Source organism: uncultured Metabacillus sp., from assembly GCF_947503125.1.
GTDB lineage: Bacteria > Bacillota > Bacilli > Bacillales > Bacillaceae > Metabacillus.
Window position 1 is genome coordinate 1 of record NZ_CANNCR010000022.1, and the last position, 57,671, is coordinate 57,671.

Annotated in this window: 54 protein-coding genes, 1 pseudogene and 1 riboswitch (1 of these 56 running past the window's edge); of the genes and pseudogenes, 37 read left to right on the plus strand and 18 right to left on the minus strand. The window is 36.3% G+C overall.

All coding sequences use genetic code 11. The features are described from left to right. Positions 1 to 92 precede the first annotated feature (92 nt). Entirely contained in the window at positions 93 to 218 is a 126-nt protein-coding gene (locus Q1B07_RS14865; RefSeq protein ID WP_299090812.1) for a hypothetical protein, read from the minus strand. A 176-nt stretch (positions 219 to 394) separates the two neighbouring features. Further along, positions 395 to 781: a hypothetical protein gene (locus Q1B07_RS14870; protein WP_299090810.1), complete on the minus strand. Its 387-nt coding sequence runs from the start codon at positions 779 to 781 to the stop codon at positions 395 to 397. A 298-nt stretch (positions 782 to 1,079) separates the two neighbouring features. Further along, positions 1,080 to 1,268: riboswitch (cobalamin riboswitch) on the plus strand. 157 nt (positions 1,269 to 1,425) lie between these two features. On the opposite strand from Q1B07_RS14870, the gene metE reads away from it, so the two are divergent. The 3 genes from metE to katA all read left to right on the plus strand — a co-directional run bounded on the left by metE (position 1,426) and on the right by katA (position 7,050). After that, positions 1,426 to 3,714: a 5-methyltetrahydropteroyltriglutamate--homocysteine S-methyltransferase gene (gene metE / locus Q1B07_RS14875; protein WP_299090808.1), complete on the plus strand. Its 2,289-nt coding sequence runs from the start codon at positions 1,426 to 1,428 to the stop codon at positions 3,712 to 3,714. A gap of 199 nt (positions 3,715 to 3,913) precedes the next feature. After that, positions 3,914 to 5,332 (plus strand): NAD-dependent succinate-semialdehyde dehydrogenase, encoded by a 1,419-nt coding sequence (locus tag Q1B07_RS14880; protein ID WP_299090804.1) that lies wholly within the window; start codon positions 3,914 to 3,916, stop codon positions 5,330 to 5,332. Positions 5,333 to 5,595: 263 nt separating this feature from the next. Then, on the plus strand, positions 5,596 to 7,050 hold the full coding sequence (gene katA, locus Q1B07_RS14885) for a catalase KatA (RefSeq protein WP_299090802.1): 1,455 nt from the start codon (positions 5,596 to 5,598) through the stop codon (positions 7,048 to 7,050). 117 nt (positions 7,051 to 7,167) lie between these two features. On the opposite strand, the gene Q1B07_RS14890 is transcribed toward katA, so the two are convergent. Then, positions 7,168 to 7,674 (minus strand): acyl-CoA thioesterase, encoded by a 507-nt coding sequence (locus Q1B07_RS14890; protein ID WP_299090800.1) that lies wholly within the window; start codon positions 7,672 to 7,674, stop codon positions 7,168 to 7,170. A 361-nt stretch (positions 7,675 to 8,035) separates the two neighbouring features. Here Q1B07_RS14890 and Q1B07_RS14895 point away from each other — a divergent pair, with 361 nt between their 5' ends. From Q1B07_RS14895 to Q1B07_RS14945, 11 genes are all read left to right on the plus strand, one after another. Beyond that, complete coding sequence (locus tag Q1B07_RS14895; protein WP_299090799.1) at positions 8,036 to 8,407, plus strand: sensory rhodopsin transducer; 372 nt, start codon at positions 8,036 to 8,038, stop codon at positions 8,405 to 8,407. Between the two features lie 183 nt (positions 8,408 to 8,590). Next, positions 8,591 to 10,357, plus strand: a complete 1,767-nt coding sequence (locus Q1B07_RS14900) for a sensor histidine kinase (protein WP_299090797.1) — start codon at positions 8,591 to 8,593, stop codon at positions 10,355 to 10,357. Continuing rightward, on the plus strand, positions 10,350 to 11,888 hold the full coding sequence (locus Q1B07_RS14905) for a response regulator transcription factor (RefSeq protein ID WP_299090794.1): 1,539 nt from the start codon (positions 10,350 to 10,352) through the stop codon (positions 11,886 to 11,888). The genes Q1B07_RS14900 and Q1B07_RS14905 overlap by 8 nt, the downstream gene beginning before the upstream one ends. A gap of 305 nt (positions 11,889 to 12,193) precedes the next feature. Continuing rightward, a complete protein-coding gene (locus Q1B07_RS14910) occupies positions 12,194 to 13,495 on the plus strand; it encodes a sugar ABC transporter substrate-binding protein (RefSeq protein ID WP_299090792.1) in 1,302 nt (433 codons plus the stop codon). 86 nt (positions 13,496 to 13,581) lie between these two features. Continuing rightward, positions 13,582 to 14,481: a carbohydrate ABC transporter permease gene (locus Q1B07_RS14915; protein WP_299090788.1), complete on the plus strand. Its 900-nt coding sequence runs from the start codon at positions 13,582 to 13,584 to the stop codon at positions 14,479 to 14,481. Between the two features lie 3 nt (positions 14,482 to 14,484). Next, on the plus strand, positions 14,485 to 15,378 hold the full coding sequence (locus Q1B07_RS14920; RefSeq protein ID WP_299090786.1) for a carbohydrate ABC transporter permease: 894 nt from the start codon (positions 14,485 to 14,487) through the stop codon (positions 15,376 to 15,378). A gap of 104 nt (positions 15,379 to 15,482) precedes the next feature. Further along, positions 15,483 to 16,121 carry a YesL family protein gene (locus tag Q1B07_RS14925; protein WP_299090784.1) on the plus strand — a complete coding sequence of 213 codons (639 nt, stop codon included), beginning with the start codon at positions 15,483 to 15,485 and terminating at the stop codon, positions 16,119 to 16,121. A gap of 386 nt (positions 16,122 to 16,507) precedes the next feature. Further along, positions 16,508 to 17,767: an extracellular solute-binding protein gene (locus Q1B07_RS14930; protein WP_299090833.1), complete on the plus strand. Its 1,260-nt coding sequence runs from the start codon at positions 16,508 to 16,510 to the stop codon at positions 17,765 to 17,767. Between the two features lie 14 nt (positions 17,768 to 17,781). After that, a complete protein-coding gene (locus Q1B07_RS14935; RefSeq protein WP_299090782.1) occupies positions 17,782 to 18,816 on the plus strand; it encodes a glycoside hydrolase family 88 protein in 1,035 nt (344 codons plus the stop codon). Positions 18,817 to 18,860: 44 nt separating this feature from the next. After that, a complete protein-coding gene (locus Q1B07_RS14940; RefSeq protein WP_299090778.1) occupies positions 18,861 to 19,535 on the plus strand; it encodes a rhamnogalacturonan acetylesterase in 675 nt (224 codons plus the stop codon). Positions 19,536 to 19,599: 64 nt separating this feature from the next. Next, positions 19,600 to 21,582, plus strand: a complete 1,983-nt coding sequence (locus tag Q1B07_RS14945; RefSeq protein ID WP_299090775.1) for a beta-galactosidase — start codon at positions 19,600 to 19,602, stop codon at positions 21,580 to 21,582. A gap of 129 nt (positions 21,583 to 21,711) precedes the next feature. On the opposite strand, the gene Q1B07_RS14950 is transcribed toward Q1B07_RS14945, so the two are convergent. Next, positions 21,712 to 22,596 carry a hypothetical protein gene (locus Q1B07_RS14950; RefSeq protein ID WP_299090773.1) on the minus strand — a complete coding sequence of 295 codons (885 nt, stop codon included), beginning with the start codon at positions 22,594 to 22,596 and terminating at the stop codon, positions 21,712 to 21,714. A gap of 315 nt (positions 22,597 to 22,911) precedes the next feature. On the opposite strand from Q1B07_RS14950, the gene uxaC reads away from it, so the two are divergent. The 4 genes from uxaC to Q1B07_RS14970 all read left to right on the plus strand — a co-directional run bounded on the left by uxaC (position 22,912) and on the right by Q1B07_RS14970 (position 28,480). After that, complete coding sequence (uxaC, locus tag Q1B07_RS14955; protein ID WP_299090830.1) at positions 22,912 to 24,330, plus strand: glucuronate isomerase; 1,419 nt, start codon at positions 22,912 to 22,914, stop codon at positions 24,328 to 24,330. Positions 24,331 to 24,368: 38 nt separating this feature from the next. Then, complete coding sequence (locus tag Q1B07_RS14960; RefSeq protein WP_299090771.1) at positions 24,369 to 25,370, plus strand: LacI family DNA-binding transcriptional regulator; 1,002 nt, start codon at positions 24,369 to 24,371, stop codon at positions 25,368 to 25,370. 151 nt (positions 25,371 to 25,521) lie between these two features. Continuing rightward, positions 25,522 to 27,006: a tagaturonate reductase gene (locus tag Q1B07_RS14965; protein ID WP_299090769.1), complete on the plus strand. Its 1,485-nt coding sequence runs from the start codon at positions 25,522 to 25,524 to the stop codon at positions 27,004 to 27,006. Beyond that, on the plus strand, positions 26,990 to 28,480 hold the full coding sequence (locus tag Q1B07_RS14970; RefSeq protein WP_299090768.1) for a UxaA family hydrolase: 1,491 nt from the start codon (positions 26,990 to 26,992) through the stop codon (positions 28,478 to 28,480). Before Q1B07_RS14965 ends, Q1B07_RS14970 begins: the two co-directional genes overlap by 17 nt. Before the next feature lie 212 nt (positions 28,481 to 28,692). On the opposite strand, the gene Q1B07_RS14975 is transcribed toward Q1B07_RS14970, so the two are convergent. The 7 genes from Q1B07_RS14975 to Q1B07_RS15005 all read right to left on the minus strand — a co-directional run bounded on the left by Q1B07_RS14975 (position 28,693) and on the right by Q1B07_RS15005 (position 35,560). Beyond that, the gene (locus tag Q1B07_RS14975) at positions 28,693 to 29,487 is read right to left on the minus strand and encodes a phosphotransferase (protein ID WP_299090765.1); all 795 of its coding nucleotides are present in this window, start codon (positions 29,485 to 29,487) and stop codon (positions 28,693 to 28,695) included. Positions 29,488 to 30,061: 574 nt separating this feature from the next. Continuing rightward, positions 30,062 to 30,880: an ammonia-dependent NAD(+) synthetase gene (gene nadE, locus Q1B07_RS14980; protein ID WP_299090762.1), complete on the minus strand. Its 819-nt coding sequence runs from the start codon at positions 30,878 to 30,880 to the stop codon at positions 30,062 to 30,064. An 11-nt stretch (positions 30,881 to 30,891) separates the two neighbouring features. Continuing rightward, positions 30,892 to 31,506, minus strand: coding sequence for a nicotinate (nicotinamide) nucleotide adenylyltransferase (gene nadD, locus Q1B07_RS14985; RefSeq protein WP_299090759.1), 615 nt, complete (start codon positions 31,504 to 31,506; stop codon positions 30,892 to 30,894). A gap of 49 nt (positions 31,507 to 31,555) precedes the next feature. Continuing rightward, entirely contained in the window at positions 31,556 to 33,034 is a 1,479-nt protein-coding gene (locus Q1B07_RS14990; protein WP_299090756.1) for a nicotinate phosphoribosyltransferase, read from the minus strand. A 54-nt stretch (positions 33,035 to 33,088) separates the two neighbouring features. Then, entirely contained in the window at positions 33,089 to 33,637 is a 549-nt protein-coding gene (locus Q1B07_RS14995) for an isochorismatase family cysteine hydrolase (protein WP_299090754.1), read from the minus strand. A 32-nt stretch (positions 33,638 to 33,669) separates the two neighbouring features. Then, entirely contained in the window at positions 33,670 to 34,449 is a 780-nt protein-coding gene (locus tag Q1B07_RS15000; protein WP_299090752.1) for an NUDIX domain-containing protein, read from the minus strand. Between the two features lie 262 nt (positions 34,450 to 34,711). Next, positions 34,712 to 35,560 (minus strand): VOC family protein, encoded by an 849-nt coding sequence (locus tag Q1B07_RS15005; RefSeq protein WP_299090750.1) that lies wholly within the window; start codon positions 35,558 to 35,560, stop codon positions 34,712 to 34,714. A 421-nt stretch (positions 35,561 to 35,981) separates the two neighbouring features. Here Q1B07_RS15005 and glnA point away from each other — a divergent pair, with 421 nt between their 5' ends. Beyond that, complete coding sequence (gene glnA, locus Q1B07_RS15010) at positions 35,982 to 37,346, plus strand: type I glutamate--ammonia ligase (protein ID WP_299090748.1); 1,365 nt, start codon at positions 35,982 to 35,984, stop codon at positions 37,344 to 37,346. Positions 37,347 to 37,463: 117 nt separating this feature from the next. Here glnA and Q1B07_RS15015 read toward each other — a convergent pair. Continuing rightward, positions 37,464 to 39,136 (minus strand): annotated as a pseudogene (locus tag Q1B07_RS15015) (ribonuclease J). 175 nt (positions 39,137 to 39,311) lie between these two features. Here Q1B07_RS15015 and Q1B07_RS15020 point away from each other — a divergent pair. Continuing rightward, positions 39,312 to 40,154 (plus strand): tyrosine-type recombinase/integrase, encoded by an 843-nt coding sequence (locus Q1B07_RS15020; RefSeq protein WP_299090746.1) that lies wholly within the window; start codon positions 39,312 to 39,314, stop codon positions 40,152 to 40,154. Positions 40,155 to 40,270: 116 nt separating this feature from the next. On the opposite strand, the gene Q1B07_RS15025 is transcribed toward Q1B07_RS15020, so the two are convergent. Then, a complete protein-coding gene (locus Q1B07_RS15025) occupies positions 40,271 to 41,140 on the minus strand; it encodes a formate/nitrite transporter family protein (protein WP_299090743.1) in 870 nt (289 codons plus the stop codon). A gap of 171 nt (positions 41,141 to 41,311) precedes the next feature. On the opposite strand from Q1B07_RS15025, the gene Q1B07_RS15030 reads away from it, so the two are divergent. The 5 genes from Q1B07_RS15030 to Q1B07_RS15050 all read left to right on the plus strand — a co-directional run bounded on the left by Q1B07_RS15030 (position 41,312) and on the right by Q1B07_RS15050 (position 45,229). Then, positions 41,312 to 41,584, plus strand: a complete 273-nt coding sequence (locus tag Q1B07_RS15030) for a spore morphogenesis/germination protein YwcE (RefSeq protein ID WP_299090742.1) — start codon at positions 41,312 to 41,314, stop codon at positions 41,582 to 41,584. 191 nt (positions 41,585 to 41,775) lie between these two features. Next, positions 41,776 to 42,354 (plus strand): VTT domain-containing protein, encoded by a 579-nt coding sequence (locus tag Q1B07_RS15035; RefSeq protein WP_299090741.1) that lies wholly within the window; start codon positions 41,776 to 41,778, stop codon positions 42,352 to 42,354. Positions 42,355 to 42,544: 190 nt separating this feature from the next. Further along, on the plus strand, positions 42,545 to 43,876 hold the full coding sequence (xylA, locus tag Q1B07_RS15040) for a xylose isomerase (protein WP_299090738.1): 1,332 nt from the start codon (positions 42,545 to 42,547) through the stop codon (positions 43,874 to 43,876). A 179-nt stretch (positions 43,877 to 44,055) separates the two neighbouring features. Then, on the plus strand, positions 44,056 to 44,733 hold the full coding sequence (locus Q1B07_RS15045; RefSeq protein ID WP_299090736.1) for a GntR family transcriptional regulator: 678 nt from the start codon (positions 44,056 to 44,058) through the stop codon (positions 44,731 to 44,733). Between the two features lie 280 nt (positions 44,734 to 45,013). Next, a complete protein-coding gene (locus tag Q1B07_RS15050) occupies positions 45,014 to 45,229 on the plus strand; it encodes a hypothetical protein (protein ID WP_299090734.1) in 216 nt (71 codons plus the stop codon). Positions 45,230 to 45,508: 279 nt separating this feature from the next. On the opposite strand, the gene Q1B07_RS15055 is transcribed toward Q1B07_RS15050, so the two are convergent. Both Q1B07_RS15055 and Q1B07_RS15060 read right to left on the minus strand, forming a co-directional pair. After that, the gene (locus Q1B07_RS15055) at positions 45,509 to 45,916 is read right to left on the minus strand and encodes an Hsp20/alpha crystallin family protein (RefSeq protein ID WP_299090732.1); all 408 of its coding nucleotides are present in this window, start codon (positions 45,914 to 45,916) and stop codon (positions 45,509 to 45,511) included. A 150-nt stretch (positions 45,917 to 46,066) separates the two neighbouring features. Beyond that, entirely contained in the window at positions 46,067 to 46,213 is a 147-nt protein-coding gene (locus tag Q1B07_RS15060) for a small acid-soluble spore protein P (RefSeq protein ID WP_299090730.1), read from the minus strand. A gap of 414 nt (positions 46,214 to 46,627) precedes the next feature. Between Q1B07_RS15060 and Q1B07_RS15065 the strand changes: the two genes are divergently transcribed. From Q1B07_RS15065 to Q1B07_RS15075, 3 genes are all read left to right on the plus strand, one after another. Further along, positions 46,628 to 47,272: an MBL fold metallo-hydrolase gene (locus tag Q1B07_RS15065; protein ID WP_299090728.1), complete on the plus strand. Its 645-nt coding sequence runs from the start codon at positions 46,628 to 46,630 to the stop codon at positions 47,270 to 47,272. A 353-nt stretch (positions 47,273 to 47,625) separates the two neighbouring features. After that, the gene (locus Q1B07_RS15070; protein WP_299090726.1) at positions 47,626 to 47,847 is read left to right on the plus strand and encodes a hypothetical protein; all 222 of its coding nucleotides are present in this window, start codon (positions 47,626 to 47,628) and stop codon (positions 47,845 to 47,847) included. A gap of 562 nt (positions 47,848 to 48,409) precedes the next feature. Next, a complete protein-coding gene (locus Q1B07_RS15075) occupies positions 48,410 to 48,673 on the plus strand; it encodes a hypothetical protein (protein ID WP_299090724.1) in 264 nt (87 codons plus the stop codon). 54 nt (positions 48,674 to 48,727) lie between these two features. Here the strand turns inward: Q1B07_RS15075 and sspO are convergent, their stop codons facing one another. Further along, entirely contained in the window at positions 48,728 to 48,877 is a 150-nt protein-coding gene (sspO, locus tag Q1B07_RS15080; protein WP_299090722.1) for a small acid-soluble spore protein O, read from the minus strand. A gap of 315 nt (positions 48,878 to 49,192) precedes the next feature. Between sspO and acnA the strand changes: the two genes are divergently transcribed. From acnA to Q1B07_RS15115, 7 genes are all read left to right on the plus strand, one after another. Continuing rightward, entirely contained in the window at positions 49,193 to 51,919 is a 2,727-nt protein-coding gene (gene acnA, locus Q1B07_RS15085; RefSeq protein ID WP_299090720.1) for an aconitate hydratase AcnA, read from the plus strand. A gap of 571 nt (positions 51,920 to 52,490) precedes the next feature. Continuing rightward, a complete protein-coding gene (locus Q1B07_RS15090; RefSeq protein ID WP_299090718.1) occupies positions 52,491 to 53,000 on the plus strand; it encodes a TlpA disulfide reductase family protein in 510 nt (169 codons plus the stop codon). 269 nt (positions 53,001 to 53,269) lie between these two features. Beyond that, positions 53,270 to 53,401 (plus strand): FbpB family small basic protein, encoded by a 132-nt coding sequence (locus tag Q1B07_RS15095; protein WP_299090716.1) that lies wholly within the window; start codon positions 53,270 to 53,272, stop codon positions 53,399 to 53,401. A gap of 64 nt (positions 53,402 to 53,465) precedes the next feature. After that, entirely contained in the window at positions 53,466 to 53,609 is a 144-nt protein-coding gene (locus Q1B07_RS15100; protein ID WP_299090714.1) for an acid-soluble spore protein N, read from the plus strand. 96 nt (positions 53,610 to 53,705) lie between these two features. Further along, positions 53,706 to 53,954: a small acid-soluble spore protein Tlp gene (tlp, locus tag Q1B07_RS15105; protein ID WP_299090712.1), complete on the plus strand. Its 249-nt coding sequence runs from the start codon at positions 53,706 to 53,708 to the stop codon at positions 53,952 to 53,954. Positions 53,955 to 54,128: 174 nt separating this feature from the next. Beyond that, positions 54,129 to 54,545: a thioesterase family protein gene (locus Q1B07_RS15110; protein WP_299090711.1), complete on the plus strand. Its 417-nt coding sequence runs from the start codon at positions 54,129 to 54,131 to the stop codon at positions 54,543 to 54,545. After that, positions 54,545 to 54,856, plus strand: coding sequence for a hypothetical protein (locus Q1B07_RS15115; RefSeq protein ID WP_299090708.1), 312 nt, complete (start codon positions 54,545 to 54,547; stop codon positions 54,854 to 54,856). Before Q1B07_RS15110 ends, Q1B07_RS15115 begins: the two co-directional genes overlap by 1 nt. 58 nt (positions 54,857 to 54,914) lie before the next feature. Here Q1B07_RS15115 and Q1B07_RS15120 read toward each other — a convergent pair whose 3' ends face one another. Then, positions 54,915 to 55,208 carry a HesB/YadR/YfhF family protein gene (locus tag Q1B07_RS15120; RefSeq protein WP_299090706.1) on the minus strand — a complete coding sequence of 98 codons (294 nt, stop codon included), beginning with the start codon at positions 55,206 to 55,208 and terminating at the stop codon, positions 54,915 to 54,917. A 203-nt stretch (positions 55,209 to 55,411) separates the two neighbouring features. Further along, positions 55,412 to 55,993 carry a glycerol-3-phosphate 1-O-acyltransferase PlsY gene (gene plsY / locus Q1B07_RS15125; protein ID WP_299090703.1) on the minus strand — a complete coding sequence of 194 codons (582 nt, stop codon included), beginning with the start codon at positions 55,991 to 55,993 and terminating at the stop codon, positions 55,412 to 55,414. A gap of 236 nt (positions 55,994 to 56,229) precedes the next feature. On the opposite strand from plsY, the gene Q1B07_RS15130 reads away from it, so the two are divergent. Both Q1B07_RS15130 and parE read left to right on the plus strand, forming a co-directional pair. Continuing rightward, positions 56,230 to 56,643 (plus strand): CoA-binding protein, encoded by a 414-nt coding sequence (locus tag Q1B07_RS15130; protein ID WP_299090700.1) that lies wholly within the window; start codon positions 56,230 to 56,232, stop codon positions 56,641 to 56,643. Positions 56,644 to 56,922: 279 nt separating this feature from the next. Further along, a protein-coding gene (gene parE / locus Q1B07_RS15135; protein ID WP_299090698.1) for a DNA topoisomerase IV subunit B crosses the window boundary here: on the plus strand, positions 56,923 to 57,671 show its beginning. It continues 1,219 nt past the right edge of the window; only the first 749 of its 1,968 coding nucleotides appear in the window; its start codon is at positions 56,923 to 56,925; its stop codon lies off the right edge, out of view.

The following is a 57,671-nucleotide window of genomic DNA, read 5'->3' on the forward strand; positions in this document are numbered from 1 at the left end:
CCCTATTCAATATAGGAATCATCTTCTATTTGCTTGACTCTTTTTTTCATGTGTCCTTGACACGGGTACCAGTTTATGGCAGCCTCTCTTTATTATTTCTGTAAATCCTTTTTCGTTTTTTCACTTCTAATATTAATATCCTTTGAAAACTCTGTATCCTGTTGTTTGTTATTCGGATATTTGTTTTGTCGTTCACGATTATCATTACGATTTGTCATACATATGTACCTCCTCTCAACATAATCAACTTTATTATGTACAAACTATAGTTTTTTATCCCAATCTTTACGGGCAGTAAACCCCCCACTGATGGATATAACAAGTTCAAAAAATGAATTGAAAACAAGGATGACCTTAGATAATTACTAATGATCATCCTTGAATAATGACATGATTAAAAACCGCCTTCACCTGGAGTGAATGGCAGATCTAATCTATTTTCAACTGCACGAAGCCGTTGGTTAAGTCGATTTAATCTTCGAGTATGTTGCTCAACTCTTTCATTGAGCTGTGTTACCAGCTGGTTTATACGGTTAAATTCACGACTGATTCTATTGATCTCCCGGTTTAATCGTCTTATTTCATCATTAAGTCTTGTAATTTCTCGTCCTTGGCGTTCATTTTGTCGTTCGAGTTGAGAAACTCTTCTTTCAAGTGGTGGTTGTCTATTTCCCTCATATTGTTCTGTTTGCTGTATAAAAGCATCATAATCATATGGGGCATAATAATTATAATGATTAGGGATGAATTCTTGGTAATAATTGTATCCATAAGGATTCATGAAGGCAACTCTCCTTTATTTTTTATTGTATAAAATCCATATAAGTGTATGTAGGTTATGGCGGAGTGTTACAGTTTGAATCAGTTTTTATGCGAATTTTTTTATCCCATTTTAACGAGCAGTAAAACCCCCGCTGATAGGAGTCTCGCTTTATTTGTTAAAAACGTTATATTGACTAGCTATCGATGCATAAAGCGGTTCCACACACAGTGGACAAATACAGCCCATTAGAAAAATACTTGCTAAAAGAGAAAAAATGGTTTAATCTAAATCACATGTTTCAATTATTTTAAAATTTAATAATGTTCAGGCAATAGGTGTTAAAAGCTTTGCTTTTAACTTAAAAGGGAAGATCGGTGAAAATCCGGCACGGTCGCGCCACTGTAATGGGGAGCTTCAATCGCATCCACTGTTTCAATTTGAAATGGGAAGGGATTTGAAGTGAAGAACCTGAGTCAGGAGACCTGCCTATTGTATGCACTTATTACCTACGCGAAATAGGGAGGAGTGGTGGTCATATGTTGAAACGATTCATTCATTTCAACTCTAGTTAACTATGCCTATCCAAAGTCTCTCTATCTATTCATAGAGAGGCTTTTTTATTGGACAAACATCAGAAAAATTGGGAACGAGGAGAGAAGAAAATGAAGATAAAAAGTTCAAATATTGGTTATCCAAGAATTGGTGAAAATCGTGAATGGAAAAAGCTTTTAGAATTATTTTGGACAGAACAAGTAAGCGAAGGACAGTTTGAGAAAGAAATGGAACATATTCGCTTATCCCATTTGAAAAAACAGAAAGAGAAAGGCATTGATCTTATCCCGATAGGTGATTTTAGTTACTATGATCATGTGCTCGATACAGCAGTTATGTTTGGGTTAATTCCTGAGCGTTTTAAAACGGAAGAGAAAGGGCTGACTCTTCAAACCTATTTCGAGATTGCCAGGGGAAGCAAAGGGAAAATCGCCTCTGAGATGACAAAATGGTTTAATACAAACTATCACTATATTGTTCCGGAATTAAAGAATGCACAACCTAATTTAGGCAAAAATCGATTGCTTGACTTGTACCTTGAAGCAAAACAAAAGCTCGGCATAGAGGGAAAGCCGGTTATTCTTGGCCCAATTTCATTATTGTCTTTATCTAAAGGGTATGATAAGCAAAGAAGAGCAGAACTATTAAACTCACTTATTCCTCTCTATATAGATGTGTTTAAGCAATTAGAAGAAGCTGGTGCAGAATGGATTCAGGTAGATGAACCCATTTTAGTAAAAAATGTTGATAAAGAAATCATTGATGAGTTTAAAAAAGTTTATGCTGCGTTTAATGAAGGGGTTCCTGAAGTTAACGTTATCCTTCAAACGTATTTTGAAAGTCTCGAATTTTATCAAGAAATCATTGAGTTGCCAGTTCAAGGGTTAGGTCTTGATTTTGTACATGATGCAGGGAGAAATCTTGAAAATCTAAAAGAACACGGTTTTCCGAGCGATAAGGTTCTTTTCGCAGGTGTCATTGATGGACGTAATATTTGGAAATCTCATTTGACAAAAAAATTAACGGCAGTCTATGAATTAACGAGGTTTATTGATAAAGATCGCCTGATTATCCAGCCATCCTGCAGTTTGCTTCATGTTCCAGTTACTGTAAAAAGCGAGCAACAATTGGATACACAAATAAAAAAAGCCTTATCTTTTGCAGATGAAAAGCTAGAAGAAGTTGTGCTGTTAACAAAAGTTGCAAATCATGATGGCAGTGTTCAAGAACTAGAAGTACATGATCAAGCAATTGTTGAATTAACAAATTCCTCACATCGAAATGTAAAAACTGTCCAAGAAGCAATTAACAATATAGGCAATTATTCTTCGGAACGAATTGATGTGATAAAACGGAAAGAAGTACAAGCTGAACGCTTTGATTTACCAATATTACCTACGACTACAATTGGCAGCTTTCCTCAAACGAAGGAAGTACGTAAAGAGCGATTGAAATGGAGAAAAGGTGAGCTAACAGCTCATCAATATGAGGAATACATCAAAGCTGAAATCAAGAAGTGGATCGATATTCAAGAAGAGATTGGACTAGATGTCCTTGTACATGGGGAGTTTGAAAGAACAGATATGGTTGAGTTTTTCGGTGAAAAGATGGAAGGAATCGCCATTACAAAGTTTGGCTGGGTCCAGTCATATGGCTCACGCTGTGTAAAGCCTCCAGTTATATTTGGGGATGTGTATTGCAAAGAAACTATGACTGTAAAGGAAACGGTGTATGCACAATCTCTCACAGCTAAACCAGTAAAAGGCATGCTGACAGGACCTGTAACAATTATCAATTGGTCATTTGTCCGTGATGATATTGATCGTACCGATGTCTTAAATCAAATCGCATTAGCGATCCGTTCAGAGGTTGAAGCACTTGAAGCTAGTGGAATTAAGATGATTCAAGTGGATGAAGCTGCATTGCGGGAAGGATTGCCTTTAAAAGAGGAAAAAACAGAAGCTTATTTAAATGCTGCAGTCTATGCCTTTAAATTAGCTACATCTTCAGTGGAAGCGGACACGCAAATTCATACCCATATGTGTTATTCGAATTTTGATGATATTATTCATGCAATTGATGCGCTTGATGCAGATGTGATTTCAATTGAAACATCAAGAAGCCATGGTGAATTGATTGCTTCCTTTGAGCAGCATCATTACAACAAAGGGATTGGACTTGGTGTTTATGATATTCATAGCCCTCGTGTCCCTAGTTTAGAAGAAATCTCACAAAATATAAAACGTGCACTTGAGGTTCTGGACTACCGCGCATTTTGGGTAAATCCTGATTGCGGACTGAAAACAAGAGGGGAAACAGAGACCATCGCTGCATTAAAAATAATGGTGGAAGCAGCTCATCAATATCGAGAAAGATTATCGACGATCGAAACCGTCTAATCCTTTTAAAGAGAATTATTTATGCATTACAGCCTTTTAAAGGTTGTAGTGCTTTTTTTAGCTATTTAACTTCCAAACTTTTAATATACTATACCATTATTAGGCAGACTTTTAACTTGAGTCCTTTAAGGAAAATCACTTAAGCTTAACATAACCAACTTTATTGGCTAGTGAAAGCAAAATTTAGGAGGGAGCCAGTATGGAACAATATCAATTGTATATTAATGGGGAATGGACAGGGGATCATTTGCCATCATTTAAGGTAACTAATCCAGCTACGAATGAAATAATTGCAAAGGTCCCAAATGGAGGAGCAAAGGAATCATTAAAAGCGATCGAAGCAGCAACAGATGCCTTTCAGTTATGGTCTACATATTCAGCATATGAACGGGCTGAGTTAATTAGAAAATGGCATGACTTGATTCATCAGCATCGAGAGGAATTAGCTAAGTTAATGACAATGGAGCAAGGGAAGCCCTTAAAAGAAGCTAGCGGTGAAATAAATTATGCAAATGGATTTTTTTCTTGGTATGCAGAAGAAGCAAAACGCATCTATGGCGAAACGATTCCTGCTACCCAACGAAATAAACGCTTATTTGTCCAAAAACAGCCAGTTGGCGTAGTAGCGGTTATCACTCCTTGGAATTTTCCAGCAGCAATGATTACAAGAAAGGTAGCTCCTGCATTAGCAGCTGGTTGCACTGTTGTGATTAAGCCTGCTGAACAAACACCGCTTACAGCTTTAAAATTAGCCATGCTTGCTGATGAAGCGGGGATTCCAAAAGGTGTTATCAATGTAGTTTGTGGGCATGCAAAGGAAATTGGAAAAGTGCTGCTTCAAGATCCAAGAGTCCGTAAGCTCACATTTACAGGTTCAACAGAGGTTGGTAAGTTTTTAATGCAGCAATCAGCACAGACAGTAAAAAAGGTTTCCTTAGAGTTGGGCGGACACGCTCCAGTGATTGTTTTAGCTGATGCTGATCTGGATAAAGCAGTTGATGGGGTTGTTGCAGCAAAATTCAGAAATGCTGGTCAAACATGTATTTGTGCCAATCGAATTTATGTTCACGAATCAATCTATCAAACGTTCATTGAGAAGCTAATTCCAAAAGTAAAAGAGTTGGTGATTGGAAACGGCCTGGATGAAGGGGTGGATATTGGTCCGTTAATTGATCAGAAGGCGGTGGAAAAAGTGCTGCAGCATATAGGGGATGCAGTTGAAAAAGGGGCTAAAGTTGAATTAGGCGGTAAAAGAAGAGAAGGACTTTTTATTGAACCTACGATCCTTTCTAACATCAATGATAACATGCTCTGTATGACTGAAGAAACATTTGGGCCGATTGCTCCAGTGACAACCTTTAAAACGGAGGAAGAAGTGATTAAACGAGCAAACAACTCCATTTACGGATTGGCAGCCTATGTATTTACTGAAAATCTAGCGAAAGGTATTCAAGTAACAGAAGCGCTTGAATACGGAATTATTGGTTTAAACGATGGTCTGCCATCCACACCGCAAGCGCCATTCGGAGGCTTTAAGCAAAGCGGAATCGGCCGCGAGGGTGGTCATCATGGAATCGAAGAATATTTAGAGGTGAAATATATTTCACTTGGATTATAACGGGTATGAGACTGTCTCAAAGGGACTGACCCCTCCAACAAACACAATTTGGTGATCCTTTGCTGTACAGTCTCATTTTTTTAGAGTAATAGATTGTCTACCACGATCATAGGATATAAAGGATTGTTTTACGAGCTATTATTTAAAGTCAATTAAAGATAATTTTTAATATCAAATTATAATAATTATAAAAAAGTATTGATTTTTAATTGAGAGATGTTATTATAATATCATACTTAAAAAATATTAGAGGTGATTCTTACATGACGAATAACAGACTTACTACAAGCTGGGGTGCTCCAGTCGGGGACAACCAGAATTCAATCACAGCAGGAGGGCGCGGCCCGACATTACTACAAGATGTACACCTTTTAGAGAAACTAGCACATTTTAATAGAGAACGTGTTCCTGAGCGTGTTGTACATGCAAAAGGTGCAGGTGCTCATGGTTACTTTGAAGTAACAAATGATGTGACGAAATATACGAAAGCAAATTTCCTATCTGAAGTAGGAAAACGCACACCATTATTTATTCGTTTTTCAACAGTGGCTGGTGAATTAGGTTCAGCGGATACTGTTCGTGATCCGCGCGGATTTGCGGTGAAATTTTATACGGAAGAAGGCAATTACGATATTGTTGGGAACAACACACCGGTATTCTTTATCCGCGATGCGATCAAATTCCCTGATTTTATTCATACACAAAAGAGAGACCCGCAAACACATTTGAAAAACCCTAATGCGGTGTGGGATTTCTGGTCATTATCACCTGAATCATTACATCAAGTAACAATCCTAATGTCTGATCGCGGAATACCGGCCACTTATCGCCACATGCATGGATTTGGCAGTCATACGTTCAAATGGACAAATGCAGATGGTGAAGGAGTATGGATCAAGTATCACTTTAAAACAGAACAAGGGATTAAAAACATTACCCCTGAAGTTGCAGCGAAAATAGCAGGAGAAAATCCTGATTATCATACAGAAGATTTATTCAATGCGATTGAAAAAGGCGATTTTCCGGCATGGAGATTATATGTTCAAATTATGCCTTTAGAAGATGCTAACACGTATCGTTTCGATCCATTTGATGTGACTAAGGTTTGGTCTCAAAAAGATTATCCATTAATTGAAGTAGGTCGTATGGTGCTAAATAGAAATCCGGAAAACTACTTTGCTGAAGTAGAACAAGCGACTTTCTCACCTGGAACAATTGTACCTGGCATAGATTTTTCACCAGACAAAATGCTTCAAGGCCGTTTATTCGCGTACCATGATGCCCATCGTTATCGCGTAGGAGCGAACCATCAAGCATTACCGATTAATCGTCCTAAAAATGAAGTGAAAAATTATCAGCGTGACGGCCAAATGAGATTTGATGACAATGGCGGTAAGTCTGTTTATTACGAGCCAAATAGTTTCGGTGGTCCAACAGAAACACCTGAACATAAACAGGCTGCATATCCCGTATCAGGTGTAGCAGATAGTGCTGCTTATGATCATAACGATCATTACACACAAGCGGGAGACCTGTACCGCTTAATGACTGAAGAGCAGCGTGCACATCTTGTATCAAACATCGTAAATGCGATGAAGCCTGTTGAAAGAGATGACATTAAACTTCGACAAATTGGTCACTTCTATAAAGCTGATCCGGAATATGGCACACGTATTGCTGAAGGCTTAGGCTTGTCTGTTCCAGAAGCAGTAAAATAATAAGAAGCTATTAAACCATTCTCAGTTAATTTGACAAATACGATTTTTATTTGATTCTCAAATATTCTCAATTAAAAACACCCGCATCGGGTGTTTTTCTCTATGTCTTGAAGAAAGTTACAATGTCACAACATTTGCAAATGCTTCACTATGTTCGCGTCGTTCTTTACGAACTTTTATACGCTGCCCTGCAGTATTGAACAGCATCACTTCTTCATCAGACTCTGGAATGACCTTTGGTACTTCAACAGGTTTCCCTTGATGATCCAATGCAACAAATGTTAAAAAGGAAGTCGCAGCAAGTTTCCGTTCACCCGTTCTTAAATCTTCAGCGATGACTTTTACAAAAACCTCCATAGAGGAACGACCAACATATGATACAAATGATTTTAAGCTGACAGAATCACTTTGCCGGATAGGGACTAAAAAGTCCACAGAATCGGTTGAAGCTGTAACAACATCACAGCGTGAATGCATTGCTGCAGAAATAGAGGCAACATCGTCAATATAACTCATTAATTTGCCGCCAAACAATGTATTGTGATTATTTGTATCCAATGGAAATACTCTGCTTGTTTTAATAACAAGCGAATCTTTGCATTTTTTTTCTGCTCTTTCTGTCATTAGTGATTCTCTCCAATCTTTTTTGCCTTTTATTTCATTATTCTGTTTTTAGAATGGATCGTCAATTCATCTGTATCATTCTATGACAGTCGATTTATGCAAAAATAACCTTTTTTCTATTTTGTACGAAATAAAGACTATATAATCGGTCACGACTATTATTTTTCGAACAGTGATCCTGTATTGCAAATTAATCGGCTTGTTAACAGTATCTTTCGAAAAGAAATCATTCGTTTGACAAAAAATGATGTAAAAAGACAGGAAATCGTATTATAATGAACATAATCGAACAAATGTAAACCATTTTATACTTTTTGTTTTGATTTAACACAATGTGCAATCAATTTAGGAGGGGATTATTTTGAACATAAAAAAAGGTGAAACACATTGGATTATTCCTGATGGATATATTCCGCCACTAAGTTCAGGGGAACTAACAAGCCATGAATCAATCTGTATTTTAAATTGCAATGAAGAAGCTGCGAACATACTTATTACTATCTATTTTGAAGACCGTGATCCGATTGAAAAAATTCCTGTTATGGTAGAAGGAAAGCGAAGCAATCATTTACGAACTTCCACGATAGAACGAAATGGAGAGTCGATCCCTCCAGGTGTTCCATATTCCATTGAAGTTGAGAGTGACTTGCCAATTTTTGTTCAATATAGTCGATTAGATTCTACACAACCAGGCTTGGCACTTATGTCGACAATGGGGTATCCTATAAAATAAGCAAGGATGGCGGCCTTATTTTACACTTTTAATTGAAAGCGCTCGCCTTGGCTATCTTTGTTATAAGGAAAAGTGGTTAATAGGAAGTGGAGGTTTGGGATAATCAACTTTCCACTTCCTAATTAAAATTTTCTGTAGCGATTTGTTTAAAATGTCGATGCATAGTAAGGAGTTCAACATGCTATGAAGAAGTTAATATTGTTTATTTCAAATCGTTATAGAAACTTGAAAATTAAGGATAAGCTGATGGTTTTTATATCGATTATCATGGCTGTTTGTTTATTATTTATCGTAGTTGGATTTCAGTATGCATTTAATAGCTATGATGAACAAATTTATCGAAAATCCTCGCAAGTCCTCATTATGTCATCTAGTCGCATTGAAGATGAATTGAAAAATATTGAAGATGTGACATTTGAGATTATGAATGACAGTGTTATTCAAAATGCCCTGCTTCGCGCGAAGGGTGAGGTGACTAAGTACGAACAGTACCAAATTGAAAGAGAAATATGGGAGAAGCTCACGAATTATATAGGTTCTGAGAAATATATCCAGTCTATTCATCTCTTTGACTTAAATGGAACGGAATATCGGGCAGGAAGGGCACCTTCATCGATTTTATATGAACATAAGGTTGAAATCATTACGAAGGCTAGAGGAGGGAATGGCAGTAATATTTGGGTTACATTAAATGATTCAAAAGAATCGATCTTTTCAACAAGATTATTAAAATCATATCGGAACTTAAGTTTAGAGAGATTAGGAACGTTAATCATTGAAGTGAAATTAGATGAAATTGTGAGCGAGCTTCCTAAAGAATGGGATGGCCAGGAAGGCTATATTATGATTTCACGAGGGGATAATATATTTTTTTCAGAAAAACCTTTTGCTCAGTTAGAACAGCTTAATTTTACTGAGAGTAGCAAGCAAGGATATAACATTCAAGAAATAGATGGGAAAAACTATTTTGTTACTTATTCAAAATCTCCATATGCAAATTGGACGTATTGGAATGTGATTCCTTTTGGCGCCATGTTTGCAAAGGTTACAGCAATCAAGTTTTTTGTACTCTTCTTTTTCCTTTTTCTTTGCATGGTTGCGGTATACCTCGTTAGTAAATTTTCAAAACGAATTACAAATCCGATTGAAAACTTAGTGTCTGCAATGAATCATGTTCAGGAAGGGGACTTTAAGGTAGCGGATTCTTTTAAGCCCTCACAAGATCAGGATGAGGTTGGAATCCTTCATCGGAATTTTTTTCATATGATTGAACGAATTAATGAACTAATAAATGAAAACTATGAAAAACAGCTCTTAATCAAAGATACTGAGTTTAAGGCATTGCAATCCCAAATTAATCCTCATTTTCTTTATAATACGCTAGAATCCATTAATTGGTTGGCTAAGATTAATAAGCAGCAGCAGATTTCCAAAATGGTTGAATCACTCGGTTATTTATTACGGAATGCGATTAGTTTAAAAGAAAATATCATCTCAGTAAATGAAGAGATTGAAATGGTCAAGCATTATGTAACTATTCAAAAGTTCCGATTTGAGGAACGTTTGGATTTTCATTTATCCATTCAAGAGGATGTAAAGGAATGTGCGATACCGAAGTTAATTGTACAGCCCTTGGTTGAAAACGCCATTCAATATGGATTGGAAATGATGATTGAACCCTGCAAGATTCATGTTTCTGCGTATCAAGAGGGAGATTTACTGTTTGTTGTTGTTGAAGATAATGGTCCTGGAATGGATGAACAGCAGCTCGAAAACGTTCAAAAAGGCGAGATTACCACAAAAGGGAATGGAATTGGACTCCAGAATATCGATTCACGAATCAAATTCGTCTTTGGTTCGAGCTATGGATTACAGATTGAAAGTAGAGTGAATGAAGGGACAAAGGTTCTCATTGTCATTCCATGTAAAAAGAGGTGGGACTATGTATAAAGTGTTGCTAGTGGATGATGAGAGGATTATTTTAGAAGGAATTTCCAATATTATCGACTGGGAAAGCATTGGAACTGAATTGATTGGTACAGCAAAAAATGGACTTGAAGCATATAACAAAATTATGAGTCACCACCCTGATATTGTCATTTGCGATATTAAGATGCCAGGATTAAATGGTTTGGAACTTGTCAAAAGAATTTCGAAAGAGAAGCCTGAAACAAAATTTATCATTCTTTCTGGTTTTAGTGAATTTGATTATGCGAAACAAGCAATGGAGTACGGTGTTAAGCATTATCTTTTAAAGCCCTGTAATGAAAATAGTATTGTTGAGGCTCTAAATAATTTGCTAGAAGAGTTAAAGACAGAAGAAAAGAAAGAACGTTTTTTAATTGATATTAAAACTCGTTTTGAACAAATACAGCCGTATGTAAAAAAGCAATTATTAAAAGAATTTATTACAAGTAAAATAGATGGGAATAGGGGCATCAAATTTTATGAAAATCTATTTCAAATCAATTTTGATGAAGAAAAAATTAGATTAATCTTATTTCGTCTTGAAGGTGACTTTCATTATGAACATATGTTTGTCATCGAAAATCTTGGGGAAGACCTTTTTGCTCCTTCCATCTTATCAACAAATATCGGTGAACATGTTTTATTCTTAGTACATGAGGAAAACTTTGCAAGCTTGCAAACAAAAATTGAACAGTTAAGAGATCATTTTTATGAAATCTATCAAATGGATATGACCGTTGCAGTAAGTGAAATGGATTCTATTACTCAAGCGAGGAGATTGTATTTAGATGCACTTGAATGCTTAAACCATCGTTTTTATTTAGGTGAAGGAAGTATAATTACGAAAAATGATATTCGCCAGGAAAAACAACCTTACCATTTTGACTATGATGGGCAAAATCTTTGTCTACTAATTAAATCTGGTAATTGGGAAAAAGTTCAAGAAGAAATTTCTCGTTTTTTTATTGTATTAATGGAACGAATGTCCTCAACTAGTTTAACCAGATCATATGTCATGAAGCTTTTTTTAATTATGATCCAAAATACCGATTCAAAAGATATTGAGGAATATATGGAAAAAATGTCCTCGCTTATGGACATGGACACCATCCAGCAAATGAAAGAATTTTTTGAGGAAATTGCGCAAGAGATTACTCAGGGTCATTATGAACGACATAAATCAAATCATTCTTCTGTTATTAATAAAATGATTGAACTTGTTCAAGAGCATTTAGGAAATACAGAGCTATCATTAAAATGGGTGGCTAATAAAGTTTATATGAATGCCGACTATTTAGGAAAACTATTTAAGCAGGAAACAGGTGAGAAGTTCTCCAGCTATGTTACCCAGATGCGAATAAATAAAGCTATTGAGCAAATCGAGCAAATGGATGATGTGAAAGTATCTACTATAGCAGACATGATCGGGTATGGCGATAATCCGCAATATTTCAGTCAAGTGTTTAAAAAGTATACAGGGTATTCACCTTCTGAATATAAGAAGGTGTTTTAAGTTAAAACTCATTGTCTTTTATAAAGATGATGAGTTTTTTTGGCTCTTTGGTTCCACTCCAATCGATATTTTAGCAGAAAATAATTAGCATTTAACAGAGCTTTTTATATTGGATAAATTTTAATATGACATAAGACTAAGGGTAAAGCGTTATCATTTTGGCAGCCGATAGTGCTTATGACATATTCCATTTACACTGTTTTTTAAACATAGCTATCTGTTTTTTAAATTCAAATAGTTTGGAAAACTCTATAAAATGGGACTTGTAAGCGGTAACAGGAAATTGAAAATAAGGGGGATATAAAATGAAGAAGTTTCTGTTTTTACTATTATCTATTGTAATGGTTTTTTCATTAGCGGCATGTAGTGGAAGCAGCTCCTCTGGTGGATCAGGTTCTGGTTCAGAGAGCGGCGGTCAAGATGGTAAAATCAAATTAAGAATTGCTTGGTGGGGTGACCAGCCAAGACACGACTACACACTTGAAATCATTAAAAAGTATGAAGAGCAAAATCCGAATGTTGATATTCAGGCTGAATATGCAAGTTGGGATGATTATTGGAAAAAACTAGCACCCCAAGCGTCAGCCGGGCAGCTTCCAGACATTATTCAAATGGACCTTTCTTATTTCTCACAGTATGCAGGAAATGGTCAATTAGCTGATTTAACACCGTTTGTTGGCAAGGAAATTGATACAACGAATTATACTGAAAATTATATCAATGGTGGAAAAATCGGGGATAAATTATATGGATTTAATGCAGGGGTAAACGTTGTCGGATTCCATTATGATCCAGAGGTATTGAAAAAAGCCGGGGTAGAATCCCTTGATGAAAACTGGACTTGGGATGATTATAAAGAAATAGCTAAAAAGGCAAAAGCTGCTGGGATCTTTATGGATACTGGTATGAAAGCAGATGTTTTCTTTAACTATTACTTACGAACACAAGGAAAATCACTTTACAGCGAAGATGGTACAAAACTAGGCTATGAAGATGACCAATTATTTATTGATTTCTTTGAAATGACTTCCAGCTTAGTGAAAGATGGAGCAGTACCGACTCCAGACTATTTAGCACAGTTAAAAGGAATTGAAGATGATCCTGTTGTTAAACAAGAAGCGATTGGAATTTGGCAATGGTCCAACCAATTTGTGGGATTACAGCAAGTCGCAAACAGACCGTTGCAAATTCATAATATGCCGGGACCTGGCATGAAAGAAGGACTATATTTAAAACCTAGTATGTTCTGGTCAGTTTCAAAAAATTCAAAGCATCAGGAAGAAGCTGCTAAGTTTATCAATTTCTTAGTAAATGACATTGAAGCGAATAAACTGGCGTTAGGTGACCGTGGTGTACCAGGTTCCTCTGTTATTAAAGAAGAGCTTAAACCTTTCCTTTCTCCAGAACAAGTTCAAGTATTTGATAGTGTTGCATGGGCTGAACAAAATAGCTCTCCTTTTGATGGTCCAGATCCGATTGGAGCAGGTGAAGTAATTGAACTTCTTGACAGCCTATCTGAACAGATGAATTATGGCCAGCTAAAAGTAGAAGATGCTGCTAAGCAGTTTAGACAACAAGCAGAAAGCATCCTGTCTCAAAATAAATAACGAGATCATTCGATAGCTGATCACCCTTCGATCAGCTATCGAAGTTTAAAATAAAGTAAAGGTTCCTAAAGAAAGGAATGAAGCATATGAGTTCACGCGCTATAAGGCATAATTTGAAAGGATACATGTTTATAAGTCCCTTCATTATTGGATTTTTGGCGTTTACTTTTATCCCTATTGTTACTTCACTCTATTTATCATTTACGCAATACAATTTATTTGCTACTCCACAATGGGTCGGATTAGAAAATTATAAAAAGATGTTCACAGATGATCCAAGATATTGGCAATCACTTAAAGTTACCCTGATCTATGTATTTGCTGGTGTCCCGTTAAGGCTCGGTTTTGCTCTATTGGTTGCGCTGATATTAAACACGGCTTCAAGAGCCGTAGGATTGTACAGATCTTTGTTCTATTTACCTTCTTTAATTGGTGGTAGTGTAGCTGTTGCGATTATGTGGCGAAACATTTTCGGTGATGAAGGAATCGTTAATCTTTTGCTCGCCTTTTTAGGAGTTCCAAGTGTTCGTTGGTTTGGAGATCCAACAGCAGCTTTATGGATGCTCATCTTTTTATCAGTTTGGCAATTTGGTTCATCAATGTTGATTTTTCTCGCAGGATTAAAAAGCATTCCAGCAACATATTATGAGGCTGCCAGTGTTGACGGAGCGAACTTCTTTCAAAAGTTTGCAAAAATTACGTTGCCGATGTTAAGTCCAGTAATCCTCTTTAATACGATTATGCAAACAATCGCTGCCTTTATGACATTTGTCCCGGCATTTATCATTTCAAAAGGTACTGGCGGACCATTAGATGGAACACTTCTTTATTCACTTTATTTATTCATTCAAGGCTTTGAGTTCTTCAATATGGGTTATGCCTCAGCTATGGCATGGATCATGTTAATCATTGTAGGTATTTTAACTGCGATTATCTTCTTCACATCGAAGTTCTGGGTTCATTACGAATCTGAAGGGGGGAAATAACAGATGAACATAAATGCGAGTCCTAAAAGTGTGACTAAAACTGAAAGAATAACTGCACCAAAGATCAAACCTGTTAAGTGGTGGGTTTATCATTTACTGGTTGGCGGCTTTGCGATATTAATGCTTTATCCGGTTATTTGGCTCTTAATGAGTTCCTTTAAACCAAGTGAAACCATCTTTGTAACCGCACAGTCGCTAATACCTGATCCATTTATTTTAGATAACTTTGCACAAGGCTGGGAAGGTATTGGAGGAAATTCGTTCGGTGTTTTTATAAAAAATACAGTGGTTTTAGTTATCTTTACCATGATCGGACAAGTTATTTCTTCTGCATTTATCGCTTTCGGCTTTGCACGATTGAATTTCTTTGGAAAAGGCTTTTGGTTTGCCATCATGATGGTAACATTAATGCTGCCGTATGAGGTTGTTATGATTCCTCAATATATTATTTTTTCAAAGCTAGGTTGGCTTGATTCCATTAAACCGATCGTAATTCCAGCATACTTTGGACATCCGTTCTTTATTTTCTTATTGGTCCAATTTATTCGCACCATTCCTAGAGAATTGGATGAAGCAGCGACAATTGATGGATGTAATACGTTTAAAATCTTTTACAAAATTATCTTGCCATTAATCAGACCAGCTTTAGCAACAGCATCTATCTTTTCTTTCTATTGGACATGGGACAATTTACTTGGACCTGTACTTTACTTGAACAGCCCGGATAAGTATACCGTATCAATGGCCCTTAACATGTTCTTAAGCAATGAAACTGTTTCGAACTGGGGAGCGATGTTTGCGATGTCCATTGTTACCTTAATTCCTGTATTTGTTGTCTTCTTCTTATTCCAACGTCATGTCGTGGAAGGAATAAGTACAAGTGGTTTAAAAGGTTAATATTGAAAGAAAGGGTGTAAATAAGGTAGTTCCTTCTATTTAACACCCTAGAATTCTAATTAGCACGGTCTATCAAGATTAAAAAGAATGAGGAGGGAGTATGGATGGAAACAACAGGATTTATGGGAGGAGTTAACAGCATTCTGGAATGGATTTCAAGATTAGCTTGGCTGAATCTATTGTGGATTTCCTTTTCATTGCTTGGAATCATTGTTTTTGGTTTTTTCCCTGCAACAATAGCCATGTTTGCCGTAGTCAGAAAATGGGCCGTGGGTGAGATGGAGATTTCGATCTTTAAAACATTCTTGAACTCCTATAAACAGGAATTTGTTAAGAGTAATCTTCTTGGTTTGGTTCTTATGATCATTACTGTTATTTTGGTGATCGATTTTGTTTACCTATATCAAACATCATCGGATATCCAGAATGTGTTATTCGTACCATTTATGGTCGTATCTCTCATCTTTGTTTGTATGTTATTTTATATTTTTCCGATGTATGTTCATTTTGATATGGAGGTATTGCAAGTTATTAAAAATTCATTTTTTGTCATGATTATGAATCCGCTCCAAACTTTGCTTATGCTCGTTGGTACTAGTGGATTACTGTTTTTATTGTCCTATGCTCCCCCTTTGCTTATCATCTGCAGCGGCAATATTTTGGCAATGGCCATTACGAAACCTGCATTCAATGCCTTTAGTAAAGTAAATCGGAAGCATCAAAAGATTATGCAAAAACAGTAACAAATGGCATTGCATTCTTTTTAGTACTTGATCATCGATAGAATTTTTAATGGCGAAAGAGATCATTATCTTTCGCTTCTTTTTGTTGCTTAGCAGGAAATTATAAAATGTTTTGACTATGGATAAGTGCATCGGCATCTAGCTCCAGTGCTTTTGTTCTTCGCTTTATTAAATTATCGATGAAAGAAGTAGACCCGGTAATTGTTAACGATTACAATGTTACTAAGCAAATCATTGATAAAATGCTCTGATTTTTTAACAATGATCTCTGCTTTTTCAATTAATTATTATTTTATGAACAATTAAACTATACATGTAAGCACTTACATGTAAAATAAGGGGATGTGATAGAAATGAAAGTGCGTTTTACCCTCATTTTAATGTTCATGCTTACACTCTCAGCTTGTAATCAAACTAGCAATGATACAGGTGAAATAAGTGAAGGCGGAAAAGATATCATTACAATCAGAGTAGCATGGTGGGGTGCTTCTCAAGCGAGACATGAATATACAACAAAGGTAATAGAAATGTATGAAAAGCAAAATCCGAGTGTGAATATTGAACCAGAGTTCGGTAACTGGGATGATTATTGGAAAAGGCTGGCACCGATGGCTGCTGCGAACGAACTTCCCGATGTGATCCAAATGGATATGGCGTTTTTGAGAGAATATGGTGAAAAAGGCTTGCTAGAAGATTTATCGCCCTATATTGAAAACAAAATGATTGATGTGTCATCAATTCCCAAACATGTTTATCAAAGTGGAATGGTTGATGATAAGTTATATGGATTCATCCTTGGTGTTAATGTCCTGTCGGTTATTTCAAATGATGAACTTTTAGAAAAAGCCGGCGTAACAATTGATGGGGAAAATTGGACATGGGATGAGATGGTGGAAATTGCTATAAAGATTAAACAAAATGCCAATGTTTATGGGTCAAATGGGATGGATCCTCCTGATGTCTTTTTCCCCTATTATTTAAGGACTAAAGGTGAAGAATTTTATAAGGAAGATGGTTCAGGTCTTGCTTATACAGATGATCAATTATTTATTGATTATTTTGAACAGCAAGTCAGACTTGTTGAAAAACAGGCATTTCCTACTCCTGATGAGGGAGCAGCAGCAAGAGGTGTGGAAGAAGATTTTATTGTAAGAGGAACATCTGCTATTACCTGGAACTATTCAAATCAATATGCCGGATTTGATCAATTTACTGATGCACCTTTGACACTCCATTTACCGCCTGAACATCAGGAAAATCAAGCATTATTTCTGAAACCAAGCATGCTTTTTTCGATTCCAAAAAGCTCAAAGCAGAAAGAGGAAGCAGCAAAATTTATTAATTTTTTCGTGAATAATATTGAGGCAAATAAGTTGATTAAAGGGGAACGAGGAGTACCTGTTTCAACGAAAGTATCTGAAGCAATCAAACCAGAACTCTCCGATGGAGAAAAAAAAATAATAGAGTATGTTGAAGAAGCTTCACGTCTAACAAATGAATTTTATCCGCCAGATCCTATAGGGAGCTCGCAAGTAATGGATTTATTAAAAAATATATCTGATCAAATCCTCTTCAAGAAAATGACTCCTGAAGAGGGTGCGAAAAAATTTAGAAGAGAGGCTGAAGCGATACTAAAAAATAATTAGTTGGAGGAAAAGACATGCCAAAACTTCAATATGATGAAGCAGAAATTCGTCAGTTAATTGATAAAGTAGTAAAGAGAACGTTTGAGATGGATTTTAACTGGGATTGGCCAGGAGGAGTTGCCTTTTATGGCGTTGCGGAAGCATATGAGGCGACAGAACAACAAGAGTATATAGATCTATTAAAATCTTGGGTTGATGAATGGCTGGAAGATGGACTGCCAAAGCTATCGATCAATGAAGTTTCGATTGGACATGCTTTGATTACTCTTTACAAAGTAACTGAGGATGAGAAATATTTAGATGTTATTAAAGACATGGCAGATTACTTACAGAATGATGCACCAAGATTCGCTGATGGTATCTTTCAACATACCGTTAACTCTGTAAAGGATGTTTTTCCAGAACAAGCATGGGTAGACACCATGATGATGGCCGGCTTATTTTTGGTTCGAGTTGGCAAGCTGCTAAATCGCGAGGATTATTTTGAGGATGGTCTCAAACAGTACCATGGTCATGAGGACTTTCTTCAAGATCCTGTGACAAATCTATATTATCATGGGTGGGATCATCTCGCGAAAAACCACATGTCCTCAATTTATTGGGCCCGTGGTAATGGATGGGCAGCTTTAACCATGGCAAAGGAGTTAGAGTTAGTAGAGGTTCAGCACCCTTCCTATATGATCATCGATTGCTCCTTAAGGGATCAATTAAGTGCGCTTGTTCGCCTGCAGGACGAGTCAGGCCTGTGGCATACCATTGTGAATGATCCATCATCGTACCTAGAAAGCTCTGGATCAGCAGCGATTGCAGCCGCTCTATTAACGAGAGGAAACCTTTATAATAAATATATTCAAAAGTCAATTCATGGGATTCAGCAAGTAATTGAAGAGGATGGAAAAGTATCAATGGTATCGGCTGGTACCGCTGTGATGAGAGATGCAGATGGTTATAAAAATGTTCCTTACAAGCGAATTCAAGGGTGGGGACAAGGGTTGGCACTCGTTTTCTTATCAGGGCTTTTAAAAGCGAGTAAACACATCTATAACTAATAGACTATAGTTATAAAAAAAGATAAATCAGGAGTGAACATAAAATGGTTGATATAAAGCATTCTATCTATCTAGCTGGTGATTCAACAGTTGCCAATTGTCCAGAACATGAAGCGCCTATGGCTGGCTGGGGACAAGTCTTTCAATCTTTCTTTACCGAAAATGTGGTTGTTTATAATGAAGCAAAGGGCGGAAGAAGTTCAAATAGTTTTATTGAAGAAGGAAGGCTGAAATCAATTTTAGATCGTATTCAGCCAAACGATTATCTATTTATTCTTGGACACAATGATCAAAAATCGTTTGGTACAGAGCCATATACGACATATCAAACATTTTTGTCTCAATATATAACTGGGGCACGTGAAAAGGATGCCCATCCTATCCTGTTAACTTCTGTACATCGGAGAAAATTTGATCAAAATGGACAGATTGAAAATACATTAGGTGATTACCCGCGGGCAATGATGCAATTAGCTGAAAGACTCGATGTACCTTATATTGATTTGTGGTCAAAGACAAAGCGGCTATACGAGGCTTTAGGGAAAGAAGGGTCAAGGAGTCTATTTACGATGTTTCCCCCAAATGTCCATCCAAATTACCCAGATGGAATCGAGGACAATACCCATTTTTGCGAAAATGGCGCATATGAGATAGCAAAACTCGTCATTGAGGGGATAAAGGAGCTGCAGCTGCCGATTGCCGCTTATATCAAAAGGTAGCCAGAGTCTTGATTTTTCTCTTTATCTATAAATCTATTTTAAATTAACAGGTGGGAGACACAATATGCATAAAAAATTATATCATGGTGCGGCATATTATCCGGAATTATGGGATAAAGAAACAATTGCAGAAGATATCAGGCTAATGAAAGAAGCTGGAATCAATGTTGTTAGAATGGGAGAATTCGCTTGGTCAACATTAGAAAAAGAAGAAGGTCAAATTGATATTAGCTTTTTTGTTGAGATCATTCATCAATTAAGTGACAACGGAATTGAGACGGTTATGTGTACACCAACTCCAACTCCGCCAATTTGGTTAACCCACAATCATCCGGAACGAATGCATGTTGATGATCAAGGCCAGGTGATGGGACATGGTTCGCGACAGCATGTTTGTACAAATAATCCATATTTTCGTGAGAGGGCAGCTATCATTACTGAGGAGATCGCAAAGGCAGTCGGGAATCTTCCAAGTGTGATTGGCTGGCAAATCGATAATGAGTTTAAATGCCATGTAAGTGAATGTATGTGTCAAACATGTAAGTTACAATGGCATCAATGGCTAGAGGAGAGGTACGGAACAATTGATCACTTAAATGAAGCCTGGGGTACACATATTTGGAGTCAATACTATCATCGATTTGATCAAGTGCCACAGCCTGGTCCGGCACCATTTCTTCATAATTCATCATTAAAAACGATGTATCAACTATTTTCTTTTGAAAAAATCGCGGAGTTTTCTGATGAACAAGCTGCAATTATCCGAAAGTATTCTAAGGCACCGATTACTCATAATAGCAATACCTTTTTCCATGTTGATAATGAACGGCTATTTAAGAACTTGGATTTTGCTTCTTTTGATACGTACGCGGAACAAAAGAATGCACACGCTTATTTATTTAACTGTGATTTATGGAGAAATTTTAAGCCAGGCAGAGATTTTTGGATTATGGAGACGAGTACATCTTATAGCGCCTCACTCGAAAGCTATGCGGCACCACATCCAAATGGTTATTTAAAAGCTGAGGCTGTTGCTGCTTATGCATTAGGTGCGGAAGCATTTTGTTATTGGCTTTGGAGACAGCAGCGAACAGGTTGTGAGCAGCCCCATGGGTCTGTGATCAGTGCTTGGGGAAAACCAACCGTTGGCTTTGAAAATGTAAAGGAAGTAGAAAAAGCGAGAAAAGAGCTGGAGACTATCATTCTGTCCACTGCTCCTGTTCAAGCTGAGGTGGCTGTAACCTATTCTGATATAGCCAAGGCTTATATTAAAACAGAGCCTCATAAAGGGTTAGATTATCGATCACTTGTCATTGATTTTTATGAGAAAATTTTGTCAAGCGGCATTCATCGTGATCTCATTCCAGAACAAGCAAAGCTAGATGGTTATAGATTATTGTTTACTCCGTTTGTTCACTATCTTTCAAAAGATTATATTACTCAGGCAAAAGAGTTTGTTGAAGCTGGCGGAATCTGGATTGTCGGCCCGCTGACAGGAGGAAGAACAGAGAATCATACAATCCATACAAATGCCGGACTAGGGGAGCTGGATCAGTTAGCAGGAGTTGAAACACTATTTACGTATCCAATGGATGGAACAGAATCTGTTGGTGAGTTTATGGAGGTAAGTGCACCATTAGGTTTATGGAGTTCTGTATTTCAACCGACATCTGGAAAAGCAGTTGGCTATATTACGGAAGGCATTTCTGCAGGAAAAGCCTTTATCACTGAGCATCAAATTGGAGAAGGAAAAATCGTTATGTTAGGCTCATTACCAATGGGAGATTCAGGAGATGCATTACTCAAAACATGTCTAAACCATTATGCAAAAGAAGCGAATGTTTCCTTGAAAACGGATGTATCGAAAGGAACCATAGTTGCTCCAAGACAAGGGAACGATTCCCTCGTTTGGATCATTGTAAATATGGATGGTAATGGAGGATCGGTTACTCTCCCATCTTCAGGTATAAATGTTTTAACAGGTGATTCTATAGAAAAAGGAAAATGTGAGATTGCCCCATATGAGTATAAAGTGATCCAATTCTAACTTTTAGTATCGTTTAGGAAAGAAAAAAGGAAAAAAACTCATGAAAAACCCTCTATTTCCAAAACACATTTTGAAAATAGGGGGTTTTTCAACACGCTGAAGATAACTCTTCATATGAGTTTTATCTTTTTAATTATTTGCTTTCAGTGTATTGATAACGGAGCGAATTGCTTGTAAGGTTTGTCCTTTAAATGAGTCAGACACCGACTCACCTATCGGATTTTCATAGTAAAGAACATCTTTTTCTGGATTAAGTCCAAATCCAAGATTTTGTAAGGCAGTTTGTAATTCTTGCGGTAACTCTGTTGAACCGGTTTGTTTTAAGAAATAGTCGGTAGCATATACCTTTACATCAATATCACCTTTACCTGTGTATACGACAAATAAATCTGATGAGGTTTTTACAAGCCATTGATTTTTTGAAAAAAGGGAAATTCTTGAATTCTCTAATGAAGATATACCTGGCAGATTAATTCCATAGATTAGATTAATAATTCGAATGATATCGTCGTATGTATAATTATGAAATGTTTGAAGAAAAAGATCCATTACTTCTGCTTTTTTTAATGACATGATGGTTTGTTTCAAATCATCAGGATTGCTGAATTTGTTTTTTAATGCTGTTCTCATTCCATCCATTATTTCCTCTGGATAGCTTGAACGTTTAGCACCTTCATCTTCGTCAGAGATTTTATTTAAATTTATCCCGAAAACGTGGAAAACAGCTTCTCTACATACTGGTCCGGTAATGGTTATCCTACCATGTTTTAAGTAATGTCTTAAAACATCAATTTTTGACATGCTTTCAATAATATGATCGTATTTTGTAGAAATAGAAGAGCTGCCTATCCCTTTTCTCAATACATTCATAATTACCGGTGGGTATTTAGGAGTTCCTAAAGTAGGAGGGACATTTTTCTTGCACTTAACAACAATTGCTGCAAACGATAGTAGAACAAATGTGATAGAAGCCAAAAAAGTCATGTTAAATAGGAAGTGTTTGCTGTTTTTCATTTGTTTCCCACCTTTACTAATTATTAGATCAAAAGTCATTAGTTAGTCATTAATAGTTTAATAAATTAATGATAATTTTACCATAAAAAGATGGTAAAAGATTTTACAGCTAAATTTCGACAAAACCAATTGAAATTGATTATAAAAATTTACTAGTTATTCTTGAATTTGTTTATCACTAGCCATATAATGAAGATAGATGTTCACGTGTGCAATACATACACCCTAGTTTATATTTTATTTGCTCAAATGGTGCCTTTTAAAATGTTCACGTGTGCAAAAATTGAAAAGGGGTTGAATGAATTGAAAACATTTATGGGAGAAAATTTTTTGTTAACAAACGAAGCTGCTTCAACTTTATTTCACCAATACGCGAAAGACATGCCTATTATCGATTATCATTGTCACCTTAGCCCGCAAGAGATCTATGAAAATAAAAAATTCAAAAATATTACGGAAGCTTGGTTATATGGCGATCATTATAAATGGAGAGCGATGAGAGCGAATGGAATTGAAGAGGAATATATTACAGGAAATGCAAGCGATTACGATAAGTTTTTAGCTTGGGCAAAAACCATTCCAATGGCAATTGGAAATCCTCTTTATAATTGGACACATCTTGAGCTTCAGCGTTACTTCGGCGTTTATGACCTTTTAAATGAAAAAAATGCACCAATGATTTGGGAAAAAGTAAATGAACAACTAAAAAGTGAAGATTTTACTGTAAGAGAATTGATTAAAAAATCGAATGTTGAAGTTATTTGTACGACAGATGATCCTATTGATACATTGGAATATCATCAAAAACTAAAGGATTCTGATGATTTTCAAGTAAAGGTTTTACCTTCCTTTAGACCTGATAAAGGGTTGGAAATTAACCGCGACCAATTTGTTTCATGGGTTGAAAAATTAGCACAGGTTTCGAACCAATCAATTGAAAATTACGATCAATTTTTAACGGCCCTTGAATCTAGAATTGACTTTTTCCATGAGCTTGGAGGAAGAGTTTCTGATCATGCCATTGATACGATGATGTTCACTAAGGCAAAGAAGGAAGAAGTTGATTCCATCTTTAGAAAGGCTTTAGCTGGTGAAAAGGTAAGCATTGAAGAGGAAATGAAATATAAATCATATACATTAGTATTCTTAGGGAAAAAATATGCTAGTTTAGGCTGGGCTATGCAGCTGCATATAAATGCCCTTAGAAATAATAATACGAGAATGCTTGCTGAGCTGGGTCCTGATACAGGTTATGACAGCATGAATGATGATCTCATTGCTAAGCCTTTATGCCGTTTTCTTGATGCGCTGGAGAGTGAAAAGGCGCTGCCAAAAACAATTCTTTATTCATTAAATCCGAATGACAATCCTGTATTAGCAAGTTTAATTGGCAGCTTCCAGGGCGGCGGTGTAAGAGGAAAAATGCAGTTTGGAACAGCATGGTGGTTTAATGATCAAAAGGATGGCATGTTGGACCAAATGAAAACACTAGCAAATATTGGTTTGTTCAGCCAGTTCATTGGAATGTTAACTGACTCAAGGAGCTTCTTATCTTATACAAGACATGAATATTTTAGAAGACTTGTTTGTAATTTAGTCGGAGAATGGGTTGAAAATGGTGAAGTTCCTTATGATCTCGACATGCTAGGTGAAATCATTCAAGGTATTTCTTATAACAATGCTAAGGAATACTTCCAGTTTACAAGTGTATTGGAATTAGAAAAAGAGCTATGATATTCTAACGTAAAAGCAATGGAAAGTAGGTTTTCCTGGTGGGAGTTACAATTAAGGATATTGCAAAACTTGCAAATGTTTCACATACAACAGTGTCCAGAGCATTAAATAATAGTCCATTAATAAAAGAAAAAACAAAGAGAAGAATTATCGAAATAGCCAACCAGCTTAATTATTCTCCGGATGTGCATGCAAGAAGCCTTGTTATGCAGAGGTCGTATACGATTGGGTTGTTTTTAACAAGCTTAACAGAAGGAACCTCTTCAAGCTTCCTCGCAGAAACAATCAGAGGTGTTCATACGGTGATTGATGAAAATTATAATTTGTTTATAAGAGGCATCCAGGATTTTGAGCGTTTTTCTGCGATCACCCGAAAACGATTTGATGGAATTATTTTAATGAGTCAAAGTGACGTTGATAATTCATTTATTTATCACGTTTTAGAACAAAAAATTCCTCTTGTTGTTTTAAATCGACCAGTTGATGACCGATCGATTGTCAATATCTTATCAAACGACAGGGAAGGTGCTTATGAGGCGGTATACTTTTTGATCATGAAAGGCCATCGGAAAATAGCGATAATTGAAGGTACGCCAAAATTCCGCTCCTCACTTGAAAGAAAAGAAGGTTATTTAAATGCTTTAATAGATCATCAGCTCCCGATTTTTCAGGAGTATATGGTAAAAGGTAATTATGATATGGTAAGTGGTTATGAATCTATGAAAAAGCTGTTATATTTGGAAAAACCGCCAACTGCAGTTTTCTGTTCAAATGATGATATGGCAATCGGGGCAATGAAGGCGATCAATGAGGGAGGTCTCACAGTCCCAACAGACATTTCCATCATCGGATTCGATGATATTGGTTTTTCAGAATATACAACACCTGCACTCACTACAGTAAAAAGACCAATTGAAAAGATTAGTATGGTTGGTGCCAAAAAGCTTTTACATTTAATGGACGGAACAGAAGAAACTGTTGAACCAATATTCTTAACGACCCAGCTGGTCAATCGGCAATCAGTTGCAGAACGTAAGTAAGGGTATGTCCTTTTGAATGGTTTGGCTCCTCAAGAAGAGGGGCCAAGTTATCTATCCCAATCCTTAACCAGTGGAATATCCATCTGGTAGATGTTTATTTTCGATCACTAAAGATGTTAACGTGTGCATATTTTATGAGGGGGTTTTTCGGTTGAAGCATTTAACAAAAGCGATGTTGAGTCATATTCCTGAATATCCTGAAAAAGTGCTGCAATTTGGCACCGGTAATTTTCTGAGAGCGTTTACTGACTGGCAAATCCATGAAATGAATAAGAAAAATTTATTCAATGGCCGTGTGGTTGTTGTTCAATCGACTGCAAATGGAGCTGTTAATACGATTAATGAGCAGGATGGTCTCTATACCTTGTATTTACAAGGGATTAAGGATCATCAGCCGGTTAGTGAACATGAAGTAATTAGCAGCATAAGCAGAGGAATTAATATTGTTACCGAGTATGATGACTATTTAGCGCTGGCCCAAAATCCCGAGCTGCGGTTTATTATTTCAAATACGACTGAAGCTGGAATTACTTTTAACGACGAGGATCTTCTCCATGATCGCCCGCAAAAAAGCTTCCCTGGTAAATTAACAGCCTTTTTATTTGAACGGTTTCAAGCTTTTAATGGTGATCTTTCAAAGGGATTTATCATATTACCATGCGAATTAATTGAGGAAAATGGAAAGGAATTAAAGCGAATTATTTTGCAATATGCCAATGCATGGAACCTAGAAACTGCATTTTGCAAATGGATTGAAGAAGCAAATACGTTTTGCAATACATTGGTTGATCGAATTGTACCCGGTTTTCCTAAGGATACGATACAGGAGAAAACAAAGGAGTTAGGTTATATCGATCAACTTGTCGTTGTTGGGGAGCAGTTTCATTTGCTTGTCATAGAAGGACCTGAGTTCGTAAAAGAAGAGTTTCCAGCCGCAAAAGCAGGGCTCAATGTCCATGTTGTGGAGGATTTAAGCTCATACAGATTGAAAAAGGTGAAAATCTTAAATGGAGCGCATACTGCGATGACACCTGTCGCTTTTCTAGCTGGATTACAAACAGTGAGTGAAGCGGTAACAAACGATGTAACAAAGGAGTTTGTTGAATCCGTCATTTATGACGAAATTTTACCGACTTTGCCTTTTCCAAAAGAGGAGTTAAACCAATTTGCTGAAGATGTGTTAAATCGCTTTAAAAATCCATTTATTCATCATTATTTAATAAGTATCTCGTTAAATTCCTTATCAAAATTTAAAGCAAGACTGCTTCCGACATTGCAGGAATATATTCAGGAGTTTGGTACGCTTCCAAATGGAATTGTATTTTCACTAAGTGCGATGATTTATTTCTATAGAGGAAAACGCGGGGAGGAAGACATTAAGCTTGTTGATGATCCAGAGGCATTAGCTTTATTTCAGCGATTATGGAACAATTATCATGGAGATGAAAACGAGATTGAAACGATTGTGAAAACCATTCTTGCAGCAGAAGAGCTTTGGGGTGAAAATTTAAACGATTTGCCAAAGCTTACGGAAGCAGTGACACAATATGTTCTAACAATCGATAAATTCGGGATGGCAGAAGCACTTCAAAAACTCCAACATTTAAAGGGTGAATATAATGAAAGCGTTCATTAAAATAAATGAGCAGGATAATGTTGCGGTTGCAATTCAACAGCTTAATGAAAATGAAAAGATCGACATTAATGGTACTGTCATTCAATTAAAGGAATCAATACCAAAAGGTCATAAATTCGCTCTGAAACCGATAAGAACCGGAGAAAATGTTATAAAATACGGTTTTCCAATTGGCCACGCAATAGAAGATATTGACTCTGGTCAATGGGTGCATACGCAAAATACAAAAACAAACTTATCCGGTGTAGAAGAATATGAATATCATCCAAAGAAAAAGGCACTAAAAGAACAGCAAGAGGGTTTGACCTTTAAAGGATACAGGAGAGATGATGGTCAGGTTGGAATCAGGAATGAATTGTGGATTGTTCCAACAGTTGGCTGTGTGAATGGGATTGCCGATCAAATTATTCGTGAATTCAAAGAAACGGTTGGCGATATCTCGCCATTTGAACATATCCAGGTTCTTAAGCATAATTATGGCTGTTCACAGCTAGGTGATGATCATGTTAATACCCGTACAATTTTGGGGAATGCAGTGAAGCATCCGAATGCTGGGGGTGTCTTAGTCTTAGGCTTGGGTTGTGAAAACAATGAGATCCATGAATTTAGAGATTCTTTGGGTGGATACAATCAAGAACGTGTGAAATTTTTACTCTCTCAAGAGGTTTCAAATGAAATTGAAGAGGGTGTAAAGCTGTTAATGGAAATCTATGAGAATGCCAAAGAGGATAAACGAGAAGATATTTCGATTTCAGAATTGAAAATCGGTTTAAAATGCGGCGGGTCTGACGGTTTTTCAGGAATAACAGCAAATCCATTGCTTGGAAGACTTTCCGATTATCTCGTTGCCCAAGGTGCAACCACGGTCTTAACCGAAGTGCCGGAAATGTTTGGCGCCGAAAAGATTTTGATGGAACGAGCGGAGAATGAAAAAGTTTTTCATGAAATTGTTGAGTTAATTAACGACTTTAAACGTTATTTCCAAAAGCATGACCAGCCTGTTTACGAAAATCCTTCACCAGGCAATAAAGCGGGCGGAATTACAACGCTTGAAGATAAATCTCTTGGCTGTACACAAAAAGCGGGGACCGCTCCAGTAGTAGATGTACTAAAATATGGTGAAAGATTAAAAGAAAGAGGCTTGAACCTATTAAGTGCACCTGGAAATGATTTAGTTGCTTCTTCGGCATTGGCAGCAGCAGGTTGCCAGCTAGTGTTGTTTACAACAGGGAGGGGAACACCGTTTGGTACATTTGTCCCAACAATGAAAATCTCAACAAATTCGCAAATATTTGAGACAAAGAGGCATTGGATTGATTTTAATGCAGGAACACTTTTGGAAGGACAATCACCTGAAGACTTGTTAAAAGATTTTATCGCTTATATTATTAAGGTTGCAAGCGGTGAGCTTGTAAACCATGAAAAAAATAATTTCAGGGAAATTGCTATTTTTAAAACAGGTGTCACCTTATAACCAAAAAGGACAGATTGCTTCTGTCCTTTTTGGTTATAGTTTACATAATAATGTTATTGTGAATTAATCTAATCATTTTCTAGAGATATAATTCAGACATTCATTTTTTGCGTTAATAGTTTACATAATAATGTTATTGTGAATCAATCTAATCATTTTCTAGAAATAAAATTCACACATCCATTTTTTGATGTTTATCGTTTTTTTGTGCTTTATGTTATCGCGTTTTCCAATACCGCCCGGTTTTTTATGATCCATGAAGCAGATCTTGTACGCCATGCAACCCCCCAAAGGGGACCGACGCTTTCCTTTGTAACGTTACCTTCAATCGCCTCGTTAGCTGTTTCGTGAACGACTACCTCAATTATTTTTTCGAAAAGGCGGCTGCGTTCTTTTTTAGCAAGACCATATCCGTCCACTATCACCCTTACTTGTTTGGCTCTTTTTTGCGGAGAGGGCAGGTCTTGAGAAATGGCAATATCATCATCAACTAAATAAGGAAATAGCCAGCATGACCTTGCTAGTTCAATTAATGGATCTACTGGACCAGTATATTCCCAGTCAATTAAAGCACATGGCTTCCCATTTTTCGTTAAAACATTCCAAGGTGAAATATCACAATGGCTTATGATAACCGGTTTTCCAATATCATGGATAAACCAGTCCTGCCAGCATGTGTTTTCTAATAAGGGAAACGTTTTCATTATGTCGTGTAATGAGCGTATCATTTCCCCTAACTCAAATAATCCCTCATCACTCCATGGGGAGGGGTGGATCATATCACCGCTCATATACGTTAAGGATTCTCGTCCGTCAGAGGAAAAACCTAAACCAACAAGTTGTGGTGCTTGAGTGAAGCCATGAAGATGTAAATGATTTAACACATGATGAACATTTTTCGTCCACTTGCCCGCTGGTCTTAGCACAACGTCTGCCTTTTTACTGACTGCCTTGTTTTCAGAAAGAATTTTTTCAATTGATTCATTACATTGGTTAGTAGATTTCACTGATTTCCCACCTTTTCAAAGATCGGGGAAACATCTGTTAATAGGGAGATGACAAGTTGTCCCCGCTCACCATATTTACCCGAGTTGTTTTTTAAAAAGATGAATTCATCTAATCGCCCCCTGTATTCTTAGTTAAAGGTTCTGTAAACTTGCCTGTTGATTGCAGCGATAGGAGTTCGATTTCGCTGGAGGTCCGAGATCTTACATATCCGTTCCTATTAACATCGTGCAAAAATCAACACTGAGCATTAATATTGCCCGATTAAATTAAGAATACCATAAATATGGTAATTTAAGAGAGGCAAAAGGATGACTAAGCAAAAAAAAGACTGCCCTTGAACAAAAATATATAGGATCTAGAATAGTAGAAACTCTATATATTGGTATCGTTGGAGAGTCAGCCATTTTGAGATAATGTTTTAGTCATTCTTTAAAAGTTAAGTATAAAACTTGTGCTTAGTTTCTGTGTCCAGCTTCTAGCTCCTATAGAGTCTTGCCCTTCATGAATTTGAAGGGCAAGTACACTTTTTTATTCATAAGCACCATAGGATAAGTAACGGGCCCTAAGCATTTCTTATTTCCACCATGTATCAAACATAGTGGAAGGTAGTTCACGTTTATGTTGAGAGGCTAAATATCGTTTCTCAATTTTTTCAGACACTTCTTGATCCACCTGTTTACCTTCTAAATAATCATCTATTTGATCATAAGAAATACCTAGCTCTGTTTCATCAGCCTGCTGTGGTTTGTGATCGAGCAGGTCAGCTGTTGGTGTTTTTAAATATAAGCGCTCTGGTGCATCCAGTTCCTTCAAAAGGCTTTTACCTTGTCGTTTCGTCAGTCCGGTAAGCGGTAATAGGTCTGCACCGCCATCGCCATATTTTGTAAAGAATCCAGTCACTGCTTCAGCAGCATGGTCTGTTCCAATCACTAATAAACCGTTTTGCCCGCCAATGGCATATTGTGTAATCATGCGAACCCTTGCTTTTACATTCCCTTTGTTAAAGTCAGTAAGTTGCTCACCAGCTGTTGTGTTAAATTCCGCTGCAAATGTATCGACAGTACTGGAAATATCAAAGGCAATGCTTTCATCAGGCTTGATAAATGAAAGGGCAAGCTGGGCGTCATCTTCATCTTTTTGGATTCCATATGGAAGTCTTACAGCAATAAATTTTGCATCATAGCCTTCATTTCGGAGCTCCTCAACAGCCAACTGTGCGAGACGGCCTGATAGGGAAGAGTCTTGCCCGCCGCTAATTCCCAATACAAAGCCCTTTGCACCCGTTTTCTTTAAGTATTCTTTTAAAAAGTGAATTCTTGCTTCTATTTCTTCCTTAGGATTGATCGTTGCTTTTACATGTAAATCGTTCATAATTTGTTTTTGTAGATTCATACGAATTCCTCCTATTGGTATAATGAATGCTCTTTAATATAGTTATAGCATGATTCAGGTAATAGATAACGCGGTTCGCCTCCAAGAGAAAACTCTTCTCGTATATAACTTGAGCTAATTTCCATGGCAAGCCCTTTATCAATTAAATGAAAGGTTTCTCCATCATCATGATTTCGTAAAATAGGGGACTCGCTAATTGCTTTAAGCATGTTGATACCATCTCGAGCCATAACAATAAATTTATTTTCCTTCACAAGGAGGTCTGAGTTTCCCCATTTTCCTTTCCCGATATCTATTAAAAGATCTGCACCCATAATAAAATAAATCGTATCATGTTTGTATTTGTTTTTAAAATAGTTCAATGTTTCATAAGTCGATATATTCCACGCTTGTAACTTCATTTCATAATCATCAGCAAGGAATGTATCGTTATTTTCTATCGCCATTTTTAGCATGTTCCACCGGTGAAAATCCTCTGTTTGCATTTGTTTGTCTTTTCGTTTACTTGAACATGGTAAGAAAATTACCTTATCAAGCTTGCAGCGATGTCGGATTGTGCTTGCTGTCCAGAGATGTACATTTGTAATAGGATCAAACGAAGAGCCATAAATTCCGATTTTCCCCATAGTAAAACCTCCATAAATTTGCTAAAAAAGCATGCGTCTAATCTGCAGATCATTCATTTGTACGGTTAGAAATCATCTTTTTAACTTTTTGTCTAACCTCCTCAATATTTTTCATTTTGTTATCCCAGCACGCTTGGCTTAAGTCGACAGGATATTCTTCTGGGTGAAGGGCGCGTTTATATTCATCCCACAGCAATTGCAAATTTTCCTTCGTGTAGGCTTGCATTTGCATGATCGTTGGAGTCTCATATACAAGTCTGCCTTCTTGGAAAATAGGAGAATGAAGTTCTTTTGCATCAAAATTCGTGACAAATTTACTAATAAATGTATGAACAGGGTGGAACATTTTTATTTTTTCTTCTTTTTCCGGATCTTCATGGAAGAGGGTAATATAATCTCCTTCTGATTTATTGTTTAACCGATTAATGATCCGATAAACCTTTTTTAACCCTGGAGTGGACACTTTTTCAGGATTTCCGCTAATTTTAATCGTATCAAGCATCTTTCCGTTTTCATCTTCAATTGAAACAAGCTTATAAACCGCACCTAAAGCAGGCTGATCAAAGGCTGTGATTAATTTTGTGCCAATTCCCCAAATATCAATTTTTGCTCCTTGTGACTTAAGGTTTATGATCGTTTCTTCATCCAAATCATTTGAAGCGATAATCTTTGTATCATGAAAACCTGCCTGATCCAGCATTTTTCTTGCTTCCTTAGAGAGGTATGCTAGGTCACCGCTATCAAGACGAATTCCTTTAAATTCGATTTGATCGCCCAATTCCTTTGCAACCTTGATGGCGTTAGGGACACCTGACTTTAATGTATCGTACGTATCAACAAGGAACACACAGCTTTTATGACGTCGGGCATACTTATGGAAGGCAACATATTCATCCTTATAAGCTTGAATAAATGCATGTGCATGGGTTCCAGAAACAGGGATACCGAATAATTTACCTGCTCTAACATTTGAGGTTGCATCAAAGCCACCTATATATGCTGCTCTCGTACCCCATATTGCCGCATCTAATTCATGTGCCCGTCTTGTGCCAAATTCCATAACGGTATCATCACCAGCTACAAGTTTTATTCTCGCTGCTTTTGTAGCGATTAACGTTTGGTAGTTCACAATATTTAAAATCGCTGTTTCAATTAGCTGTGCCTCGGCTAACGGAGCTTCGATTCTAATTATTGGCTCATTGCCAAAGACCATTTCACCTTCAATCACCGAATAGACATTTCCTGTAAAGCGAAGATTTTTTAAATAGGATAGAAAGTCTTCCTTGTAGCCTAATTCATGACGTAAATAGTCAATATCCGATTCACTAAAATGAAAATCTTTAAGGTATTGAATAATCCTTTCAAGTCCGGCAAAAACAGCGAAGCCATTTCCAAATGGGAGTTTACGGAAATAAACCTCAAATACCGCTTTTCTGTCATGGAAATTATCTTCCCAATAAGATTCTGTCATATTAATTTGATAAAGATCTGTATGAAGTGCCAAGCTATCATCATTATAGGTATTCATTATCGTTAAATCCTCCTGCATAAAAATCAAATTTCTTAAACGATCTTGCTTTTATTAAATGATTGTAGCATTTAAACATGTTTTAAAGTGATTTAACGCCCAATGATGTCCTCGTTCATTAAAGCTTGCTACTGCTTTTTCATGAACAACGATTTTAAATCCTTTATTATAAGCGTCAACCGCTGTATGCAAAACACATATATCCGTACATACACCGACAAGATGAAGCTCTGTAATTCCTCGTTCACGAAGTTTTATCTCAAGATCTGTTCCGGCAAAAGCACTGTATCGAGTTTTATCCATCCAATATACATGGTTTTTCTGGATGTTTTCCATAAAAACCTGTTCTAATTTGCCAAAAAGCTTGCGACCTTCTGAATCCTTGATATTGTGAGGTGGGAATAAAGATGTTTCTGGATGAAAAATATCTTCTTGCGTATGGACATCAATCGCAAAAACAACAAATTCCTGTTGATCCACAAATTCATTCGTTATCTTTACGATGTGTTCTTCAATTTCCTGACCAGGCTTTCCACATGTTAAGGCGCCATGGTCAGCGACAAAATCAACTGTGTAATCAATATTTATCAATGCTTTTTTCATCGTCTAATTCCTCCTTGTATCCGACAGATTGGTTAATATCTGGCGGTGTAAATCGGTTTTACGATATTCATTTCATTTGTAAAACGATAGAGTTGTGTAGGAGTCTTTGATGTTCGTTGTGTTTTTTGCCCGGGAATTTCTTCGATAAATGGAAGTGTTTTGATTTTCCTTGAAAAAGCTTGATCACTTGTAATAGCAGGATCATTTGTCACTGTTTTTAATACTGCCTGTAATTCTGAATACGTGAAATGTTCCTGTAAAAAATTCCTTGCTACTGTTGTTTGCAATAAGTCATGTTTGATCACTGATATTGCATCTTCAATGATTTTGCGATGATCAAAGGCTAAGTCAAGCGACAGCACTTCATCAACAGAAAATAGTTTTACATCTTCAGCATCATCATTTGCTTTGCGTTTAGCAAGCTCATGCTCAGGTACAATAGCATAATGTGCATTGGAGATAATCCAGCCGCGCGGATCTCTGCCTGGTTGATCATAGACGCCATAATGTTTAATATGAATGCTATTTACATTCGTTTCTTCTTCAAGTTCTCGTTTAGCTGCTTCTAATGCCGATTCGTTTGGTTGCACAAACCCGCCAGGTAATGCCCATTTTCCAGCTTCGATATTTGGGTGTCCCTCAGCATTTAATTTGGCTCTTTTAATTAGCATCAACATTAACGTCATTAGCGGTGGTTTAAATTCTTTCACTCTAGAAGAAAGAATCGTGAAAACAGCAATGTCAGAGGTGTACCCATCAGGTGTTCGAAATTGTTTATGATCATATTGTTCTAATGCTTCTTTATTAGACATGGTACGCTCCTATTATCTTCTTTTAATTAACAAAGTGTTAATTGTTAATTGCATTATATGTTAAATTTTGCACAAAGTCTACAGGTTTTATTAAAAATAGGCAGAAAGTTACAACGAGGTGCTACTTATTGCTGTTATTAAAGGGAATTCCGGGGATAAAAGGAAGGAGGTTCACTTTATTTTTCGTTAAATGGAAGAAATTATTTGTAATAAAAAAGGGCGTCTAGAAGGATTAGATCCTACTTAAGACAGCCCTAAGGATTTAAATTGCTAAAATGATTTTATTATTAGATGGATCATATGTTATTTGGTGGTTATCATTATGAGTGATTTCTGCACCTAATTTTACTAGATTTTCAATAGAAGCTTTTCGTTCATCCTCACTAGGAAATGTTACCGTAAAAGTTTTTAAGCCAACTTCGTTCTCAGCTGGTGCTGATGCTCCTGCACTTTGCCATGTGTTGAGACCAATATGGTGATGATAGCCCCCGGTTGAAATAAATAATGCTTGAAGGCCGTAACGATTTACAGCACGAAAACCCAGGGCTTGATAGAATTCTTCTGATTCTTTAATTGAAGAGACCTGAAGATGGATATGCCCCATAATCGTTTTAACTGGTAAGCCTGAAAATGGTTTATTACTTCTATTGGATAATAAATTCTCGGCATCAAGTGGATGGGTAGCCATTTCAATGATACCGTCGATTTTCTTCCAACTATCTTCTGGACGATCAGCATAAATTTCTATTCCATTTCCGTCAGGGTCACCTAAATAAATGGCTTCACTTACTAGATGATCAGATGCTCCTTGAAGAGGATATCCTGTCTTTAGCAAATGATAAAGGACATTTGCCAATTCCGATCGATTAGGTAACAGGAGAGCAAGGTGATATAATCCAGTCTTTCTGCCCGTGTTACGAACAGGATGATTTATTTCCTCAAGAATGATTAATGTTGTTTTTCCGTCAGCAGTAAGCTGTGCCACTTTATCTGATTTATTAAGAACCTTTAAACCAATTATTTCTTTATAAAATTGAATCGAATTCTCTAAATTGCTAATTTTCAAATGAACCTCACTTACATAAGTGTTCGGATGACGATGAAAGTTCATGTTTGGATGCCTCCCTAAAAATAATAAACTTACTTTTTGATAGTTAGTATATAATAGTAAATTATTTGCGTCAAGGAATTTATCATAAGCTAATAACAGGGTGATTTGAATAAAAATACAATATTTTTTATATATAACCATTATTTTCTAACTTATACAATGTTGATTGAAGAACAGGGACCAGCGAGTTCATACAGTGATTGTATGAGAGGGGAGACCACAGGCATGTTTAATAAAGCAAAAAATTAAGAAAATATTTTTAAAAAAGCAGGAGAAACTAGATTGCTATTTTGTAAACGCTTCACAATAAAATATTATAAAAATACAGAAAATTTACTAGAAAACACTTGTCAAATTTACAATCTTTAAATATAATGAATCCATGTTATAAAAATCGACATTGAATGAGAGGTTATCTAACATGGCTGAAGCGGTTATTTCAAAAGGAAAAAATGAAGCAGAAATTATTGCACAAATTAAAGAAGTTATTAATTCAAAAAGTGTAGAACTAATTCATTTACAATTTGTTGATATCGAAGGAATCTTAAAAAATGTGACTGTTACTGCAGAGCAAATAGATGATGTGTTACAAGGAAAAATAATGTTTGACGGATCTTCTGTTAAAGGTTTTTCTCCAATCAATAAATCAGATTTATATTTACAGCCTGATTATTCAACATTCGCTGTATTACCTTGGTCAGTTGAAGAAGGCTATTCAGAAGCACGTTTCCTTTGCTCAGTAACGAATCCGGACGGAACTCTATTTGAAGGTGATACTCGAAATGTGTTAAAAAAGACGGTTGAACGTGCTGCAGATAAAGGATATTCTATTTCAGTAGGGCCAGAATTAGAATTCTTCCTATTTAAGACTGATGAAAATGGTAATCCAACAATGGAACTTGATGATAATGGCGGTTACTTCGAACCATCACCAAAGGATTTAGGCGAAAGAGTCCGTTTAGAAATCTACCGTGCATTAAAAGCAATGGGCTTCACGATTGAAGCATCTCACCATGAGGTTGCAGAAGGCCAGCATGAAATTAACTTTAAATATGCTGATGCTCTAGGTGCTGCAGATTTAGCAACTACTTACAAATGGGTTGTTAAAACAATCGCACAAAAATTTGGCCTACATGCTACATTTATGCCAAAACCAGTTTTTGGTATTAACGGTTCGGGAATGCACGTAAATATGTCATTCTTTAAAGACGGTGAAAATGCATTCTTTGATCCAGCAGATGAGCTGCAATTATCTAAAGAAGCTTATCAATTTATTGCAGGTTTAGTAGAAAATGTAAAAAGCTTTGCAGCGGTAACAAATCCACTAGTAAACTCTTATAAACGTTTAGTACCTGGATATGAGGCACCATGCTATATCGCTTGGTCAGCATCAAACCGTTCTGCATTAATTCGTATTCCAGCGAAAAAAGGCATGGCAACTCGTGTTGAGCTTCGTTGTCCAGATCCATCTTCAAATCCATACTTAACATTTGCTGTTATTGCGTCAGCAGGTTTAGAAGGGATTGAAAAAGGATTAGAAGCACCAGCTTCTATTAACGATGATATTTTCCATATGACAGAAGAGCGTCGTGCTGAATTAGGTATTGAAAACCTTCCAGGAAGCCTTGAAGCAGCGATTGCTGAGTTAGAAAATGGTGAAATCGGCCGCAAAACATTAGGCGATCACGTATTTGGTGAATATGTTGCAGCCAAAAAAGCTGAGTGGGACAGCTATCGTACTGCTGTACACACTTGGGAATTAACAAACTATCAATCAAAATTCTAATAGATGAAAAGGTAATAATATTTTAAATAGGGTCTGACACCTCTAACAAACATCTATATATAGGATCTCGAACTTATGTTCCTGTATATTGTGTTAGAGGGTCCGACCCTTTGTTTTTTAAATTTCAATGAAAATTGGCAGAATCATTGGTTTTCTTTTCGTTTGTTCAAATAAATACTGTCCAACTGTTTTTTTGATTTTTTGCTTCATAACATTCCATTGGTGTATACGATCACCTTGTAACTCGTTTATCGTTGTTTTTACAAGTCGATTTATTTCCTTTAAAAGATCCTCTGATTCCCGGGTATAGACAAAGCCACGAGAAATTGTATCAGGACCGGTAATAATTTTTCGCTCATGTTTAATAATTGTGATTACAATGACAAGCATGCCATCTTCAGACAATTGTTTGCGGTCCCGTAAAATGATATCGCCAACATCGCCAACACCAACTCCATCTACATAAGTATTTCCTGCAGGTATTTTTCGAGTTTGACGTGCTTCCATATTTTCGATATCAACAACATCACCATTGTTAATGATAAACGTATTTTCTTTTTCGACACCAACAGACTCAGCTAACAAACGATGCTGGTGCAGCATTCTAAATTCGCCATGTATCGGAATGAAATATTTCGGTTTCATTAAGGTGAGCATAAGCTTTAAATCTTCTTGGTAACCATGTCCAGAAACATGCATTTTTGTTGAGCTTCCAGATCCATAGATAACCTTCGCCCAAGTGAAAAGAGATTATCGATGATTTTTGAGACATTCCGTTCATTTCCCGGTATAGGTGAAGCTGCTAAGATGACGGTATCTTCAGGTAGAATCTCGGCATCGCGATAACTTGAACTAGATAAACGTGAAAGAGCTGCCAGTGGTTCGCCCTGACTTCCAGTGCATAGAATCACCACTTTTTCCGGGTCCAATTTATTAATCTCATGGGGCTGGATCAACATATCATCTGGAACCGTTAAATACCCTCGTTCGATGGCAACTTCCACGACATTGACCATACTCCGTCCAAGTAATGCCAGTTTTCGATTTGTTTTTATGCAAGCCTCGACTACCTGTTGGACACGGTTGATATTTGATGCGAAGGTAGAGATAATAACTTTTCGTTTAGCCTTCATAAAGGCTTCTTCTATATGATCTCCGACAATTCGCTCCGATGGTGTTAGGCCCGACCGTTCTGCATTCGTACTCTCAGATAATAGAACCAAGACACCTTGCATACCGATTTCAGCCATTTTATGAATATCAGAATATTGATTGTTAACAGGTGTTAAATCAAATTTGAAGTCTCCGGTATGGACAACATTTCCTTCTGGTGTATGAAAAACAATCCCTAAACAGTCAGGAATACTATGATTTGTTTTGAAAAAGCTAACGCGGACCTTTTCAAACTCAAGAGTTGAATCTGAATCAATTTGAATCAGCTTAGTTTCTCTTAGCAGTTTATGTTCTTTTAATTTTAATTCAATTAAGCCTAGTGTGAAACGAGTGGCATAAACAGGTACATTTAATTTTTTTAAGAAGTAAGGTATTCCGCCAATATGATCTTCATGTCCATGGGTAACAATTAAAGCTTTGATTTTTTCTTTGTTATCGAGTAAGTAGGTAATGTCAGGGATAATTAAGTCAATCCCTAATAGACTTTCATCCGGAAATTTAGAACCGCAATCAATGATGATGATATCGTTTAAATACTCGATCGCATACATGTTTTTTCCAATTTCATTTACCCCGCCCAAAGCAAAAATGGATAATATCTCCTTTTTTGTACTCAATATGAAATCCTCCCATATGTAATGAAATAGGATTAGTATTCCCTTTTTATTGATCATTATCACTAGTATCTTTAAAGTAAAAATGCTTTGAATTTCACAGAAGTTGAGTTAGATGAATTCATCATATATAATAGGTAATAGAATCGTACTTTTCTAAAGATAAGGCGGTGGTTAAATGAACAACACTAGCGCAACAAACTCAATAGAAAAATTTTCAGAGTGGCAAAAGGAACAAGGAAAAGCTGAAGGTACGGTAAAAACCTATGTAGGGATTTTAGAAAAGTTTCAAGCATGGTTACATGAAAAAGACAGTAGTCTTGAACAGATCTCTACAAATGATGTTCAATTGTATATGGATTATTTAGAAGAACAGGAAATGAGTGCAGTAACAATTGAAAAATATCTTGCAGCAATTAGTGTTTTTTCTCGCTATTTAGGGAGATCTGAGATTATTTCCGGTGTTCACAAAAAGGAAAAAATAAAAGATACGGATATCCCGGAGTCTCTAGAAGAAATGGAAGAAAAGCGCTTATTATTAGAGGTTGAACTAGAAGGAAATCTTCGAAACATAGCAATCGTCTATACGCTTTTATACACAGGGATTCGAATTTCAGAGCTCTGTGCGTTAAATGTAGCGGATATTGAAATAAACAATAAAAAAGGAACCCTTTTTGTGAAAAATCATAATGGGGAACTTGAAAGGATCATTCCATTATCTAAAGAAGTAACAAATCACTTGAAAAGATATATTGATACACTAAATACCAAACAAGAAGCATTATTTGCTTCTAATTCTTATAATCGGATTTCAACCAGAGCCGTGCAGTATATGTTACAAAAGTACAATGTAAATCCACATAAATTACGTCATACATTTTGCCAGAAACTAATCAATAAAGGTATTGATATTCAAACCGTGGCAAAATTGGCAGGACATAAAGATATTAATGTAACAAAACGATATGCCAGTGCTATAGAGCCTAATTTAAAGAATGCCATAGATCGAGCTTTTTCATAAAAGATACACACGGGTGCTTTGTCATAGTGTGCGACAAAAATTTAATTGGAAGAAAAATAATAGGGTGTCTCAAAAAAATGATCTTTTGAGACACCCTGTAATTGTTCATAGAAAAGTTAATGATCATCTGATTCCTCATCAAGCACATGAGTATCTATATTTTCTTTAAAAGCAAATGATAGAAGCAGCGATACCAAAATGCCGCCGCCGATTAAGTTACCAATCGAAGCGGGAATAATATTAAAGAAAATTAATTCTGACCAATTGTATGTAAATCCTTCCAGTACGGTAATGCTAAAATACCCCATATTTGCTACTGCATGTTGGAAATTCCCTGATTCAAAAATAATAACAGGCAGAAAAATTCCTAAAATCTTTCCTGCGACATCTCTTGCCGCTGTAGCTAGAACGGCGGCCATGCCAATTAACCAATTCGCTAAAATTCCTGAAAAGAGAACTTGAAACCATCCCCATGTTCCTCGCTCAGTAAACTGCATTTTTTTCTCCATAAAGCCGAGAAGACCTTCGTAAAAATCTTTATCCAAAGAACCTGATAGATTAAGTAAAAACCCCACAAAAAGAGCCCCTAGAAAATTACCGAGATAACAAACAAGCCAAAATTGCAACACCTTTTTACTGATCCAGTATTTGCTATATAGAATATAGCTTGGCAGTAGAACATTAATTTCCGTAAATAAGATTGAGCCCGATAAAAAGATCATTGCATATCCCATCGCAAAACCTATTCCAGAAAAAAGGTGAAAGTACCCATCAACTTTAATGTTTGCCGATAATAAAACAGAAGCGAGGGCACCAAACGATATAAACGCTCCTGCCATGATTGAAAGGATGAATTGGGCACGTTTCGTCATTTGCTGTGTTTCTTTTCCTTTTAATATAAAGGACTCGATAATTTGTTCTGGGAAGTAATATTGCCGATTAGGATATTGATGATCTTGCTCGAATTTTTCATTTTTATTTTTCATATTAGCCACCATCGCTTTTTAAAAACAGTTCCCCTTGAAAACAGACCTTAAACCTAGCAATTAAAAAGTGATAAAGTTTACAAGAAATTGAAGAGGGTAAACAATTAGTACATTCAAAATTTTTAATTGAAAACAATTGTAGAGGGTGCAGATAAAAAGGGGGTGAAGGAAATGGATGTATTTTTCACCTATTTACTAGTTTCGAGTACCACTCCGCTCTTTCTTTGGAAAGAAAGGAGAAAATTAGCCATCCTCCATATACCGGTTATCGCTGCAATGTGGGGGATCTTTCTCACATATATCAACTTTGATTTAGGGCTTATAGGACATTTCCTATTTGGTGTAAGCTTTATAGTGAATGTCGTCATCGCCCACTTAACAATTTACCATGTCTTTGTAAAACCATTCTTTACTAAAAAAATGAGAGATATTAGAACTTATTAAGGAAGATTAAGATCTTTTCATTTGTTTCATTTCATTAGTAAGCGAAGCAGGTTCACCTCCTGCCTCGCTTTTCTTCTGTCTATAACAAATTCGAGCGGGGTTAGAATTTGCTAAATAAGGGAATAGCTTATTAATTGGATTGAACAAGTTTGATATCTAATCTAATCATGATGATGGAAGGACGAAACTTTATGATTGAATTTATACTTAATACATTGAATACTCTTGGCGTTTGGGGGTTGTTTATAGGAGTTGCTCTTGAGGCAGCATCACTTCCTTTTCCAGGAATGCTTTTTGTATTGACTTACGGATATCTATTAAAACCTTCATGGGGGATTGTGGTCCTATTAACTATAGCAGGTAGCTTAGTATATACCATTTTTAGCTATATTCCATATTTCATAGGATTAAAATTGCAAGATACTCTTAAAAAAGAAAAATATGAGAAAAAAATAAAAAGAGCGAAGGGTTGGTTTGATAAATATGGGGAATGGACCATTTCATTTTCACGAATGATAGGAGTAGGTAATTATATTTCTTATTTTTCAGGAATGATAAAAGTTCATCCTTGGAAGTATGGGGTGCTTACTTATATCGGAATTCTGCCTTGGGTCTTATTCATGATTATTCTTGGAAGAGCCGGGATTATTAAAACGGTTATGGAATTGTTTACTAGTATACAAAAATACCTGGTAAGCGGACTGTTTTTAGGGTTGATTTTATATCTAGTTTACCGAATTAAGAAAAATCCTGAAAAAAGCACAAATTAAGACATTGTTTTTATTTGGACATAAAAATATTTATAAAATAAGAAAAAAACTTTGTTTATTCGATAGACAAACTAAGTAAATGATGGTACTATATCTATAAGAATTAAATATTAACAATCTACCTGATGTAAGCGATAACAAGTAGATTGTTAATTTCCATTCATTTTACATTTGTCCAGGAGGAATAAACATGGCCTATTTCGAATCGATTAATAAAATCCAATATGAAGGTGCTAGTTCAAAAAATCCATTATCATTTAAGTATTACAATCCGGAAGAAGTGATTAACGGAAAAACAATGGAAGAGATTCTTCGCTTTTCTGTTGCCTATTGGCATACTTTTACAGCAGATGGAACAGATCCATTTGGTGTTGGAACAGCAATCCGCCCATGGAATCATCTTCAAGGAATGGACTTAGCAAAAGCTCGTGTCGAAGCAGCATTTGAATTATTTGAAAAGCTAAATGTTCCTTTCTTCTGCTTCCATGATGTAGATATCGCACCTGAAGGAGCAACATTAAAAGAAACGTATCAAAACTTAGATACAATCGTAGCAATGATTAAGGAATATATGAGCACAAGCAAAACAAAGCTTTTATGGAACACAGCAAATATGTTCACACATCCAAGATATGTACACGGAGCAGCAACTTCAAACAATGCTGATGTATTTGCTTATTCAGCTGCAAAGGTTAAAAAAGGCTTGGAGATTGGTAAAGAGCTTGGTGCAGAGAATTATGTATTCTGGGGCGGCCGTGAGGGCTATGAAACTCTGTTAAATACAAATATGCAGTTGGAACAGGATAATCTTGCCCGCTTCTTCCATATGGCGGTTGATTATGCTAAAGAAATTGGTTTTGATGCACCATTCTTAATTGAACCAAAACCGAAGGAGCCTACAAAGCATCAATATGATTTTGATGTAGCGACAGGTCTTGCCTTCTTGCAAAAATATGATTTAACAGACTACTTTAAATTTAATATTGAGGCGAATCATGCTACGCTTGCAGGACATACATTCGAACACGAATTACGTGTTGCCCGCATAAACAATATGTTAGGTTCTGTTGATGCAAACCAAGGTGATACCTTGTTAGGCTGGGATACAGATGAATTCCCAACAGATTTATATACAACAACGCTTGCAATGTATGAAATCTTGAAAAATGGCGGCTTAGGCAAAGGCGGACTAAACTTTGATGCAAAGGTAAGAAGGGGATCATTTGAAGCTGAAGATCTTTTCCACGCACATATAGCAGGTATGGACAGCTTTGCCATTGGATTAAAAGTAGCAAATAAGCTGATTGAAGACAAAGTTTTAGATGAATTCGTTGATCAACGTTATAGCAGCTATTCAGAAGGCATTGGTCTTGAGATCGTTGAAGGCAGAGCTGACTTCCGTAAATTAGAGGAGTATGCATTACAATTAGGTGAAATTAAAAACGAATCTGGCCGTCAAGAACGATTAAAGGCATTGGTAAATCAATATTTATTAGAAACATTATCAAATGTTACTGTTTAAATAAAATCCATTGAGGATGACTTAAGGAAGGGAAGACCTTCTTATAGTTATCCTCTTTTTTTATGAATGTGATTAGAAATTATAAATTGAATCACGATAGCCTATCCACTATAATAAATGGTAAATTACCATACTAGCATAAATACATAATTAGATAGCTGTGTGAATGAGGTGAGGCATTGGTATTAAATGATGGTAGAAGCGGTGGTTCAACAAGCAATTATATATATCAAACATTAAAAGAGCAAATTATCAATTTAACATTAGAACCCGGAAAGAAAATGTCAGAGAAAGAAATTGCAGATCAACTTAAGGTAAGCAGAACTCCGGTTAGGGAATCCTTTTTGAAATTATCGCAAGAGGAACTTTTGGAGATTTATCCGCAGCGAGGAACATTTGTTTCACGTATTGATCTTGCCCATGTTGAGGAATCTCGATTTGTTAGAGAAAATATTGAGAAAGCAATCGTCCGATTAGCTTGTGAAAAATTATCTGAAGATGAATTATTTCAATTGGAAGTTAATCTTACGATGCAAGAAGCCTGTGAAAAAAAGGCTAATTATATGAAATTGTTTGAATTAGATGATGAATTTCATAAAATCTTATATTATGCATGTGATAAACAGAGGACATGGAACATGCTTCAGCAAATGAGCAGTCATTTTAAACGACTTCGATTATTGCGTCTTTCCTCAAATCCAGATTGGAATATCATTATTTCACAGCATAAACAAATTTTTGAACTGGTTAAAAATAATGAACAAGATCAAGTCGAAAAAACCATGTCAGAGCATCTGCGGTTAGTTGTGATTGAAAAAGAGCTTTTGAAACAACGTTACCCTTCTTATTTTAAATAGGGAAATTCTATGGTTAATCAGATCAGCTTATAATAGAGGCTTCAACATATTAGAAGCCTCTATTTGTCTTGGCAAAACCTTTTTACACTTGTTAATTTGCATCATGATTGCTTTAGATTTAGGAGACTGGAAGCTCAGGCTTATCATGATTTCATCGACTGTTTATGAATAATATTAACCATGATGGACATTCTGCAAAAGGAGCAGTTATAGTTCTTTAGTAGAAATAATTATTAGAATCATGCTATAGTTTTGATATTAAAATCTTAGAGGTGTTAACATGTATTATGTTGTTTTAGATCTTGGCTGTGCAGAATGTGGAGAAAGCTCTAATATACTTGGTATTTTTACAACACTAGAAGCAGCTAAAAAAGCTCAAGAAGAATATAAGGAAAAGAACCGCTTGGATGAATATTCAGATCATGAATTTTTTATCTATAAAATCGATCAACTTAATAAAATTTATCATAATAGTTTTGAACATCTTGCTGAATAAATGAAACAAATATCCCCTTTGATCATATATTGTATAAAAAGGGGTATTTTTATGGAAAAATACTATTGCTCAAACTGTATGTTGCTCAATGATGAGAATGAGGCTTGTTTACATTGCGGGAGTAAAGAATTAAAACAGATTTCGATAAGTGTCCATAATCAGAATTCAAAATATATCGTAGAAGAGTAATTGACAGTGACCTTTCGCTGTCATTTTTGCTTAAATAAGAAAAGAATTCAGGCTTTCGCCATTTGAAAAGGCGATAAGCCATTTTTATCATCAATCATCTATTGCAATGCTTGTTCGCTTATTAATACGGTCAGCATTTTTAGCAATTTTTATTTCTAAAATGCCATTATTGAAGATGGCATGGATGTCTTTATCTTCAATCACAATGGGGAGCGTGATTTTCCTTATTATGTCTTCTGAAGATTGTTCGTTATGATTCGGGTCTGATTCAGAACGAACGGTTATCATAATTTTTTCTTTTACAGCAGTGATGTGAATATTTTCTTTTTTCTTTTCTCTAAGCTCTGCTTCAATGATAAACTCCTCACTAGTTTCAAAAAGATCGACGCGAAATGTGTGCTCATCCAGTAAGCTTGTGAATGGATCAATAAAAAATTGTGTCATCCATTCTTCAATCCCATTAATATTCATTGGATTTGAACACTTTCTAATATTCATTTAAATTGACCTCCATAGAACGGAAACTTCTAGAATGTAATGAACCCCTTTAAACTATAAGGTATTCAAGATTGTTTTTTTGGTGAAAGCAATTCGTCCTATTAAAAATCAATTTGATATAAATGAACAAAAAAGAGGCTCTCTAAGCCTCTACATGTCATGTCCTTGATTATGCTTTTGGCGCGTATGATTTGCATTTTTAACCTTTTTTGATCCATCTAGCGGTTCTGGTTGTCCTGGATTATCTCCTTTTGGTGCATTTTTACGCATATCCTTACTAGTGTTTTTGTTTGTCATATTACCCCTCCATATAACTTAAAACATTATTTTGCTTTTACTAAATAATTACTGGCCGCCATATACTTTAATTAAAATCATTGCTTTTTTCGTAAACTTTGTTGCTATTGAACAAGGTTTAGGACAGGTTGATTTTCGCTCCAGGATGCTAACTTTTTGCGGGGCGGGTGCTGAGCCTCCTCGTCTTACAACCTGTGGGGTCTCACCAGTCCCGCTCCAATCAATCTAAAATAGTTTTGTGCATAAAACCTATTTTAGGTATCAGTGGGTTTTTACTGAACTGTTAATAATATGCTTCACATTTCTCGATTTTATGAGTGAAATTTCCTGTAACTAAGAATCTTACGTATTTTCGCTTCAGATGTTCGTCTTTAAACGGTAATAAATTCATTGCATAGTAAGGAGAATTTTAGTATGAAAATTAAATGGTTTGGACATTCTACTTTTTTGCTAACTTCTGAAGCGGGGATTAGGGTTCTCATTGATCCATATTATCGCTTCATTCGCTACCGAATGCCGATAGTTGAATCAGATATAGTTGCCATTACCCATCAACATTTTGATCATAATAAAATTCAAGCTGCAACTGGTGATTACTTGCTTGTAAATGAGCCAAAGGAATACATTCGCGATGATGTAAAAATTAGTGGATTTAGGACATTTCACGACAAGATAAATGGTAAGAAGAGAGGTCCCAATATTTTATATCGTTTGCAAATGAATGGTCTAACCATCTGCCATTGTGGAGATTTAGGCCATCTATTAACTGAAGAACTAGTGAATGAAATTGGAAAAGTAGACATTCTTATCATCCCTGTAGGAGGTACATTTACGATTAATGCACGAGAAGCTACTCAAGTAATGCGTCAATTAAATCCTACTTTAACTATTCCTATGCACTATAGAACAAAGGCATTGTCGGTTGTTGGCTTGATGTTTTCAAAGGTAGATAAGTTTCTTCAGATATCTGGACAGCGAATAATCGAAGTGAAGACATTGGAAATTTCCAAAGAAAATCTTTCTGAATATGCCGGTATTGTAACTATGCTGTATGAATGAAGTAAGGATAAGCCTTTTAGTATGTGGTTACTGAATTTTTCATTGACATTAACGATTTTTAAATGTTTTAATGAAGTTAACAATATATGGAAGGGTGAAAGCGTACATGATTCAATAATCCGAACTTAGAATAGTCGATATCAAATACTTTCTATGTCCAGTGGATTTATGGTTCCTGTGATATATCGATTATTATTTCTGAGGTAGGATTACGATCATGTACTTTAGCTTGTGTAAGAAGAAGTCTGTTTAATGGAGTACTTTTTCGATACCAGGTATTTTACATTGACTCCTGCCTCAGAAATGAGTCCAGGAGTTTTTTGTTTGCAAAGAGATTTTAGGAGGAGTTAGGCATGAATATAGAAATAAAAGAAATTGCAGTAGAACGTTCTAATTCAGCTCCCTATGGCATTGCAACGGATGATAAGGGAAATGTGTGGTTTACTCAACATAAAGCCAATAAAATAAGTTGTTTAGATAAATCTGGTCTCATAAGGGAATTTAGCATACCTACACCAGACGCCCAAGTATTATGCCATAACAACTGGCTTAGATGGTTCATTATGGTTTACTGAGTGGGGAGCAAATCAAATAGGACGTTTCTCCCTTGCTGATAGGCAAATAACCGAATATAAAATCCCTACCCCACAAGCTGAGCCACATGGTATTACTTGTGATAAAAATGGGAAAGTTTGGTTTGCTTTAGAGTGTAATAAATTAGGTCATATATAAAAATATTTTTAGTGTCCAAGAAATAAAACCATTAGTTTACTGGAGTTTAATTATGTTAACTAATGGTTTCTTTTCTGTAAATATTTAGTATCATTCTTATTCATCGGTGAATATTAATTTCCAATTAAGACATACTAACAGATGGTTTTATCCATCTTAACGGGCAGTAATCCCCCTTTAAGATTCAAGTGAAGCTAAGATTCAAGTGAAGCTAAGAATAAGAAGATAAGAGGGAGATAAATGTCCGTAAGGATCTGACGAAGGACAGGATGTCCAAGGAAGGCGAAGCCACATGATGTGGGGCTTTGAGCTTGATAAGTTTTTCTAACCATCAGGAGGGATGAGAAAACCACCATTGATGGAAGTCTCACTTTATACTTGCGATGAAAGGAATGTGTGAAGTTTATGCCATATAATAAGGACAAGCAACAAGCTTTTCAAGCTGCGCAGCAAGGGGCAACTGAAGCAATTGATGCGTATCAAAATATTGTCAAAGAAAGTCCAGATTACGGGAGACAGCTTAAACATTTAACAGAAGAAGTAAATGAAGCCTATCAACAAATTAATAATGCGCTTGAAAATGCATCGGAAACACAAAGAAAGCGTCTGGAACAATACCAAAACGATCTTGAAAAAATTGTTAATGAATTAAATCTAGACAATATATAAGCAAAAACGACGGGGGACCGTCGTTTTTTGTCAGTAAATTAATAACATTATATTCTATTGATTTTTTTTACGCTTTTTATTATTTTGTCTTTGTGCAGCTGTCAGTGGTTCATTTTGGAGTTCTTCATTATATCCTGCACCTATTCCTTGTGCACTCGCATCATTCATTCCGACCCGAATGTGATTCGCTTTGCGTTTTGCCATAAGTTCTTCACCCCCTACAAGAACTATCATGTCTCAAGAAGTTGAGATCCATTCAGATGCTTGGCATAAAAAGAAAGGGGCCAAAAAATTTAGAAAAAATTTAAAAGATTTCGATGCTATTTAGTTAAAAATTTGATATAGTAAAAAAGTAAAACTAGTACGCTTTCATAAGAGAAACTTATACATATCAATAACATCATTGTTATTTACTTATGTTACTAGTTGTATTAAGATTGAATTGTGTGAAATTTAAAAAATGGGGTACCATCCTTCGACAAGAGTCGATCTTGATCTTACTAAGGGGGAGAAAGCAAAATGACTAATCAAGTTACTACTAAACAAGATGCTTTCCAAGCACGTAAAAGCTTTACGGTTAATGGAAAGACGTACAACTACTATTCCTTACAAGCATTAGAAGATGCAGGAATTGGTAATGTTTCGCGCTTACCATATTCAGTAAAGGTTCTTTTGGAATCTGTTTTACGTCAAGTAGACGGCAGAGTTATTACAAAAGAACATGTTGAAAATTTAGCGAAGTGGGGAACTGCTGAGCAAAAGGATATCGATGTTCCATTTAAACCATCTCGCGTTATTCTGCAAGACTTCACAGGTGTACCTGCTGTCGTTGACTTAGCATCACTTCGTAAGGCAATGGCTGACATGGGTGGAGATCCTGATAAAATCAATCCTGAGATTCCAGTTGACCTTGTAGTTGACCACTCTGTACAGGTTGACAAAGCAGGAACTCCTGATGCGTTACAGTTTAACATGGATCTTGAATTTGAACGTAATAGCGAGCGTTATAAATTCCTAAGCTGGGCACAAAAATCATTTGATAACTATCGTGCTGTTCCACCAGCAACAGGAATTGTTCACCAAGTAAACTTAGAGTATTTAGCAAGTGTTGTTCATGCTGTAGAAAATGAAAACGGTGAATTTGAAACATTCCCAGATTCATTAGTAGGTACTGACTCACATACAACCATGATCAACGGTATCGGTGTTCTTGGTTGGGGTGTCGGCGGTATCGAGGCAGAAGCAGGTATGCTAGGACAGCCTTCATACTTCCCAGTGCCAGAAGTAATTGGTGTTAAATTAACTGGTGAGCTGCCAAATGGTACAACGGCTACAGACTTAGCGTTAAAAGTAACACAAGTATTACGTCAGCAAGGTGTTGTTGGCAAATTTGTTGAGTTCTTTGGTCCTGGTGTAGCACAGCTGCCACTTGCCGACCGTGCAACAATTGCAAACATGGCACCTGAATATGGTGCAACTTGCGGTTTCTTCCCGGTTGATGAAGAAGCACTTAATTATATGCGTTTAACTGGCCGCGATGAAGAGCATATCCAAGTAGTTGGAGAGTATTGCAAAGCGAACGGTTTATTCTTTACGCCTGAAAACGAAGATCCGACATTCACAAAGGTTGTAGAAATTGACCTTTCTGAAATCGAAGCAAACCTTTCTGGTCCTAAACGTCCACAGGATTTAATTCCTCTTTCAATGATGAAGGATAAATTCCATGAGCATTTAGCAGCACCAGCTGGTAACCAAGGCTTTGGTTTAGAACCTACTGAAATCAATAAAGAAATCACTGTGAAATTTAAAAACGGTGAAGAAACAAAAATGAAAACAGGTGCAATTGCAATCGCTGCGATTACAAGCTGTACAAATACATCTAATCCTTACGTATTAGTAGCTGCAGGTCTTGTTGCGAAAAAAGCTGTTGAATTAGGACTTGAAGTCCCTAAATATGTAAAAACATCATTAGCACCTGGTTCAAAAGTTGTAACAGGATACCTAGAAAACTCTGGTCTTCTTCCACATTTAGAAAAGCTAGGCTTTAACCTTGTCGGATATGGTTGTACAACATGTATCGGTAACTCTGGTCCGCTTGCTGAAGAAATCGAAGAAGCTGTTGCTGCGAACGATTTATTAGTAACATCCGTTTTATCTGGTAACCGTAACTTTGAAGGACGTATTCACCCGCTAGTTAAAGGTAACTACCTTGCATCACCACCATTAGTTGTGGCTTACGCCTTAGCTGGAACAGTAGATATCGATCTTCAAAATGATTCATTAGGTCAAGATAAAAACGGAAATGATGTATTCTTTAAAGACATCTGGCCAGGAACAGACGAAATTAACGAAGTTGTTAATCAAACTGTTACACCAGAGTTATTCAGAAAAGAATATGAGCAAGTATTTGATGATAATGCTCGTTGGAATGAAATTGAAACAACAGATGAGGCGTTATATGTTTGGGATGAAAAATCGACTTACATTCAAAACCCTCCATTCTTTGAAGGTTTAACTGCTGAACCTGGTAAAGTTGAAGCGTTAAAAGACCTTCGTGTTGTTGCTAAATTCGGTGATTCCGTAACAACTGACCATATTTCACCTGCTGGTTCAATTGGTAAAGATACACCTGCAGGCCGTTACCTGCAAGAAAATGGTGTAACACCAAGAGAATTTAACTCTTACGGTTCTCGTCGTGGTAACCATGAAGTGATGATGAGAGGTACATTCGCTAATATCCGTATCAAAAACCAAATTGCACCTGGAACAGAAGGCGGCTACACAACTTACTGGCCAACCGGTGAAGTAAAATCAATCTATGATGCATGCATGGATTATAAGCAAGATGGTACAGGATTGGTTGTATTAGCTGGTAAAGATTACGGTATGGGAAGCTCTCGTGACTGGGCAGCTAAAGGAACAAACCTTCTTGGCATCAAAACAGTTATCGCTGAAAGCTTCGAGCGTATTCACCGCAGTAACTTAGTACTAATGGGTGTTCTTCCACTTCAATTTAAAGATGGAGAAAACGCAGAAGTGCTAGGATTAACTGGAAAAGAAACCATTGAAGTTGCTATTGACGAAACAGTTAAACCACGTGACTTCGTGAAAGTGACAGCTACAGATGAAGCTGGAAACAAAAAAGAATTTGAAGTATTAGTTCGTTTCGACAGTGAAGTTGAAATTGATTACTACCGTCATGGCGGAATTCTTCAAATGGTATTACGTGATAAATTACAAGCGTAACATTGTAAAAAGGAACGGGATCCCGTTCCTTTTTGTATTGAAAACTTTTGTGTCTAATCCGCAAACAAAAAGCATCATGCATTGTTCTTTCTAAATTTCCATGCTTTAATAGAGAAAGGGATGATTTTAAGGAGATTAAGCAACATGTTTGACGCTTTTCAAATAGGACCGTTTACGGTTCAGTATTTTTATACCATTGTCCTATTCACATTTTTAACTACATATTATCTGATAGACGTGTTATTGAAGAATCCATGACAAAACAGTTGATTAAAAAGCATTATTGGACGGTTGTTTTGATCTTATTTTTTTCATATAAATTTAGCATTGTTTTGTTTCGGCCTGAGCTCCTGTTGACAAATCAATGGATATACTTTACTGGTGGTAAAAAAGGGATTTATTTAGGGGTTGTCATTAGTATCGTATATTTAGCAGTGGCAGTAAAAAAGGAACATCTTTCGATAAAAAAGTTTAGTATCTCGATTCTCATTGTAATAATTAGCTATATTTTACTATATCATCTAATAAAAATTGTAGTATTGTCATTTGTTTAGGAGGTCTTGTCTTACATATGAAGAAAATATTAGCTATTTCGATCTTAGTATTTCTTGTTGGATATGCGATTTATTATGCTATAAATCCAAGCAATGTGAAGGTCGGTGTGACAGAAGGCAATGCTGCACCAGATTTTGAATTAACAACACTGGATGGAGAAAAAGTGAGTTTGTCCAGTCTGCAGGGGAAAAAGGTCATCCTTAATTTTTGGGCAACATGGTGTCCACCATGCCGCTCTGAAATGCCCGATATGGAGAAGATTCACAATGAATTTAATGAAGATGTTGTTATTGCAGCGGTCAACCTGACAAGTTCCGAAAAAAACGTCGAAACGGTTGAAAGTTTTGTAAAAGAATTGAATTTATCATTCCCTGTATTATTGGATAAAAAAGGGGAAATTAATAAGCAATTTGAAGTGTTATCATACCCTACTTCTTATATAATAGATGAAAAGGGAGTCATTACATCAAAATTTGTAGGTGCTATGACCTATGATCAAATGAAAGACCTGCTTGATCTAGAGTGAAGACTTAAGGCCAAATGTCTTAAGTTTTTTTTATTCAAACCAGAATTATATATTTCTTAACATAGCTTGCGTTTCTGAATCTAGGTTCAGGCGCCATCGGATCTAGGGTCTAGTCAAACAGGAATTGAAGGTAAAGAACACCTTCTATTCCTGTTCGCCTTATGCTTGTCGCCGAATGCTTAGCGCCTTGCGCTTTTTTTATTTAAATAATGTACTAAATTTTTTGAAAATTGGGCATCCTTTTATTAACATAAGCGGAGGTGAGATTAATGAGAAAAAATAAAAAAAGAACATTTGAGGAGTTAGTTTTAGAAAATAAGCAACAGCTTCTAAAAGATCAGGAGGCTCTCGCTAGAATCGAGGAACGGTGGGAGCAAAAGATGCTTAGGAAATTAGATTAACAAGCTTTACTAGTCATTTATCGCCTTTTTTATGGGCATTCTATCCGTTGAGGAGGCGATAGTGATGACAAACCAAAATGATACACAAAGTCATTTTAATCCTAACCATATCGGAACAAAACCGCGTGGATTTGGTGGTAATAAAGGCAAAAAAATGCAAGATACTTCTGGAAAACATGCACAAGTTATCCAAACTAAAGGTGAGTAACTCTTATCTTTCGCAAAAATTGTGTTTAAAAATCCCTTCAATATAGCAGACTAAAATTGTTATTTCATAAGCTAACACGAAAGGAAGGATTTTAAAATGGCAAACCAAAACCGTCCAAATCCAGACGATCGCTCAGACAACGTAGAAAAATTACAAAGCATGGTTCAAAACACAATTGAAAACATTGAAGAAGCACAAGATACTCTGCAATTTGCTTCACCTGAAGAACGGGAAAGAATTGAAGCGAAAAACGCTCGTCGTGAAGAAAGCATTCATGCATTGCGTGAAGAAATTAAGGATGAAGCACAAGCGCGTGAAAAAGGATATCGCAATGATCAACAATAAATCAGGCTTTTGCCTGGTTTATTTTTTTCTAAAATGCAAAGTAAGATTGGCTAATATTACATCAATTTGTGCCATAAGTCTTTTTCATTCAGGCATTTCGCTTTCTATGATATGATTGATAGATAGATGAAAATTGCTTTACATAGCTATTAAGGGCAGCAAGGAGAGAATGACATGCTTGTATCAAAAAAAGAAATCGAAATTAGGTATGCTGAAACAGATCAAATGGGTGTGGTTTATCATGCCAATTATTTAATTTGGATGGAAGTAGGCAGGACAAAATTAATTCAAGATCTTGGGTTTTCTTATGCTGAGATGGAGAAGGATGGAATTATTTCTCCCGTCATCGATATCGAAATTTCTTATAAAAAACCAATGCGTTATGGAGAAACAGCGATGATTCATACATGGATAGAAGAATACAACGGGATGAAGAGTGTCTATGGCTATGAAATTTATACACCATCAGGAGAATTGGCTGTACAAGCTAAATCAAGCCATGTATGTGTTCATAAAGATACGTTTCGACCAGTGAAGTTTCGTAAGCTCTATCCTGAATGGCATGAAGCATATGAAAAGGCGAAGAAATAATGGCTTTTGGAATCTCACGAAAAGAATTAGTCAAATGGAAGGATGAAGTTTCACGTGGTGAAATTTCTTTTTTAACTCATTTTTGGCTGGATGATCGGTTTCCGAATTTACATTGTGTCACAAAAGCTGGTTGCAGTGATATTGAAAAATTAGCAACCTGGGGTGCACAATTCGGGCTAAAAAAGGAATGGATTCACTACAATGATCACTACCCGCATTTTGATTTGTTAGGTGAAACCCAGCTGCATATTTTAAAACACTATGGGCTGGAAGATCATATTCAACGTTTTAAATTACAAAATAAAAATTAGCGAAAGGTCAAAAGCTTACACGAATAGCGGCTTTTGACCTTATTTTTATCCAATAACATTATTGTTCGATATAAGTAAAGAACGGCTCGTTTACTTCCTCATCTAATTCCACACGGAGATTATGGTTGTCAAAGTACCAAAGATCGCGATTTTCCACAAAAAAAGTAATCCCATTTAACTCTACACTTGCTCCGATTTCTTCAGGCTGCTGTTTCGCTACACCAAGGGAAAAGCCTTTTTGAACATTGCTGCATCCGCCATACCGAACAAAAAATTGAACCATATCACCTTTTTGCAGCTGTAATTCTTCTATATACCAGTTTGCAGCTTTATCATCAATGATCATTTCCATTTTCAACACTCCTCTTGTTAACCTGCGAAGATTTTTATGCTTTAAAAACAGCTGAAAATAAAAGCTGCTTTTCTAATTATAATATAGAACGAAGAATAGGACCATGATTGTACTTGGTTTGATATGTAAAGTTTTTGTGAAATATAAAAAACCACTATAAGTGGTCTTTTATTACGAAAAGTTAAACCCATGGAGGACTCAATTTATAACCATTTAACTTTCGGTTCAGTTTTATCGATAATTCGTTTTATATTTGCTCGATGTCGATATATAACAAATAGGGTTAAGAGCGTAATCACAATAATTAAAGGAATATCCCTTGTAAATAGGCTGTAAATGATGCCATAGACACCTGCAAGCATTGATGATAATGACACATATTTTGTAATGTAGAGAACAAGGAAAAAGAATGCTAGCATAGTTATAAACAAGAGCGGTACATATAGCAGGAGTACACCGCCTGAAGTAGCTACCGCTTTTCCGCCTTTAAATTTTGCAAAAATAGGATATGTATGTCCGATCACGGCAAAAATACCGACTAACAGCGGGCTTAATTCACTATTAAGTAAACCAGGCAAAGCTGCTGCTAGTGTACCTTTTAGGATGTCTGCACTGGTAACAATTAACCCGGCTTTAACTCCAAGTGTACGGAAAGTATTGGTTCCCCCTAAATTTCCGCTTCCATGCTCACGAATATCGACTCCATATCCGAGCTTGCCCACAATGAGTCCAGAAGGAATCGATCCTAGTAGATACGCTAAAATAAAAATAATCGCTTCAATCATATAAGTGCTCCTTTGTATAATCTTCTTTTATTCTATCATGGAGGAAGAGAAAAACTCTATGAGAGAATAAAAAATTTAAAAAACATCTTTGGCTTTAAATAGTATTGGAGGGATTTGCACTTTCAATACAGGATAAAACAAAGAAGCTTTGTATACACTTTAAAAAGAAAAACAGCCATTTTATTTGTATGTCAAGGAAGCACTTGCTATTATGAAGGTAAAGGAGTTGGATGAAAATGGCGATTGAAAATCCATCAAGGCAGGAAATTGGAGAGATCTTAAAAAACAGTAAAACCATTGCCGTTGTCGGCTTATCAGATAATCCAGAACGCACATCTTATATGGTCAGTAAGGCGATGATGGATGCCGGGTATGATATTATTCCAGTAAATCCTACCGTAGACGAAGTGCTGGGAAAGAAAGCGGTCGCATCTTTAAAAGAAATTGGTGGACATGTGGATATTGTCAATGTGTTCCGCCGTTCTGAGTATTTACTGGATGTTGCAAAAGAATTTTTAGAAATTGATGCCGATGTTTATTGGGCACAATTGGGTCTAGAGAACGAAGAAGCATATGATTTGTTAAAAAAGAATCAAAAAACCGTTATTATGAATCGTTGTATTAAGGTTGAGCACGCAATGACGAAATGAAAGAATATGATCATTTTTAGAAAAATCCTTGTGAAAAACAAGGATTTTTTCGTTTCTTACACGAATATGGTTTGCTAAAAGAGCAAATGAACAGATACAATAAACATGGATATTACGTAATTTGCCCGATCATAATAAACAAATTTTTAAAGGAAATATAAGCATTTCTTAAAAACTGTGGGTTGTCGTTACGCAAATTATTGTATAAAATACTAAAACATGCGTTCTTAAATTTAGAGAGATGATTTGATTTGTGTCAACTGAAAGGGGTTTAGTCGTTTGAGTAATAAGCAACAATTTGAGTATAATGATGATGCCATTCAGGTGCTTGAAGGTCTGGAAGCCGTTAGGAAACGGCCAGGAATGTATATAGGAAGCACAGATAGCAGAGGCTTGCATCATCTTGTTTACGAGATCGTCGATAACTCAGTGGACGAGGCCTTAGCTGGTCATGGAGACCATATCATTGTTACGATACATAAAGACAACAGTATATCAGTTCAAGATAAAGGCCGCGGTATGCCAACTGGAATGCATAAGCTTGGAAAGCCGACACCTGAGGTCATTTTCACTGTTCTACATGCAGGCGGGAAATTTGGCCAAGGCGGTTATAAAACGAGCGGCGGTCTGCACGGTGTTGGTGCATCTGTTGTAAATGCACTTTCTGAATGGCTGGTCGTAACCATTCATCGTGATGGCTTTATATACGAACAACGTTTTGAAAATGGCGGGAAACCTGTAACCACCCTTGAGAAAAAAGGGAAAACGAAAAAAACAGGTACAAACACTCACTTTAAGCCAGATCCAGCCATGTTTAGTACAACGACCTATAATTTCGAAACATTAAGCGAACGCTTACGGGAATCAGCATTCCTGTTAAAGGGTTTAAAAATTGAACTAATTGATGAACGTCATGACCAACGTGAAGTATATCATTATGAAAATGGCATTGAAGCGTTTGTCTCTTATTTAAACGAAGAAAAAGATGCACTTCATCCTGTCGTTTCGTTTGAAGGCGAGCAAAATGG

What these genes read in the sequence shown, in the direction of transcription:
- Q1B07_RS14865 (WP_299090812.1), bottom strand. Translation starts at nt 218, where the DNA reads ATGACAAATCGTAATGATAATCGTGAACGACAAAACAAATATCCGAAT.
- Q1B07_RS14870 (WP_299090810.1), bottom strand. Translation starts at nt 781, where the DNA reads ATGAATCCTTATGGATACAATTATTACCAAGAATTCATCCCTAATCAT.
- metE (WP_299090808.1), top strand. Translation starts at nt 1,426, where the DNA reads ATGAAGATAAAAAGTTCAAATATTGGTTATCCAAGAATTGGTGAAAAT.
- Q1B07_RS14880 (WP_299090804.1), top strand. Translation starts at nt 3,914, where the DNA reads ATGGAACAATATCAATTGTATATTAATGGGGAATGGACAGGGGATCAT.
- katA (WP_299090802.1), top strand. Translation starts at nt 5,596, where the DNA reads ATGACGAATAACAGACTTACTACAAGCTGGGGTGCTCCAGTCGGGGAC.
- Q1B07_RS14890 (WP_299090800.1), bottom strand. Translation starts at nt 7,674, where the DNA reads ATGACAGAAAGAGCAGAAAAAAAATGCAAAGATTCGCTTGTTATTAAA.
- Q1B07_RS14900 (WP_299090797.1), top strand. Translation starts at nt 8,591, where the DNA reads ATGAAGAAGTTAATATTGTTTATTTCAAATCGTTATAGAAACTTGAAA.
- Q1B07_RS14905 (WP_299090794.1), top strand. Translation starts at nt 10,350, where the DNA reads ATGTATAAAGTGTTGCTAGTGGATGATGAGAGGATTATTTTAGAAGGA.
- Q1B07_RS14910 (WP_299090792.1), top strand. Translation starts at nt 12,194, where the DNA reads ATGAAGAAGTTTCTGTTTTTACTATTATCTATTGTAATGGTTTTTTCA.
- Q1B07_RS14915 (WP_299090788.1), top strand. Translation starts at nt 13,582, where the DNA reads ATGAGTTCACGCGCTATAAGGCATAATTTGAAAGGATACATGTTTATA.
- Q1B07_RS14920 (WP_299090786.1), top strand. Translation starts at nt 14,485, where the DNA reads ATGAACATAAATGCGAGTCCTAAAAGTGTGACTAAAACTGAAAGAATA.
- Q1B07_RS14925 (WP_299090784.1), top strand. Translation starts at nt 15,483, where the DNA reads ATGGAAACAACAGGATTTATGGGAGGAGTTAACAGCATTCTGGAATGG.
- Q1B07_RS14930 (WP_299090833.1), top strand. Translation starts at nt 16,508, where the DNA reads ATGCTTACACTCTCAGCTTGTAATCAAACTAGCAATGATACAGGTGAA.
- Q1B07_RS14935 (WP_299090782.1), top strand. Translation starts at nt 17,782, where the DNA reads ATGCCAAAACTTCAATATGATGAAGCAGAAATTCGTCAGTTAATTGAT.
- Q1B07_RS14940 (WP_299090778.1), top strand. Translation starts at nt 18,861, where the DNA reads ATGGTTGATATAAAGCATTCTATCTATCTAGCTGGTGATTCAACAGTT.
- Q1B07_RS14945 (WP_299090775.1), top strand. Translation starts at nt 19,600, where the DNA reads ATGCATAAAAAATTATATCATGGTGCGGCATATTATCCGGAATTATGG.
- Q1B07_RS14950 (WP_299090773.1), bottom strand. Translation starts at nt 22,596, where the DNA reads ATGAAAAACAGCAAACACTTCCTATTTAACATGACTTTTTTGGCTTCT.
- uxaC (WP_299090830.1), top strand. Translation starts at nt 22,912, where the DNA reads ATGGGAGAAAATTTTTTGTTAACAAACGAAGCTGCTTCAACTTTATTT.
- Q1B07_RS14970 (WP_299090768.1), top strand. Translation starts at nt 26,990, where the DNA reads ATGAAAGCGTTCATTAAAATAAATGAGCAGGATAATGTTGCGGTTGCA.
- nadE (WP_299090762.1), bottom strand. Translation starts at nt 30,880, where the DNA reads ATGAATCTACAAAAACAAATTATGAACGATTTACATGTAAAAGCAACG.
- nadD (WP_299090759.1), bottom strand. Translation starts at nt 31,506, where the DNA reads ATGGGGAAAATCGGAATTTATGGCTCTTCGTTTGATCCTATTACAAAT.
- Q1B07_RS14990 (WP_299090756.1), bottom strand. Translation starts at nt 33,034, where the DNA reads ATGAATACCTATAATGATGATAGCTTGGCACTTCATACAGATCTTTAT.
- Q1B07_RS14995 (WP_299090754.1), bottom strand. Translation starts at nt 33,637, where the DNA reads ATGAAAAAAGCATTGATAAATATTGATTACACAGTTGATTTTGTCGCT.
- Q1B07_RS15000 (WP_299090752.1), bottom strand. Translation starts at nt 34,449, where the DNA reads ATGTCTAATAAAGAAGCATTAGAACAATATGATCATAAACAATTTCGA.
- Q1B07_RS15005 (WP_299090750.1), bottom strand. Translation starts at nt 35,560, where the DNA reads ATGAACTTTCATCGTCATCCGAACACTTATGTAAGTGAGGTTCATTTG.
- glnA (WP_299090748.1), top strand. Translation starts at nt 35,982, where the DNA reads ATGGCTGAAGCGGTTATTTCAAAAGGAAAAAATGAAGCAGAAATTATT.
- Q1B07_RS15020 (WP_299090746.1), top strand. Translation starts at nt 39,312, where the DNA reads ATGAACAACACTAGCGCAACAAACTCAATAGAAAAATTTTCAGAGTGG.
- Q1B07_RS15025 (WP_299090743.1), bottom strand. Translation starts at nt 41,140, where the DNA reads ATGAAAAATAAAAATGAAAAATTCGAGCAAGATCATCAATATCCTAAT.
- Q1B07_RS15030 (WP_299090742.1), top strand. Translation starts at nt 41,312, where the DNA reads ATGGATGTATTTTTCACCTATTTACTAGTTTCGAGTACCACTCCGCTC.
- Q1B07_RS15035 (WP_299090741.1), top strand. Translation starts at nt 41,776, where the DNA reads ATGATTGAATTTATACTTAATACATTGAATACTCTTGGCGTTTGGGGG.
- xylA (WP_299090738.1), top strand. Translation starts at nt 42,545, where the DNA reads ATGGCCTATTTCGAATCGATTAATAAAATCCAATATGAAGGTGCTAGT.
- Q1B07_RS15050 (WP_299090734.1), top strand. Translation starts at nt 45,014, where the DNA reads ATGTATTATGTTGTTTTAGATCTTGGCTGTGCAGAATGTGGAGAAAGC.
- Q1B07_RS15055 (WP_299090732.1), bottom strand. Translation starts at nt 45,916, where the DNA reads ATGAATATTAGAAAGTGTTCAAATCCAATGAATATTAATGGGATTGAA.
- Q1B07_RS15060 (WP_299090730.1), bottom strand. Translation starts at nt 46,213, where the DNA reads ATGACAAACAAAAACACTAGTAAGGATATGCGTAAAAATGCACCAAAA.
- Q1B07_RS15065 (WP_299090728.1), top strand. Translation starts at nt 46,628, where the DNA reads ATGAAAATTAAATGGTTTGGACATTCTACTTTTTTGCTAACTTCTGAA.
- Q1B07_RS15070 (WP_299090726.1), top strand. Translation starts at nt 47,626, where the DNA reads ATGAATATAGAAATAAAAGAAATTGCAGTAGAACGTTCTAATTCAGCT.
- Q1B07_RS15075 (WP_299090724.1), top strand. Translation starts at nt 48,410, where the DNA reads ATGCCATATAATAAGGACAAGCAACAAGCTTTTCAAGCTGCGCAGCAA.
- sspO (WP_299090722.1), bottom strand. Translation starts at nt 48,877, where the DNA reads ATGGCAAAACGCAAAGCGAATCACATTCGGGTCGGAATGAATGATGCG.
- acnA (WP_299090720.1), top strand. Translation starts at nt 49,193, where the DNA reads ATGACTAATCAAGTTACTACTAAACAAGATGCTTTCCAAGCACGTAAA.
- Q1B07_RS15090 (WP_299090718.1), top strand. Translation starts at nt 52,491, where the DNA reads ATGAAGAAAATATTAGCTATTTCGATCTTAGTATTTCTTGTTGGATAT.
- Q1B07_RS15095 (WP_299090716.1), top strand. Translation starts at nt 53,270, where the DNA reads ATGAGAAAAAATAAAAAAAGAACATTTGAGGAGTTAGTTTTAGAAAAT.
- Q1B07_RS15100 (WP_299090714.1), top strand. Translation starts at nt 53,466, where the DNA reads ATGACAAACCAAAATGATACACAAAGTCATTTTAATCCTAACCATATC.
- tlp (WP_299090712.1), top strand. Translation starts at nt 53,706, where the DNA reads ATGGCAAACCAAAACCGTCCAAATCCAGACGATCGCTCAGACAACGTA.
- Q1B07_RS15110 (WP_299090711.1), top strand. Translation starts at nt 54,129, where the DNA reads ATGCTTGTATCAAAAAAAGAAATCGAAATTAGGTATGCTGAAACAGAT.
- Q1B07_RS15115 (WP_299090708.1), top strand. Translation starts at nt 54,545, where the DNA reads ATGGCTTTTGGAATCTCACGAAAAGAATTAGTCAAATGGAAGGATGAA.
- Q1B07_RS15120 (WP_299090706.1), bottom strand. Translation starts at nt 55,208, where the DNA reads ATGGAAATGATCATTGATGATAAAGCTGCAAACTGGTATATAGAAGAA.
- plsY (WP_299090703.1), bottom strand. Translation starts at nt 55,993, where the DNA reads ATGATTGAAGCGATTATTTTTATTTTAGCGTATCTACTAGGATCGATT.
- Q1B07_RS15130 (WP_299090700.1), top strand. Translation starts at nt 56,230, where the DNA reads ATGGCGATTGAAAATCCATCAAGGCAGGAAATTGGAGAGATCTTAAAA.